This window comes from Thermoanaerobacter uzonensis DSM 18761, from assembly GCF_900129115.1.
GTDB lineage: Bacteria > Bacillota > Thermoanaerobacteria > Thermoanaerobacterales > Thermoanaerobacteraceae > Thermoanaerobacter > Thermoanaerobacter uzonensis.
On record NZ_FQUR01000007.1, the window covers coordinates 1 to 57671 of the forward strand.

The window sequence follows — 57671 nt, forward strand, 5'->3', positions numbered from 1 at the left end:
TGGGGAAGACCGGGAGGAGCAAGACAGATATTTCTGCCGAATCCAGAAGTATTGAAGGAGGGTAAGAACGCATGGTCCTTAAAAGGAACAAATTATACGAAGTAAGAGAACTAATAGAAGCAATAGATGATGTAATACCCGAGCTTGAGAAAGAGATAGAAAACAGGAAAAAAGGCATACCAGGGCATGGGAAAATAAACCAACTTGAGTTTATAAAAAAAGAATTAGAAGAATTAAGGAAAATGGCAATAGAGAACAGATTACCACCTAAGAACAAAAGGGCATTGGAGTATCCATGGTATTTCACAGATGGGTGGGAAGTTGAATCGCAAATAGAAGATAAACTTTTGGATATTGCTACAATGTATGAAAGACAGCTAAAAGACTAAGAATTTGCCAGGGTAATCCTGGTAGATTTATTAGTTATAAATGGGAGGTAAAAATGATAGATTTAAAAACAGGGGAGATAATAGTAAACTCAGATTTAATATTATCACCAAAATTAAGTCTTGAAGAATTTAAAAAAACAAGATATTACACTGGACAGGATGAAAAAATGTATATGGAAATAGATGGACTCCATAAAATAGATAACCATGACTTTTACATTAGTTTGTATTTTAAAGATTCCTTCTTAAAAGAAGTTTCCCTGATGATATATAGTCCACTTATAAAAGAATGGGATGAAGAACCAAAGCGGAAAGAAATACATGATGAATATTTAAGAAGTAAAGGGATAGAATTAAAGAGAACGCGGGATGGTGAATATTATAAAGAAGATGTAGCAGAATTTGACTGGGGAGAAATTGCATCAACCTTTGAGGCTAAAGGTTATACAAGCAGTATACTTATTATTTACAAATAAACGTTGAATTAGACTAATCTGCCAGGATAGTCCTGGTAGATTAGTCTATCAAATGAAAAGGTTATACATTATACAATAAAAATAATAAAATAGAAAATACAGCAAGAAAGAAATAAAAATACCAAGAATTTAATAATATAGATTGCGAAAGCAGCAGATGCAGCAGTAGATATAGCAAAAACAGAGAAAGCGGTGAGAGTTGCAGAAAAAGCAATAAAGAATGTTTCCGAAAGTACGGAGAAAATAGAAACAGCCACTGTAAAAGAAGCCACTTCAAACTCCTCAAAAGTTGCATCAAAATGGCTTGACAAAAATGGCAAGCCTATATAAGACAAAGGGGACGGTTCCTTCTGTCTGATTTTTTTCGGACAAAAGGAACCGTTTCCTCTTTTTGTATTATCTCTGATTAGAAACGTTTTTAAACATCCACTTTTTTTATTCTACTTTTGCAGGAAAACCGAGTTCTGTATCAAATCAAAATTATATTAGGAAAAGTTTAGTATAAAAGGAAGGGGTATATCATGGAAAATTTAAATGTTAACAAGAAAGAGAAGGAAGTATAGAAAGTGAAAATAAGAGAGACATAAAAAGAACGTTAAAAACGATCTATTTTCTCATCGCCGAGGGAGGGTTAGTGTGTCTTTTGGCAGTAGGGTTTAATACATTGAAGATGGAATATAATTTTGTGTATGGAATACTGCTTGCGATTTTATCTTTTCCTGTTTTTGCAGGTGTTGTGTATTATCCTCTTAGGAAATACGCCAGTGAAAATTTGCGGTTTATTAACGCTTCCGTTGACGGATTTATTTCTGATTTAATATTAGTACTATCTTTCCTTTTCTTCGTATTGATATTTAAGATTCCACTATTAAAATTGGGTTAAAAATATATAGGAGGCAGTGTGCATGTCTAAAAAATCTTAGATGACAAAATAATGTAATATGAATGGGCGTAGCCCTTAAAAGACTTTGTGGCGTTTATATATGTGGTGCCATTTTTTATTTAATGCCAGGCTTACGCCCATTTAATTTATATCCTTTTTACAGTAGCTTTATCAAGAAGATTTATCACATCTTTTATTTTACAAAGAGTTGTTCCTTCATTCATAACTGAAGCAGAACTGCTGGCTACCGCCCACTTTAATGCCTCTTCTACCGACTCATCTCTTTTATAAACAAAGCCTGCAAGAAAAGAGTCCCCGGCTCCTACTGCGCTTTTTACTTTTACTTCTATTGTGTCTATTTTGTATGTTTCTTTATCTACATAAGCAATAGCACCATCTTTTCCAAGGGTTACAAGCACATCATTTATGCCGTATTTTTCACTTATTTCTTTTGCCGCAGAAGGTACTTCCTCCTTTTTTAAATCTCTTCCTAATAATCTTGATAGCTCAAACAGATTGGGCTTTATGCCAAAAGGATGTGCTTTTACAGCTTCTTTAAGATTATCCCCATCAGTATCAACATATACCCTAAGGCCTATATCATTACATAGTTTTACAATATCAAAATAAACTGATGATGGTAAACCTTCAGGCAAACTTCCGGAAGCTATAAGAGTATCTCCTCTTCTTGTTATTGCTTTTATCATGTCTATGATAAGGTCGTATTCTAAGCTTGTAAGGGGAGCACCGGGTAGGCTCATTCTATACTGGCCTTTTAAAGTTTGTATTATAATATTCATGCGTGTTTCTTTCTCTATTCTTATTGCTGAATACAGTACTCTTTCTTTCTCCAGAAGGAATTGTATCTGATTTCCATTATTGCCTCCTAAAGGGCATATAGCAATAGAGTTACCGCCAATTTCTTTTATAACTCTTGAGACATTGATTCCTTTTCCTGCTGCATAATCTTCAATTCTATATACTCTTATTGTATCTTCAGGTATAAGCTCATCGATATATAAATATCTGTCTAAACATGGGTTTAGTGTCAGTGTAAAAATCAAAATTATCTCCTCCTTACATATACTCTTTTTTCCATTATAAACTATTAAAAGACGAGTTACAAGGTATTATAGTTTGAGATACTATACGAAAGTATAGTGGATTTTATAGGAAGCGAGTGTTATAATTATAACGAATCTTTGGTTAATATTTTTAGCTCTTATATTTGGCTTGATGTATGAAAAGAAAAAAGCTAAATGAAGAGAAAAACGAAGTATAAGAAGGGAGAAAATTTTATGGGAGCAATAAATTTTTTAGGCAAAAATAACTGGTTATTTGCTGTTTTCACATTTATCATAAACATCATTTTTTATAAGGCATTGCCTGAGAATGTTGCTATTCAGTGGCATTTTGATGGTAGTATTTCAAATACTGTCTCTAAAATGACATTTGTTTTTATACTTCCTTTGATACAAATTTTATTTAGTGGATATGTAAGACTTAGAGAAAAAAGCATAGGGGAGACACTTTATACATATTTATACGCTATTTTTGTTAATCTGCTTATGCTAATTGTAGATGTAATAATTCTTATAATAAATTTAAAAGCCATTTGAAAGGGTAATTGTAATTTTAACTCTTTGAAAACATTTTATAGAAAAATAAGTAAAGGTGGATGATATTAAGATGTCAAAAAGAATAATAAAATATTTTTATAAATGCGGTTGGATGTTTCCAGTTATAACCTTTATTATAAATATTTTTGCATATAAGTATCTACCTGAAAGTATACCACTTCAAAGGGATGCTTTTGGGAATATAAATTATACTGCATCTAAGTTGGAATTTATATTTTTTATACCTATATTGCAGTCGTTTTCTTATATTGCAGTAAAATATCCCCAAGCAAAAGGGAAAAAGAAAATTTTTCATGGGACATATGATATTGCAGCAGGGGCTATACTTTTACTTTTTGACATTTTTCTATTGTATGTTTTTATACGAAAATAGTACCTTTTCTGATTATAAATAGTTAGAACTGTAAGAAGGTAATTTGATAGAAATATGTTAAACTTAAGTTAAATTTTGCTATAGCTTGGAAACAAAAGAAGGATTTTAAGGAATTTTGTAGAATTTATAGTATTGTGTAAAAAATTTCTTGTATAATAACTTTATTATCTCACACAGAGTATAAAATTTAAGGTTGCAGAAAATGAAAACGATGAGATAGGGGGTACTTTAAATGTTTTTTGTAATGGTACTTGTTGATGTAATTATAATATTTTCGTTCTTGTTTATAGCACTGAGAAAAGGTGATATACATATAAAAAACAGGATGTGGGTGTATTTGTTCATTTCTGGTTTTTTATTTCAAATAATATTTTTATTGAGGAAACACTGGGAAGTTTATCTTTTAAGTTTAAACACTTCATTGTGGTATGTACTTACAATTGTGCAGGCAGATAATGCTTTTTGGGAAGAATTAGCCAAATTATTAGCTGTTTTGGTTGTAGTATACTTTCTTGATAAGAATATGATGGTACAATTTAAAGATTTAAAATATTCTACAGCGATTTTTACATATACAGGGCTTGCTTATGGTATAGGCGAAGCGATGTCTTTGATGTTTTTGTTTTATCACCCTCAATATGGTCAAATTTTTGGAATGCAGTTTCCTGTAGGTTTAACTTTAGGATTTGGTTATGTTTTAGAAAGGTTTTTTGCTATTTTAGCACATGGAATTATGGGAGGGATAATAGGAATAGGCTTTAGTAGGTATGTTTTTAATAAGAAATTCATTAGTCTTTTAATATATTTTATTATTGCAATGTTTTATCATATGTTTATTGATGGTTTTGTTATTCTATGCCAATATTATCTACAATTTTATTCGCTTTTTAATTCAATGTCGTTTTTAGTGTTGAGTATTTTATTAGGCTATGTTTTGCTTTATTTTCTTTATAAAAATGCTATTAAAAGGGAAAGGAGAGTCTAAGTATGTTTAAAAGATTTTTAATGACAGTTATAATTTTTACATTGTTTATTCTTGCAGGGTGTTCACAGAATGCAAAGCAAATGGAGATTGACAGGATTCCATGGGGAGATTATCAGAGGCTTACTTATGATATTTTTGAAAATGACAAATTAATTGGCACAGCAGAATTTACAATTGAAAAGTCTCAAAGCACAAATACTTATGAGATGTCGTCTATCACAAAGATTGATTCAACACAACTGAATACTGGTACTACAGTTAAATCTGATACTTTAATGCCCGTAAGTTCTTATTATAGTGTAATGTCACCACAAGGGGATATAAAGATAGAGACTATCTACAAGGATAAGTGGAATATTAAAGCTGAAACTTCCAAAGGGGAGCAGAATCTAACTGTTAAACTTCCTAAATATTATTATGATAATGACTCCCTTCCTATGATTATGAGAGCATATCCCTTTCAAGTAGGAGCAGAGTTTACTATATATGATGCAATAGCTTCAACTGCTCAGGTAGTACCTATTACAAATAAAGTTGTGTCTAAAGAGAAAGTGACAGTTCCGTATGGAGAAGCAGAATGCTTTAAAGTTGAATTAAAGGCAGGAGCAGCTAAGCAGTATATATGGTATTCAGATGATGAAAATAGACTTATGTATCAATATGACAATGGAAAACTTGTGTATAAGCTTAAAAAGGTTGAAAATAACAAATAAAATGTCTTTGAACAGATTCTTTATAATGGTTTTAGAATCGGCATGTTTTTACTTTTTGCAAACTTTATATTTGAAAGGATGAGTTAAAGTGAGGTGAGATCTTGGTAGAAGATACAAAGTCTAATGAAATACTTTTTTCTTATAAAAAGTGCTTGAAAATAGGGCTTACAAAATCGTTAGATGCTCCATTAATATCTTTAGAAGAAGAGGAAATGAAAAGGAAATTACAAGAGAATAAAAAACTCATAAAAGTTTTTAGAAAATGTGTTAATAAGGTACGTACACAATTGAAAAATAGATATATAATGGATTATAAAATAAAAATGAATAAAAAATTAGTTGAGTATTATTCTGCTTGGTTCTTTTGCTGGGTGGATAGTAAGAAAAAAAGGGGGAATGCAAGATGTCTGAACCGCTTTTTACTGGTAAGTATTTTGCAGCTTATGCTGAAGAACTGGCAGAGAAAAAGTCTCTGTTAGGTTTTGTTCATCCTTCTTTTCGATTTCCTCATAAAGGTGAAATAGTAATAAGTAAGGAAGGGCTAATATTGACCAATTTAGAAGAAATAAAGTTTAATGAGCTTTCAAAAATAAGTCTCCATTATGATTCTCTTTATAATCGTTTTTGGGCTGGTGGAATAGTTGGTCAGTATCCACGTCTTGCCTTTTTATGTCGTGGAGAACCCTTAGTGCTTGAATTTACCAAGAATGGTACGAGGAAAAGATTATACCTTTTAATTAACTGGCGTTTCTTTACAGGGTTTACTGATAACCGACTTGTTTATGAGATAATGACTCAATTTTTGAATCCAGAGGTACTATGAAAGAAGTAGAATGCTACTGCAGTAGCAATTCCCCTGGGTGTCCTGACAAAAAGTACGGGAATAGGAGTTTTAACAACATCTTTGATGATGGTTTTGAAATCGGTATGTTTTTACTTTTTGCAAACTTTATGTTTGAGTGGATGGAGTTAAAGTGAAGTGAGATATTGGTAGAAGATACAAAGTCTAATGAAATACTTTTTTCTTATAAAAAGTGTCTGGAAATAGGGCTTACAAAATCGTTAGATGCTCCATTAATATCTTTAGAAGAAGAGGAAATGAAAAGGAAATTACAAGAGAATAAAAAACTCATAAAAGTTTTTAGAAAATGTGTTAATAAGGTACGTGCACAATTGAAAAATAGATATATTTTCTTGCTTGTAGATAGTGAAGGATACCTTTTAGATGTTTTATATAATAGGAAAATATACAAAAAGATATCTTGGTTTTATTCTTGAATCATTTAAAGTTTCAATGGCTTATGGTTGGGTGATAATCTTGTATTTTGGAACATATTTTTTAATTTGGAGATAGAATTATTTAAAAGTGATAATAATTTATTGTGGAGGTACGCGATGAAAATAATTGAAGTAAAAAAACTTAAAAAATCAATAAATGGGAATCCTGTTTTAAAAGATGTAAACCTGACGGTTTTTAAAGGAGAGATTTATGGTTTTTTAGGGAAGAATGGTGCAGGGAAAACAACGACGTTACGTATAATACTCGGTTTACTCAAAAGAGATGGTGGAGAAATAAAAATATTTGAAGAAAATTTGACCAGAGGACATTTCAAAAAAATAGGAGTTATGTTTGAGTATGAGACTTTAAACCCGGAGTGGACAGTATTGGATAACCTGAAACAAACATGTTATATATATGGAATTGAGGAAAGGGAAATATATAAATATCTTGATATAATGGAATTTTCCAGAAGTGATTTATATAAAAAAGTGAAACAACTTTCTAAAGGGATGAAAAGGAAAATTTCTTTAATTAATGCTATCTTGCCGGAGCCAGAATTATTAATTCTTGATGAGCCTACATCCGGTTTAGATCCAGAAATGCAGCTTACCATAAGAGAGATTCTATTAGAGTTTAAATCGCAAGGAAAAACCATACTTTTTAGTTCTCACAATTTAAATGAAGTACAAAAAATAAGCGACAGAATAGGATTAATAAAAGAAGGAGAAACATTGATAGAAATTCAAATTAAAAAAGAGCTGTATTTAGTAGAGGGTAATTATCCTGAACTTTTGGATAATAAAGTAAAAGACAAGAATCTTTATGTAGTTGATGAAAAAGTAATTAAAGAGTTTAATATCCAAAAGTATCAAGCTATCAAAGATATTGAAGAATTATATATAAAGATTATGGGGATGGAGGCGTAAAAATGCTAAAACTTATAAGATTAGAATTTGTTAATTTTTTAAAAGTGTCAATATTCCCTTTTATCCTTTTAAATTTGGTTGTAGCAATTGTTGTAAAAAATATGAAAAATGTTTTTGATTTATTTAGTTCTTCTTCTGATATTTGCACTTTTTATACTTTATTTCTTATGATTATAATTTCGTATGCAGCTGCTTTTATGACGACTATAAATTTTGAAAAAGAAAAATTAAGTAATCTCTATCATAGATATTTTGTTTTGCCTCTACCACCAGGGGTAATTTTTGCAATTAAACTCTTTCCTCCTATTATCTTTAGTATGTGTGTAGTATTAATTTGGGGAATAGTTATGTTTTTAATGTTTCATCCTGTTACATTAATTACTTTTATTATGGCGTTATGTAACGCTTTGATTTTTGTGGTTGGAACTATTTTATTAATCTTCTATTTTGATCTTACTTTAAAGAATGTTTCGGTTGTATATGGAATTAAATTCATTTTAATATTTGTGCTTTCATACCTCCCCAATTTTATAATTTCCCAGAATGTTTCTATAAAAGTTGTAAATTATAGTATTATTATTTTCACCTTTTTACTCTTTATTACAGGTATTATTCTTATTAATAATGTTGATTCTGAAAAAGTAATACTATCATGATTATATGGATAATATTGATGCGAGGCAAAATGAAGATTATTTTACTCTTTTTAGAATAATGCATGCAAAATATATAGTGATGAAAAGGGAAAGATAGTAAGATATGTATATATCAGAAAATTGCGGATGAAGTATTGATGATAATAAAACTGCTGGCTGAGAAAATAGCAACTGAGTATGAAAAGATAGTAAAAGAAAAAGAGATAAATGAGATAAAAATACTGGCATTAGAAGTAAAGGGATACAGAGAGTTAAACATAGCAGAAGCTCTGGGAATAGAGGTTGTGACTGTGAGATATCACAAGATAAAAATAGTAGAAAAACTTGGATTAGAAAATATCAAAGAGGCAGTAATAAAGGCAATTAAGTTAGTGCTGGTAAATTTTGATTAAAATTTGAGACTATACTTTAGTATAGTTTTTTTGCATATTTATGTAAATATTAACTGGAAATGTAATGAAAAATATACTAAAATATAGTAGATATAGTGTAAATTTAGATATTATAATGGTAGTAGAAAAATTTAATATAAAAGAAAGGGGTATTTTTATGGAAGATATAAATGTTAAGAGGAGAGATAATAAAGTGATGGAATATAAAGATAATAGAACCATAAAAGGGACGTTAAGAACGATTTATTTTCTCATCGCCGAAGCAGGACTAGCGTGTTTTTTACTATTAGGGTTTAATACATTGAAGATGGAATATAATTTTGTATATGGTGTACTGCTTGCAATTTTATCTTTTCCTGTTTTTGCAGGTTTTGTCTATTATCCTCTTAGGAAATATGCCAGTGAGAATTTGGGGTTTATTAATGCTTTTGTTGACGGATTTATTTCTGATTTAATATTGATTTTCTCTTTGCTTTTCTTTATATTGATATTTAAAATTCCAATATTAAAATTGAGTTAAAAATATATAGGAGGCAGTATCCATGTCTAAAAAAATTATAAAAATTGTATTAGCAGTAATAATGGTCATAGGAGCTGCTTTTTTTTCTAAGCTATATGCTATTTTACAGTCCATTATATTCATACTCAGAGGTACACAATAAAGACAGAGAAAAGATTGATGAAAATAATATTTTAGATATGGTAAAATATGACACGGTATTAAAGAGAATACTGTCTTTCTTATTGTGAAAAATATTAGTAATTTGATGTAATTTTAACATAAGGTCATAATTATGCATGTTAGGAGGAATTTGTATGAAAAAATTATTTTGGTTGTTAGGCTTTCTTGGTTTTCTTGGTTTTTTAGGATTTTTTAAATCTTATATGTATTTTACATTTTTTGTTTTTTTCTCCAACTTTTTTACTAGTCGATATATTAACATTCCACAAGATAAACAACTTCAAAACAAAATGGCAGAAGCGCATACAGTAAGTTTTGTTGTGACTAGTTTTTTCTTATCATTCATGCTAATAATGCTTATATTCAACGTAAGTTATGAAATTTTTAAAGCTATGTTTTGCATTATTTTTGCTTTAGTTTTTATTATAGATTCGTACTTACTTTATAGATACACAGGAAGTAAACAAAAATAAAACTCAGACTTCTGTTTTATTAGCCTATAACAGAATTTTCAATTGGTACATAATTAACCTATGGGAGATGAAAAGAAATTACTCCACTACCTTTTGCAATATTTTTATGATTTGGATTACGCTTTAACTGTTAGAAATATAAAAAGGTAATAAGGTATAATTATGTTAAGCTTATATTGAATTTTACTGTTAATTGGAAATAGAAGAAGGATTTTGGGGAATTTTGTAGAATTTATAGTATTGTGTTTCATTGGTTATTTTTTATTGTAATTTGAGAGATTATAATTTGCATTTAAAATTTTTTCAAATGAAGGTCAAATATGATAAAAATTGAAGGTGAGGGGTAATTTTGGTAGAAATTGTTGGACTTACTAAAGTGTTTAAAAACATTAAAGCAGTAGACAATTTAAGTTTTAAGGCAAAAGAAGGAGAAATATATGGCCTTTTGGGTGAAAATGGTGCAGGCAAAACCACAACTTTAAGAATGCTTGCTACAATGCTTAAGCCTACGAATGGGACAGCCATTATAAATGGGAAAGACTTAATAAAAGAACCAGAAGAGATAAGAAAAGAAGTTGGGATACTTTTTGGAGGAGAAAGCGGTTTATATGACAGGCTTACTGCAAGGGAAAATATACTTTATTTTGCAGAGCTTCATGATATGGATAAAAAGGAGGCAAATAAAAAAATTGATATATTAGCCCGTAAATTTGATATGACTGAATTTATTGATAGACCAGCAGGCAAGCTTTCAATATAGCAGCACTAATGTTTAAACAGGAATGGGCATTATTTAGGGTGTGAAAATGGTTGGGGAAGATATAGTTTCTCCTAATATTTTAAGTATTCGTTAAGATGATGTTATTATAAATTGTTTGCCACGGATAACATTAATAACTTTTAAAATTTTTATTAAGAAAGGATGGCGAATAGGTTGTTTACAGGAGAAAAGGTAAAACTTAGGGCTTATAGAAAAGAGGATGTGGAACTGGCTTTGAAATTTATAAATGATCCGGAAGTAAAAAGATATTTGACTCCTTGAGTTTTTGATGAAATTAATCTACTGTAAAGTGATTAAGCTATAGAAGTTTTATACCGTAAAGATATAGACGGTCAAAATAAGTCCTTAGAATTTATAAAGTTAAGGGTGGTAAAATGAGTAAAACAGCAAAGATTATTTTATGGGCTTTGTTAATTTGTTTTTCTGCTATTTTAATTAAAAGTTGGTATGATTACAGAGTAAAAACTATTGATGAAGCGCTTGGGTTTAATCTTGATAGTGTTTACAAAGTAGAAATATTAAAGGACGGACAATTTAACGCAACAGAAAATGAAGAAAAAATTAAGGAACTAACTGGATGGCTAAGAGAATATAAATATAGGATGAATAGTCATTTAAAGGGGAGAGTGGATTTTTCATATTATGCAATCAATTTTTATTCCCATGATAAAAGTGGATTTGTAGCCTTTGATGAAAAAGATAAGGAAAATATAATCATAATAAATGGATATACCTATGAAATCATTAATGGGCCGATTGAGTATAATCATTTGGAGTCTATTTGGCAATCTGTTAAATAGAGTTTATAAAAAGCTCAATAAATTGAATATATCCTATTTGTAGGAGGAATTAGATGGTGAAAAAGAAAATGGTCTTTTGGAGCTTATTTATCATTTTGGTTTTTTCTATAATTTTCTTTGTAGAGCATTCATTTTTTTTAAAACAAAGTAGAGAAGAGGTAATGTTAATACCAGACTATTCAGGGAAAGTAAAGCTTAGGGGAGGATATTTAGAGCTTTCTTATGATTTTTCCCAAGTAAAAATATTAAAAAAAGATGATAAAATTGAAATTATTGACAAACTGACAGGAGAATTACTGGATGTATATGGTGAAGAAGTAAAGCCTTTAAGTGAGGGGAAATATCAATATACAATATATCGTGAGAAAAAGGACAATTTTGGTATTCTTAGACTGTATACAGTTTTTGAGGTTTTTGAGAAAGAAGGTAAAAAAGAGATTGTAAAAATATTAGATAAATATTGGGATATAGTGTCAAAAAGCGATTGGTATATAGAGAATCAGTATTCAGTTTCTATAATTACACCAGAAGATTTCTCTGGTAATAGAATAGAAACAATGGGGACAGTCACTATTGCCAGAAATAAAGGTTACAGAATAATGGGTTTAACTTTTTTTAAAAATGATAGGGAAATTATAAGGCAAATATTTGACTTGGGGTATGTGTACAGTTTGGATTAATCAGACATCGGGGACGGTTCCTTTTGTCTCTCAGACCACAACTACAATAGAAGCCATCCATTTTTATACAATACTAATAAAGCTCCTGATTTGAATTATTATGCACAAAGTAAGAATTTTAAAATTTATACTCTAATTGAGGTAATCGGTTTACCTGGTTGCCAAATATAAATCAAATTGATGTGAGAGATAGGGAAAAAATTTTGGAAGCCATTAAAAAGCCTATAAAACTCATAATTAAGTCGAGGGATGGAGAAGAATATCTGCTTTTAGAAAATGCTGAGGTGAAGATATATTAAGACTACAATGATACAATTTTTAATTTTTTATAGTATAATGAAGGTAAAGAGCGGATACTTGTTCGAATTGTTTAGAATCTATAAAGGAATTTTTTGAAGCTAAATTATATTTTATATAGCAGTTCAACTTACTGAACAAGTACTTTTTAAAGAGAGAATGGAAATATGCTTGTTTAATAAATAAATAATATAAGTTCAAATAGAAAAGACGACCCCTTTTGTTTGACAGAAACAAAAAGAATCACAACAATGGCTTATAGATATAGAGGCATGGGGTGAATGAATTGATTAGGTGTTTATCATATTCACAAGGGGAAATTGCCAGTTTTTCCCCTGACACTATTACAGAAAAAATTAACAATAGAAATCTTTTGTGGGTAGATTTAGAAAACCCAACTGATTCTGAAATTAAAATATTAAGCGATGTTTTTAAGTTTCATCCTCTTACTATAGAAGATTGTCTTCATAGGAAGCAGCGATCTAAAATAGAAGATTACAAGGACTACTATTTTATAGTAATGAATGTTTTTAAAGGAAGAAAACTGGAAGAGGAATTTAGAATTTCAGAAATTTTTGTCTTTGTTTCTCAAACTTATATTGTTACAGTTCATTGGGGTAATATGGAAGTTGTGAATACTGTTTATGAGAAAGCAAAGAGCGCCGCGAATATTTTTGAGCGAGGAATCGATTTTTTGCTTTATAATCTTTTAGATGAGATTATAGACGATTATTTTCCTATTGTAGATGAAGTAGGAAATAAAATTGATGAGATTGAAGCAGAAATTTTTGAAGAAGAGGGTAAAGAAATTCAAAGCAAGATATTTTTTCTAAAAAAGAACATGTTGAAATTGCGGAAAATCATAACAGCCCAAAGAGAGGTTTTAAATACGTTTTTAAGACATGACTTTGCCATAATAAAAGAAGAAAATAAATTGTACTTTATGGACGTTTATGACCATATAATGAGATTGTTTGACTTTATTGATACTTACCATGACCTTCTCACTGGTACTTTAGATCTTTATATGTCTTACATATCAAATAGAATGAATGAAGTTATGAAGATTCTTACAATTATAGCTACAATAATTATGCCTCTAACCCTTATTGCTGGTATCTATGGGATGAACTTTAAAAATATGCCCGAACTTAATACAGAATATGGTTATTTTGCTACTCTAGCGGTTATGGGAATTATAGCTTTTGCAGAAATTTTGTATTTTAAAAGAAGGGGATGGTGGTAATAAAAGCCTAAATATTATGGGCTTTTATTTTTTTTATGTTTTAAAATTTCAAATTTTTCTGTAACCAATTTGTAACCAAAAATTAAGAATTTATTAATAAATTTTAACATTTAAAGAGGTATAATGGAAGAAAAGGTAGAGGTAAGGAGGGCAAAGGGGTGAAAGAAAAAGCTCTTCAAAAATTGAAAGAATTCATAAAAGAAGTTTAAAATTATGGAGGAACGTGGAGGACTTTTTAAAATTGTTTTGAAAGCAAAACAGGGAGATAAAGAAGCTATAGAGGAAATAATAAGGTGCTTTGAACCCTTAATAATGAGTAGTGTAAAAGGTGTAGATGAAGAAATAAAAGAAGATTTAAGGCATGATTTAATCGAGATTATAATAAGAGCAGTAAAGAATTTTGAGATAAAGTGAAAAATAAATTTTGAATTATGGAATATTTTTTAGAAATTTTAGCTTTTATATAGATAGAGGGGAAAATAAAAAAGTGGGAGGTGAAAATGTTTATAAAACGTTCCCCGGAAATAAAAGATGAGGAGAGGATATTTATGAAGAGAATTTTGATTATCCTTGTTTTAGTAACTTATATTTTGTCTGCCGTTATAACAATTTCTTATGCAAACACGAGTGTATCATCTAAAGACATCGACCAAGCAGTAATAGAACAATTAATTAAAAAATATTTAGTACTTAAATATGAAAGTTTAAAGGATCAAAATTTTCATGATTTTGCTAAACTATTCAGCTTTAAAGAAACATCTGTGGGTGAATTAACTAATGAATGTTATCAGTATGAAAGAGATAGATTAAATTATTTTATAGAATCTATGAAGATAACGAACGATAAGTTATTGGAATATAACATTTCAATTAAATTCAATAAAATAGATATAGTAAATAGCAACAAAGCCGAAGTGGAAGCTATAGTTCGTGTGGATTGCTTGTACAATTATACAAATGGAGTAACAAATACAATCCAAAATGTATACAAATTTACTTTAATAAAAAATAATAAAACATGGCTGATAGAAAAAGATATTTATGATGATGAATTCAAACAATTATACGGATATAAAACGGACTTTTGGAAGAAAATTAAAAATATGAAAACTGATTTGTTGGAGTTCAATAAAAAACAAAGTGAACTTTCAATAAAATTGAAAGAATCAAATTTACAATTGTTTAAAGAGATAGAAGAGGATTATAAACAAAATATTAGTAAAGATTTTACTATAAGTCCCCATTCGATACCAGGTGATACCTATATTTCTTATAACCGTGGTAAAGCAGCAGAGTATGCAGTTACATATACAGATAATACAGGTACTAACTCGACAGCTAATTACAATAAATTTTTTAAATCATTCGCAGATAATGACTGTCAAAATTTTGTTTCACAATGCATTTGGTATGGATTTGGAGGAGTAAACGAGCCTTTAAGTATAAATTCTCACGATATCCCGATGATGATTGATTGGTGGTGTGATTCTTCTGGAGCTTCTAATTATAGTGGGAAATGGAATTGGACATATGTACCAGATTTCTATGACTATGTGACCCAAAATTATTCCGCTAACGGTTATGGTGTAAGAGGTTTAGTGTATGATATAAAATATATTCAACCTGGAGATGTGGTTTATACACCTTCGCATGTTTTAATTGTCTCAAGTATTAACGATATTAATGGAAATGGTTATACAGATTGGAATGAAATATATGTTAGTGCACATACAAAAAACAGGTTAAACGTTAATATTACACAATTATATGGTTCAGTCCCACCTAGTAATCTGAAATTTATTAAAATAATAAATTTCAAATATAATGCAAATTAATTTCATAATAATTTTTTAGATGGTTAACATTAATGTTTTGAAAGTAAATAATAAAAGGTTACGAAGGTCACTAAAAAATCTTTGACGCATTTAATAGTATTCTTTAAACCTTAATATATACACTCTAACACAGTTAACAGCTTCAACAAGATAGTATTGCAGTCACTGATTACCGCACTTAATCAAAGGAATATCTTGTGAGTATTAAAAAATTACCAAACTGATATTTATTCTAGATGAGAACGGTATACTTGGCAAGAGCAGCTTCATTATTAAACCTTTTGATATCACTGATTTTGACGATAATATCAGCAGCAAGGACATCCCCCATGACCATTATAAAAAAAGTTTAACGATAAAAAATTGATCATATAGGATAAAGTATTAAAGGGAGCAAGTTCAAGAGAAGAATCCAGAAGGGTATACAAATGATGGGCATAGTGTGAAGTAGCTTCCACTTTTAAGTTTGTCAGAGACAAAAGATCAGTTAAATAAAAGCAAAAAATTAATCTTTATTTAAAAATGCAAAGATATTGAATTTTTCTTAAAATAATGTTTTTTAAAATTGATTCGGTTAAATTACAAAGTATTAGAAAAGGAGCGTTGTGAAGTTGAAAAAGAAATTATTATTTGTAGTTTTTCTTATATTTACCATTCTTCAAAGCACATCCTGTAGCAATAAATATGTATGTTCAAGTTACGATAAACAATCCCTCTTCTCACAAGAAGAAATAGTAAAATTGTATTATTACTCAATTGAAAGGAAAAATGTAAATGAATGTAAAAAAATGTGGGAAGGTAATAATTTTTATACGACAGGGACAGATATTGAATTGCGAGATTTGTTTCAGGGAATTGAAAATTTCAAGCTTCAGGTTATTGATATAAAACCTTTAAGTGTAAAATATAGATATATATCACAAGATGAGAAGGAAAAGTTGACAAAAAAATATGATTGTGCTGTGCTAACAGCGAAATATAGGTTTACTTTTAATGGGGATTATTTTTTGTATTTAAATAATGGGGTAAACACTGACGACATTTTTTTAGTAAAAGAAAAAAACAATGATAAAGCCTCATGGCGCATATGGAAAGTATACCATAAAAAAATTGGCGATTCTATAACCCCTGTTATACAATATTATAAAGCTATTGCTGATAGAAAGGTTGATAAGCTTAGCAGATTTTGGGATTCAAATAGTCCACATTATAAAGATTTGCTGAAAGAAGATATTTATATAGTAACTAATTTAAAATCCTTTGAGAGCAATAAAGATGTTTTCTCTATATATGGTAGTGATGATAGATTTATCGAAGTGTATCCTTATTATTATCCTTTCAAATTAGATGTTGATACATCGATATATGAAGGAATGGCTTTTATAGTATATTACAAATTAGCTTTTGATAAAGATGATGCTTATGAGGAACGGGATGGTGAAAATTGTGATTTTGTTTACCTTGTTAAAGAGAAAAATAAACCCGATTGGAAAATATGGAATATAGACCACAGGGGGAAAAATAAGCAGGCAAAGGCACAGTTAGAGGAATTTTATAGATTAATTAACGAAGGTAAAGTTGATGAAATAAAAAAATTAATATATCACAGTGAAAATTATAAAGATATGGTCGAGGAGATAGCAAATATAAAGAGTGTACAAATTAAAACAATTGAAGAATATAACAGGCCTCCTGGCGGAGATTTCTATAAGGAAGGATATACTTTTTACCGCTTTCATGTATCAGGAGAGGTATTTTGGAAAGAACACAAAGAATTTTATCAGAAAGATGGTATATATGATAAATTTGTAGATATGGTAAAAAGTAACAATGATGATAAGTGGTATATTTACTCTATAACCTCTGGTCCATAAAATCAAAATATAGGTTTCTTTAAACTGTATTTGATAAAAATTTTTAACCTAAAGAGACATTTTTTAGTACTTAAAAAGGTATAATGTAGAAAAACGGAGAGTTAATAAATCAGACGTCGGGGACGGTTCCTTTCATCTGAACAATTCAAATTCAGACAAAAGGAACCATCCCCTTTGTTTGTTAACAATTTGTAACCAAAATTTAAGAATTTATTAATAAATTTTAACATTTAAAGAGGTATAATGGAAGAAAGGAGGAGGTAAGGAGGGCAAAAGGATGAAAGAAAATGAGGTGGAATTTATTTTTATTGGGTATTTAGCTAGATATATCAAGTTTGAATCTATAAAGCTTAAAAAGAAATATCAAGAAGTAAAATATAGAGAGCTTTTAATATTAGATGCACCAAGAAATAATGTAAGCAGTGAGAGCAAAGACGAGGTAGTTGATAACATCACATACAGTTATATCTCATTTGAGGATGAGGTAATAGATAAATGTATGCTTTTAAAATATAAAGAATTACTTGAACCAGAAGAATTTGAGGTATTAATGCTAAATGTTGTAGAAGGTATATCTCAAGAAGAAATTGCATCAATGCTCAGTAAAACGCAGTCTTGTATAAGCAAAATAAAGAAAAAAGCTCTTCAAAAATTGAAAGAATTCATAAAGGAAGTTTGAAACTATGGAAGAGCGTGGAAGGCTTTTTGAAATTATTCTGAAAGCAAAACAGGGAGATAAAGAAGCTATAGAGGGAATAATAAGGCGCTTTGAGCCCTTAATAATGGGTAGTATAAAAGATGTAGATGAAGAAATAAAAGAAGAGATAAGGCGGGATTTAATCGAGATTATAATAAGAGCAGTAAGAAATTTTGAGATAAAGTGAAAAATAAATTTTGAATTATGGAATATTTTTTAGGAATTTTGGCTTTTATATAGATAGAGGGAGGAAATAAAAAAGTGGGAGGTGAAAATGTTTATAAATTTATGGTATTACACAATATAAAAGAGAGGAGAAGGAATATGAAAGTATTTGGGAATGCTTAAAGAGGTTAATCTAAATAATTTTAAATATGAATCTAATGATAAAATGAAAAGCGCTCTTTTTGAAGCAAATAAAAATAGCCTAAAAAAAGATCAATTGTCAAGAGCTTCTAAAGAATTGGAGTTTAGATTTAATGATCTAAGTCAGTATATAAATAAAGCTGATGACAATAATTTTTTCCTTACAGTTACTGCTGAGGTAAAAAACAACCAGATTATTCAAGATTCAATAAACATAATGGCAGAGAATATTGATACTATGGTTCCAATACAGGATCTGCTTCCTAAATCGTCAGAAAAAATAGAGGAAGAGGGCATACATGATATGCAACAGATTTTAAATTCACAGGGAGAGGAATATTCACCTGCACTTTATGCTTCATATGACAGGATTGCTGCAAGAGACTATGCCAATAAATGGTCTATAAATGCTACATCATGCTATGATCATGGAACGTCCTGCGGCATACTGCAAGCTAGAAATACATGGAACAATGATGTGTATCCATATTATTCTGAGTTATGTCATAATGATTGTGCTGATTTTGTATCACAGGCTTTACATGCAGGTGGCATTCCGATGGATAGTACTGTGGCGGATAGTACTTGGCATAGAGGTACTGCCGCACAGACGACATTAGCATGGGTAAATACAGATGCACTAAAAAGATATATGGTTGGTAAGGGATACTGGAAAGCATCAAATTATACATCTGCATCGGCTGGAGGAGTTCTTTACACATCTACTTCTCATGTTGTTATGATTGTTAAAAATGATACAATAATAAGACAATTTAGTGGGCATACAAATGATAGGAATCAAGTAAATTACTCAAATATATCAGGCTATTAATATTATGTTCTGTGGAATTAAGGTTAATGAGTGTTAATTTATTATAAAGAAGAAGCAACATAAGTTTCTTCTTTATAATAAATTTTTAAAGAAGGGGGTTTTGGCCTTTATGAAAAAGTTTTTCTTAATGGTCTTTGCACTTATATTTATTGCTACAGGTTGTTATATTATAGACAATACAAAAGTTACAGAAAATAAAAGCCCTAAGAGCGGTGTTGAAAAGATAAAAATACCTTTTTTTGTATATACAAATGAGTCAGACAATAAATATGCAGCAAGATTATGTTATTGGGATTTAAATAATGCTAAAGTAAATTTAACTGAAGAGACGGTCTATGTTTCTGAAGATAGGATTTTTCTCACCCCGGTATTTTGGGATGGAGATAATAGGATAGTATTAAGGAAAACTTCTTATCCAACACATGAATATAAAGATAAAGCAGAGATTGTTAAAAGCAATGATATGAATACGGTATACGGCAAAGACATTATAGCTAAAAGAAATTTGGATAACAATCCTGAACCAATCAAAAAAGTTAAAAGCTATACATTATATTTGCACAATAACAGCGATGTAGCGGAAAATGATGTATCATTTCTATATAAAACAAAAGATGACAAAGGCAATGACATAACAGTAGGTGAATATAACTATCCTTGCTTTATAGATTATGACAGAAAAACAGGCGATATAACATTTATCTTTAGTTATCCCTTTGATACACATACAAATATATATATTGCCAAGTGCAATGTAGATAACATCAACAAGATAAGCTGGGAAGAGGTAAAACTTCCTGAAGGTGGTGTTGTTTATACACCTAGTCCTTATAATACAATGCTTATAGGTTCTAAATACTATATTCAATGTTTCAAAACTTTATGTGAAGTCGATCTTAAGGGAAAAAATGTAACTTTACTTGATAACGTTGTGAAAGAATGTAGAAGTATCGTTAAAGAAGGAAACTTTAATCCAGACTATTCCAAAGATATAAAGCCTGTTGGAAAATATAAAGATGTGTTGATTTTAAGCCTTCCTATAAGTACGGATACAAATGTAGATCCTTTAATATGTGCGCTTAAAAATAATAAGCTATTAGGTGCAATACATCCTAAGAGCAATGGTATGTGGGACGTAATTGGTCCTGATAAAAAAGTTGCATGTTCGATTGATGTAAAAGATAAAAAACTGCACAAAGAATTTAATGCGGATTTGATGTATTTTCCGAATTTAGAAACAATAGAATAATATAATAGCATAATCTATGTACAGTTTATTAAAATTAGAAAACAGTTCACTTAATCCGAAAAAGCATATAAAGTGAACTGTTTTTTACATTTTTAATTGTTAACAATTTGTAACCAAAATTTAAGAATTTCTTAATAAATTTTAACATTTAAAGAGGTATAATGGGAAAAAAGGGAGAGGTAAGGAGGGCAAATTTAGAAAAATGAGAGAAAATAATGGTGGTAAAAATTTTAAACGTGCGTTATTTTGGGGCTTAATAGTTCTTTTTGTTGTATTAGCATTGATAGGATATGATTATTATAACTACAATAGAAGTCATCTATTTTTATACAATACTAATAAAGCTCCTGATTTGAATTATTCTACGCAGAGTAATAATTTTAAAATTTATACTCTAATTGAGGTGGGAAAGAAATACCAATTTTCTGGCAATGAAACTTCTGAATGGGCTAAAAATGCAAAAGAAGCTCAAGAGTCCAATAAATATACTTCTTTACAGTATAAAATAATAATAGAAAATATTAGCAGTAAAGTTATAAAAGACTTTAAAGCACAAGCATTTGTTGACGAAGGATTGGAGCCATATATAATGTCTGGGATATTATATTTTGGTACTCTAAAGAATCAAAAGATAGATTTAAATGTGAAGAATAATGAGAAGATGGATTATATGACAGAAATTGATCGGCTTACCTGGTTGCCAAATATAAATCAAATTGATGTGAAAGATAGGGAAAAAATCTTGGAAGCCATTAGAAAGCCTATAAAACTCATAATTAAGTGGAGGGATGGAGAAGAATATTTGCTTTTAGAAAATGCTGAAGTGAAGATATATTGAGTGTCAATAGCGGATTAAAATTGACCTACTTTTAAAAGTTTTAAATTGACTCACCCTGTGTTTTTTAATTTAAACATTCCCATTTGAACAGCTGTAATAAAAAACATACCTAAAAAGTGCCATTTATATCAACCCCTGTAACCTTAGTATGTTTTGAAGTACATCAGAATAGCTGGACAAAATTAAGAAAAATTGAATATGAGTTAGAGGAACTTTTAAAAAATTACTTAAAAACTCGAACGACCAAAAATTAGGCGAAGTTTTTAGTTGATAAAGAGAATTGTTTTTGCTTGAGTCTTGGATTGATTTAATATATTATGGTAATAGATTGTGTTTTTCTTCTATTATTAGAAAAGTTTAATTAGATATTGGAGGGATCGCATTGAAAAAAGTATTTGTAAACAGAAACGGGCAAATTCGCTCCGGGTGGAAAATTGCTATTTTATTAGCAGGAACTTTTGTCATCACATTATTACTTTCGTTTTTGGCTTTTTTTATAATTGGTTTAATAGGCGGTTATTTAAAATATGCGGTACAAAAATTTTATCTTTTATTGATGGTAGGAGAAGAGAGGTTTTATCTTTTTAATACTATAAGTTTTTTGGCTACATTGATTATGATAATTTTAATGCTAAAATTTATAGACAAGAAGAAATTTAGAGATATAGGTTTTATTTCTATAAAGTATGGTTATAAGAACTTAATATTAGGCTTTTTAATTGGAGCTTTTTCTATCGCAATAATTGTCTTGATACTTTATGTTACAGGTAGTGTAATAATTGAGAAAAACAGCAATATAAGTGCTTACTACCTAGTGGGAGGGATATATGCTTTTATTCTTGTAGGTTTGCAAGAAGAGCTAATGAGCAGAGGATACTTTATAAATGCACTTAATCAAATGGGGAAGCCCTGGCTTTCTGTTTTGGTTTCTTCTATTATTTTTTCGCTTATGCATATTCTAAATCCTAATATAGTTTTTCTTGGGCTTTTAAATATATTTCTTATAGGCGTTTTGTTTTCCTATATGTATTTAAAAACAGGTGATTTATGGATGCCAATCGGATATCACATATCATGGAATTATTTTCAAGGTTACATATTTGGATTTAATGTGAGTGGTAATGCTATAAGAGGGATTTACAATGCTTTTCCAAAAAATAATTTATTCTCTGGTGGGGAATTTGGACTGGAAGGTGGAATAATTGCTACTCTTGTTATTTTAATTACTTTTTTAATACTGTATTATTATTTTGAAAGATACAGAAAAGTTCAAGAAGTAGAATTGGGGTAAAAGAAGTGATTGCTGTGAATATTGACGAGAAAGTTTTGGGCATAGATGGCGCTAGAGAAGGATGGTCAGTGGCTACTTGTAAAGATGGCAAGGCTTTTGCGCAATTTTTTAGAAGAATTGAGGATGTTTGGCGTTTTTATCATGATAAATTGGAACTTGTTCTTATTGATATTCCTATCGGTCTTCCTCATTCCCAAAAAAGGTATAGAAGTTGTGATGAAGAAGCGAGGAAATTTCTGGGTTATCCTCGCTCTTCTAGTGTATTTTCTCCTCCTTGTAGAGAAGTTTTTGAAGTTGAAGATTATAAAAAAGCTTTGACGATAAATAAAAATATTTTAGGTAGAGGGCTTTTGAAATAAGCCTGGAATATTGTGCCTAAAATAAAAGAAGTAGATGAATTTCTGAGCAAGAATCCCGAAGCAGTTAAATTTCTGAGAGAATCCCACCCAGAAGTGGCTTTTAAAGGTTTAAAAGGAGATATTGCAAGATTTAGCAAAAGAGATAAGGAAGGGTATGAAGAAAGAATGAGTTTTTTAAGAAGACTTTTTAAAAATTTTGGCTGTGAAATACTTGAGGATAAAGTTAAAGGTTTAAGAAAAGACGATATAGTAGATGCTTTAATTTTGCTTGCGACAGGAATTTTGGCTATTAAGGGAGAAGGTAATATATGTACTTTCCCTACAAATTTTAGTGAAAAAGACCTTTTAGGGTTGCCGATGGAAATTTTCTTTGTAAAACTAAGAAGGTTAAATGATGTTTTTATAGAATAAATATTTATAAAGAAGTTTAAAGAGGGGGAGGAAAATGGCAGGGAATTTTGATGGGTTTTTTATAACAGGGGAAGATGGGGAAGATATATATATTAATTTGTGGGAACCAGAAATTAGTCCTATAGGTATTATTCAAATTTTTCATGGAATGGCTGAACACGGGGGAAGATACCAAAATTTTGCCCGATATATGAATGAAAAAGGATTTGTAGTATGTGCCGATGACCATAGAGGCCACGGGAAAACGGCAGGAAGCCTTGATAATGTGGGTTACATAGGAAAAGACGGCTTTAATAAGATAGTAGAGGATGAATACCTGATAATGAGGTTTTTAAAAGAAAAATACGGGAGTCTTCCCATCATTATATTTGGCCATAGTTTTGGATCTTTTGTGGCTCAGGAGTTTATGATAAGGTATGGCAAAGAAGTTAATGGCGTCATATTGAGCGGTTCTTCTGCAGTTAAGGAATTGCCTCTTAGATTTGGTTATGCTTTGGCTTTTATTGAAAAAACACTTTTTGGTGAGAAAAAGAGGAGCAAGGTTTTAGATAAATTGACGTTTGGAAGTTACAATAAAAAAATAAAAGGAGATAAATTAAGCAAATTTGAGTGGCTTTCAACAGATAAGGAAGAGGTTAAAAAATATGAAGAAGACCCTTATTGTGGCGAAATTTTTACGGCAGGATTTTTCTACTATTTTTTTAAAGGGCTTTTGAATATATTTAAGCCTCAAAGGTTTATAAAAATACCGAAAGATTTACCTTTGTTTATTATTTCAGGAGAAGAAGACCCTGTCGGTGAATACGGTAAATTGGTAAGGAGGTTGTATGAGCTTTATAAGAGCATGGGATTAAAACAGGTTGATATTAAGCTTTATCCAGGGAAAAGGCATGAACTTCTCAATGAAGTTGGGAAAGAGGAGGTCTATAAAGATATTCTCACATGGATTGAAAAGAAAGTGTTAAATTATTCTTAGTAACACCATGTAAATTGGCATTATGATAATGCTTAATATTGTGGTATATGTAATCATACTTGTAGCAAATTCATAATCTGCTCCATATATTCTTGCTATTATTGAAGAATTTACAAGTACAGGCATTGCTGACATTATGACAAATATACCTTGTAGCAATGCTGCTATAAAAAAAGTATTTCAAATTGGTTCTGGCTTAAAAGTATTCCTGTTATGTAAGGATCTATTGACCTTGATATTTGTGCAGAAGCGGTATTTAACCCTACTGCAAGACTTCTTTTCCTGTCTGAGACTATACTTAGAGTTAAAACTTGCCTTGCGCCAGTAGATCCCCTATTAAAAACTTGATGAAAGAAGTAAAAAGTGGAAGCCATGAAGTAGGTAGGAGCAAGTGGAAGAGCGATCAAAAATAAAAGTAAGAAAAATTTACTACTAACATGCCCTGTCCTAAGCTTCTCAAAAATCTTGTGAGCAATAGCCTTTTTACTTCGCTGTTCATATCAATTTCTCCTCTTAAGATAGACAATATATGTTTAAGTAAGAAAAAGTCTTTATATAGAATATTCTACCATTTGTGTTGAATACAACGGAAATAAAGCTAAAAGTATTCCACATAAATCTGTTTTGTTATATCAATCTATAATGGCATACTTTATTATAAATGTAATGTATTATATAATAAAAAATAAGTAAAAAAATCGTGACAAAAGTATAACGTACATGTGGCAAAGAAGCATAGACACATTAAAGAGGTGATGTATAAATGGCTTTGTTTCATAAAAGTAGGTTTTTTGAAACATGGTATGGGTCTTACGCAATTTTAGGTGCCATAGCTTCTGGACTAATACCTATTTTGCTTCCCCTTTGGACGCAGCAACACAGCAGTGCCGCAAATGTAGGAATTGTTATGTCATTATTTGGATTAGGACAATTAAGCGCTCCTATATGGGGAGAAATAGCTGATATGTTGAAACTAAATAGGATTTTATTTTTAATGGGATTGCTTGTGATAGGATTATCCATTTTAGGTATTACTTTTGTTCCTACACCGGTTATTTTAGGAGTTTTGAGTTTAATGGCAGGTTTAGGTTTTTCTTTGACGAATACGCTTGCTAATTTGTGGATTGTTGAACGTTTTTCATATACTGAAGTAAGCGAGAGAGTAGGTGCACTTCAAAGAACTTATGGAATAGGCCAAGTATTTGGTTTGGCAATAGCAAGCCTTCTTAGTGCTACTCACATAAAAATAGCTCTTGTAGTTACCGCTTTAATGGCATTTTCATCGGTATTATTTTATAAGATTATGCCCATAACAGCAGGAGGAGAGGTAATAAAGCCTTGCCGTCCCGCATTGGAGAAATTACATCCCAAAATCCAACCGTTTTTGGTATCGATAATCCAGGCATACCACTTACTGCATTTTAAAAATTTATTAGGACATTTGTCAAAAACCACCATGTCCATTATAATATTTAACATTTTGTGGTTTATTGTTGTTTCTGCTTCCTCTTTCTTTTTTTCCTTCTACCCAATTATAATGAAATACGTGTACAAAATAAATCCATCTGTTTCTTCCATAATTTTCTCTATGGCAGTTGGTCTCAGCATCTTTTTATATTCTTGGGCTGGCGACATCGCGGAGAAAAAGGGCAACAGAAAAATATTATTGTTAGGAATTTCTTTAAGAGCGATATCTGTTTTGGGTTTGACTGTTTTGGGTTATTTAGCGGTTACTGCAAAGACAGTTTTTGTAATATTATTCTTTACACTAATGATATTTTCATGGCCAATAATTTCTGTCACGGGGACAGCCTTAGCATCACAATCAAACCTTCCCAAGGGAGCTGCAATGGGGCTTTTTAGTGCGAATAATGCTTTAGCCTTGTCTGTTGGTTCGCTTATTGGAGGTATTATAGCCCATGTGGCAAGTTATAACTTTTTGCTTGCTTCCTCTGCAATTTTAATGTTTATAGGTTTGATTTTGGGTGCACTTTTGATAAAGGAAGAGTAAATATAAAGCGGAGGTAAATATGAGATGCGAATATGGGATATTTCACCTGGCTATCTCAATCGTGAGAGTCTCCTTGGGGAGCACCGCGAATTACATGGGATTGTATCTATTTACATAAATAACAAAAGGGGTTATGCATCTCATCCACAGACAAAGAGGTGGAAGGAATGTTTGCCTGCTTTATATATGCGCCACATTTTGCTTGTTGAAGAAATGAGGTTGAGAGGCTATAAACATGAATCACCCCTTCCTGTGTCTTTATTTAAAGAAGAAAATTTTACTATAGATTGGCCACCTTATTTAGATTCACCTGCTCGTCAGTTTGATATTTTAAAAGAAAAATATAAGCATAAAAAAGAAAAAGGACGCATTCCACTGCCAAAACATGCGCAGATGTTGTGGGCACAGCATAAATATTCTGTTTTAGCAAGAGATCCTAATCTTTATAGTATGCTTGGTAAACGGGCTGTTCAAGCTTTTGATGAAAATAGTTTTATCGAATTTGCAGAAATACTTACTAATTTATTAAGAACACCACCCACTATTGGAGGTGTACGGAACGCTCTAGAGCATATATGGGGCTATGTAAGTGAAATAGCTACAAGGGAAGAGAAAGAAAAAGCTTTTACAGGGGAAGAAATGCTCCTTGAAGTTATAGTAGATATACTTAAGCGATCACATAATGAATATCTTTTTCAGCAGACAGCATTAGTTGACATTGCAGCTTGGATGAGAATAAAGAAAGAGATATTTATGAACAAAAATAACCATGAAAAGGCATAGAAACTGTAGGATGAAAAAGGGATGCTTTGATTGGAAATTTTTTTTAAAACTAAGAAGGTTAAATGATGTTTTTTTATAGAATAAATATTTATAAAGAAGTTTAAAGAGGGGGAGCAAAATGGTAGAGAATTTTGATGGGTTTTTTATAACAGGGGAAGATGGGGAAGATATATATATTAATTTGTAGGAACCAGAAATTAGTTCCTATAGGTATTATTCAAGTTTTTCATGGAATGGCTGAACACGGGGGAAGATACCAAAATTTTGCACGATATATGAATGAAAAAGGATTTTACATGGATTGAAAAGAAAGTGTTAAATTATTCTTAGTAACACCATGTAAATTGGCATTATGATAATGCTTAATATTGTGGTATATGTAATCATACTTGTAGCAAATTCATAATCTGCTCCATATATTCTTGCTATTATTGAAGAATTTACAAGTACAGGCATTGCTGACATTATGACAAATACATCCCTCATAAGCTTTGGTACAGGGATGAATATGTTTAGAAAAAGCACAAGGGCAGGAGTTATTAGAAATCTCCCAATAAAAACCAGGACAGCATCTTTGTCAAGTTTAAATTTATCAAAGCCCATTTCATGAATGACTATGCCAATGTAGAATATTGATAAAGGAGTAGTGAGATTTCCAATCATTTTAAAGCTTTCAAAGAGGAATTTTGGAAGGGTAAGGTTTATAAGTACAAAAATTACTCCTATCATAAAACCTAAAAGAGGAGGATTGAAGATTCTCTTTACAATATCCCAATTTACTATATTTTTTTCTTTTTCATTTACATCCCGTATTACGCCATAGACGCCAAGAGTCCAAAGTATAGTTGTATTTGCCATGTAATATAAAAGGGCATAGGGCGTTGATATTTCTCCAAAAAGAGCTTGAGCCATAGGAAGACCAACAAAAATAGTGTTTGAAAGAGAAAATATAAGTATAAAAACGCCTTTTCTTCCTTTTTTTACTTTGAAAATGCTAGTAAATATGTAAGCGATCATATAGGACAAAAGAATAGATAAAAATGGAATCAAAAGTCCTCTTACTGAGTGCTCTAGTTGCTCTTTAGAAAAAGTTGTAGAAATGTTTACAATCATATTGAGAGGTAAAGATACATTAATTACAAGCTTTGCAAAAAGGTCTGCTGTTGAGCTGTCAAACCAGCCTACCTTAGATAAATAATATCCCAGTGCCAGTATAAATACAATTATTAAAACACCTTGAACTGATGAAAAAAAGACTTCCATTAAAAAGCCACCTCTTGTAAGAAAAAAAGATAAAGTTTACTTATTTAGAATAGCACAAAGGAGTGCAATTTTCAAATCAAACAAAGTCAGACAAAGGGGACGGTTCCTTCTGTCTGATTTTTTCGGACAAAGGGGACTGTCCCCTTTTGTCTGTTTTTATTAATAAAAATTTAATAGTTTGTAACCAATTTGTAATATCAGATATAGGAAATAATGATATAATGGGAATATGAGTAGAAACATTGAATGCTTGGATGAAAGATTAATAAGTTTTTAAAGTAATATTGGGGGGATAAGATGAGAGGAAGATATTTTTTAAATTTTGTAGTTGGAATAATAATTGGTGTATTGATAATCCAGGGATACATAAAATATAAAGCAAATGAAACAATGGCGAACAATGCTCAGAACATTGATTTGGCAAATCCAATTTCTCAAAAAGAAATTTTGAAACAATTAAAGGAAAGTTCATCTTTTGATATGTCACAAATACCCGTTTATGGTACTGATATTTATGGAGGAATATGGAGAGATTATGGAACTAATTCTACTTCATTTGATGATTGGAAATTACCTAAAGTGTGGCAAAAATATATTTATTCAGTTAACAACAACGCTTCCAATGATAAGATTTTATACATAACGCTTCAAGGAGTTGTTTTCTTATACTTTCCACCTGACGGTAGATATTGGCCGCCTGTGCCTATGTTTGGTGATATACCACCTGGTTCAGTAATAGTTGCACAGCATGTTCCTATAAAACCTGCTGTTGAATCAGGTATAATACCTGTATATCATGGGCAAGCATTTATAAAGGGTTATCCTTTGCCTGAAGAATGGAAAAGAGCATTAAAGTAAATTTTTATTTTAAAAAAGTTACTTTGTTAGAGATGTAGGTCTCATACTAATATTTATGAGAAACCAATTAGTTATATATTAGCAGCTAAAAACGTTTAATAAAATGAGAATAGCAAAAGCTACTGAATGGTTAAAGATTTTTTTGTGAGCGAAACAAAATAGTTTGTTTATATGTCTATATTTTTTAGAGATAAAAGTTTTTAAGGGGGTTTTGGCAGTGAGGAAAAAGTGGTTGGGAGTTGTAGCTAGTATTATTGTAATCTCATCGCTATTTTTTTAGGTAATTCTCCGTTGTCAATTAATAAAAAAGACATAAATAATAAAGGATATATTAAGGGAATAAATATTGCTTATGATAATAATTTCGAGTACTCTCCACGTTTAGAAGATTTGAGAGAATTTCGTCAACTTCCAATTAAGGACATTTTAAGCAAAGGAAATACAATAACATTTGTCCTTAAAACGGAAAATAAAGATTGGATAAGACCTATCTATTCTAAAAAGTGGGAAGACCCCTTATTTAAAGAAAGATTTTCTGATCCATCTATACTAGTAGAAGCAGCAATGCACAGATTGTTTGAACTCCCTGCAGGAGCTTCTTTAAGTTTTCCTCTCTATGCAAGTTTAGGGCTTGATGACTTTATAACCGAGACCGAGTTGCCTGAAAATTATATAGGTTTTTTAATCATAAACTCCAAGATTAAAAACATAAAAGCCTTAGATAAACAAGTAGCTATTATCGCTGAACCTGATAGAAGTGGATATCAGATAATTTGGATTAAGCGTTCTGAATTACCTGTGGATAATTTGTTGATCAGCCTGGTTACACCTGATGGTTATGAAATTGATTATCTTCCAATTTTAACAAAATAGAGAGACAATATTATTATTGTCTCTCCTAAAAACTAAGACTTTTTTTTGAGTATCATTCTAAAAAGCGGAAATCTACTTTATCACCACTATCACAAAAACCTGTACCTGTACCAAGAGCTTCACGGGCTCCTCCATACGATAGATCAATGGTACGACAATATCGTTGATATACACTATCGGATGGGCCCCAATCATTTTGACGACAGACTACAACTCGCCCATTAGAAGGATGGTAAACTCTGATCCAAACACTTCCTTTTTGGTAAAATAAATTTTTAAACTCGTTTTGTGTCCATCGTACTCGTGTGGCAACGGTTAAATCACATGTATGGAATATTTCACCAGTAATAGTCTGTTTGTTTAATGACTCACCTGCACCGTAATATGAATCTGCTTGGTTTCGGTATACAAAATCTGTTTCAATAATACCTCTCCCCGAAGGTACATAGAGAGAAGTTGGATTATAATTATAGTTATCGGCAACTTCTCTTCGAATATTATTCGCCCATAATAATGCAGTATACCATGGTTCAATTGAATCATTTGGTCCTACATCCATTATTAGTTCTTTAGTGGTATTATACCAACTAATATCAGGAATACTGCTTCTTTTTACATTTGGTACAATTATAACTGAATATGTGGGATAAGAAATTATTCCTGGTGTACAAAATTCAAACCAATATTTACTAGGATTACTAAACATAGAATTGAGTCGGTCAGTCACAATTTGCGCTCTCTGACAACCAGTATATGGGCCGCTACTAAAAAGCCTTGCAATCCATTGTGGACTGATGCTTTTACCTTTGATGTAAATATCACCATATGAACCATCAGCAGCACACGTATATGAAGCTTGATTTGCCATAAAAATTCTCCTTTTTAAATAATTTTTTTGTTTAGTCTTCATAGTTTTCAGTTCTTTAAGGTCATCTTTAGAAACGTTAAATATAAAGAACTATTGCTATTAAGCTGCTTTTGCTATTTTTTCGAGGGGCTAATCGGCTGATTTACCCTTCTACCTATTAAAGAGAGTTTTACATGCTAATTTACAACCCATCTAAAAAATCTTCTCCTAAAAATTTTTTCATTTTTTTCAATGCTCTTTTCTTTGTCTTATTTACTGCCTGCTGTGAAATATGGAGCTTTAAGGCTATTTTCTAAGCAAATTATTAAGATAAATTAATAAAAATTTAATAATTTGTAATCAATTTGTAATATCAGATGGACGAAATAATGGTATAATGAGGATAGAAATATTTTGAAAAGAAAATGTTTAAGGAGCTGAGTGCTGTTGAAAAAAAGTTTGATGTTGTTTATTAGTGTTATTTTAATGGTGTCATTTTTTACTATAATTGCTTTTGCAAATAGCACAATCAAATTAATCGTAAATGGTAGTGAGATTAAGCCGGATGTGCCACCGCAAATTATCAATGGAAGAACAATGGTACCTATTAAGTGGGTAGCTGAAGCTCTAGGGGCAGAAGTAGAATGGGATAAACAGAAGAAAATTGTTAAGGTCTCTTTTAACAAAAAAGTAGAAACAGATTTGATTAGTAATTATTTGAGGACAGCTGAAACTTCAAAACATTTTGTAGAAAATTTTACCCATGCTCTGCAAGAACGAAATGGAGCTGTGGCTCGTTTGTTTTTAAGTCCTGAAATTAGGGGGCAAATAAAACCCGAAATAATAGGTCCTTCTACACCGGTAACAAAAATAGAAATTAAAGAGGTTTCTTATGGTAATTATTATTGGGTATATAATGTTAAGGCATATTATGGTCCTTATGATAATAATTCAGCAACATTAGCTTTTGAAATAGACTTAACAGTAGAACCAGAAAGATATCCTGACGGTTCGGTGATTTCGAGTAGGTATTTTATTACCAAATTGGATTGGATTAAAGGTAAGACTGAATTTATACCTAATTAAAGAGATTAAGCAAATTCTTGCTTAATCTCTTATAGTTTAGACATTATGAAAAGCGCCACAAAACATATGCTCCTCCCCAAGGAGTGCTACCGTTGCAACCATATGGAATGCCGAGTTGAGTAGCTAAACCATCTGAAATATCAATGTCCGCACGATAAATTCCATAATTTCCGGTATTCCAATAAGGATCATTAGTTCGCCACGGTCCAACATCAAGTATTTGTGATTTTTTAAAAGTGCCTGTAGAAGAAGTGGGAATATATATACTTTTGTTACATAGTCCAGTTGAAGGTAAAGCAACAAATATACTATTTGGTGGCAAACCATTTGGTACACATGCTGTTTGTGCTCCATAAGAAAGTGTCCCATCACAGTTTGTATGAAATTCTATAGAACCATAAACATAGAAGTAAACTGCTATACGAATGGAAAGACTTTGAAGGCCGTCAATGTCACGTGCTATTATGTATCTGAAGGGATTGGTTCCATAAATGATTGTAAGAGGATTACACCATACTGTAGCTTGTCCATTCAAAGCTTGTGCTGACCCGATTTGATAGGGGTAATTTCCTTTTCCATCATCTGCATAAATGTTAACAATTTTATTATAGCTAGTATCAACGTTACCGTAAGCATCATATGCTGTTATAATTACTCGAAAAGACTTTTTTACTGTAACATTCCATTCTCTTTGAGGATCTGCATTATGATTTGGACCAGTGGATATTTTTAGTAAAGTTGCCATTCTTTATTTCCTCCCTAATTAAATTATTCTTCGAAGAACTAATCGGCTGATTTACCCTTCTACCTATTAAAGAGAGTTTTATATGCTAATTTACAACCCATCTAAAAAATCTTCTCCTAAAAATTTTTTCATTTTTTTCAATGCTCTTTTCTTTGTCTTATTTACTGCCTGCTGTGAAATATGGAGCTTTAAGGCTATTTTCTAAGCAAATTATTAAGATAAATTAATAAAAAATTAATAATTTGTAATCAATTTGTAATATCAGATGGACGAAATAATGGTATAATGAGGATAGAAATATTTTGAAAAGAAATATTATACAAGTGTAACTGGATGAATAAAAGATAGATTTAATTAGCAATTACTTAAAGAAAATTACAAGGGAGTGAATCAAGGTGAAAAAATTTTTTATGCCTATTTTTTTAATAGTAGCATTATTCCTAAATGGCTGTAATGTTAATAGTATAAAAACAAACAAAGAAAGTTTAGAAAGTATTGTACCTCCTGTGTCCCAAATGAAAGAAAACCCCAATGAAAGGAATATTAGTAAAATAAATGTAGACCAACTTGCTAAAAACAAGGAAGAAACCGCGACTATCGAAGGTGTGGATTATAAAGTTTCATATACACTTTTTGATTGTTCTAAATTATCACCTGGTTTTATAACTTATATTCCGGAAAATATGGAAACAAGTATTAATAATTTTGGAGATGGTTCTACAACTGTACGTATAGAAACTTCAAAAATAATAAACGGACAATTTCTTCATGACTATGACTATATTGAAATATCTTTTTTGCCGAGAAATGTAGATAAATCATATGCAATTGAAAAAGTAAAAGGTCTTGCAAACAAATATAAGCTTAAAGAAGAGCAAAAGATTTTTAATTGGGCGATATTTCAGAGGAATGGAGTTTATGGAGTTATAGCTTTAGGAGAGCATGACGGGAGATATTTCTATATTATTATTCATCCTACTCTTGAATCGTCAGACATGTTTAATCCAATAGCTAAAAATGTAATTAAGGAATTTATATGGGTAGATACAGGTACGAGATTATAAAAAATTACTCCCTCACATTTTAATTGTGAGGGAATTTTAGTTTAGGTGTCAGGTAGCAATGCAGACCAAGTTTGAGAACCAACAATTCCATCAGGTGTTAAGTTATGGTCTTTTTGAAACTTTATAACTGCGCTTTTCGTAATATCTCCAAAAATCCCATCTATATCAGTAAGTGTGAGATAACCATTGTAATATAGTGCATCCTGGCAAGTTGCTACATAAACATTTTGACTACCGTATTGAACTATTGGATAATATGGGGAACCTGGATCTCTTGCATCACCATGAATATGACTGCTATAATCTGGTTCAACGAAAGTCCAATAGGATAGAGCAATTTTATACATTTGCTCTAATGTTATATTTCCGTAATAAGGGACCATATCAAACGCTTTTCCTGCTATATGTTGAGAATATTTTGCTACTTGTCCAGGATATTTACTTGCTAAATCTTTATTGTGTTTAACAGAGCAATATGCGCGGGTGATACGTATAGGAGTTCCTATTGCTTTTCTATAGTTATTCCATTGATTTAGTGTTTTTGTATCTGTAAAAATATAAGTAGTATATAATTTATCAAAATCAGAGCTATAATCTGCCAATTCGTATACTGATAAATTTTCTGCTTTTGGCATTGGTTCTAATCCTTTTAGAGTATATCTTTCCCATTGAGCAGTATTTGTATTAAAAATGTTTACTGAGTAAATTGTATTTTTAAGATCGGTACTCATAAGATTCCATCCCCTTCTTATTATTTATTTTTTTAAAAGGGTTGATCGACCGATTTACCCTTCTACCTATTAAAGAGAGTTTTATATGCTAATTTACAACCCATCTAAGAAATCTTCTCCTAAAAATTTTCTCATTTTTTTCAATGCTCTTTTCTTTGTCTTATTTACTGCCTGCTGTGAAATATGAAGCTTTAAAGCTATTTCATTTTCTTTTTTTCCATATAAAATTGTTTCAATTATTATTTCTTTTTGCAAGGGAGTCAGTTTTTGTAGTGCATCTTCTATTGCAAGCTTGATTTCTATATTTTGAGCATTTTCACTATCACTGCTAATAATTTCTTCATCTTCAATGAGAATCTCTTTTTCCTTAATTTTCTTATATTTTTTAGAAAGCCTTATGTATTCATTTTTCATGCCTTTTGCGATGTATGAGATTAATTTTTCATCATTTATATTAAGCATAAGAATCACCCTTTAAGCTTAGTAATTGTTTTCAAAAGCCAAAGTAATAGATCCTCTTCGGCACCATCATATTCGAGCTTTTTCTTGTATTTATTGATTAGAGGTTCAAACTTATCTATAATTTCCAATAACTTTTTTCATCTTTTTCTTTTGGTTTTGTATTGGGAAGAGATTTGTTTTTCAATTTAATTACCTTCATATAAAAAATTACCTTCTATATATTAAGGAGCTATATTTATTACAAAAAACAACCCATGACAAGGGATTTCTTACAAATAAAGAGAAAATATCTAAAGTAGCTGAATAGTTGGTACTAACTAATATAGCAATATTTTCTAAAGAATTTATTAAGATAAATTAATAAAAATTTAATAATTTGTAACCAATTTGTAATATCAGAAGAACGAAAGAATGGTATAATGGGAATAGAAATATTTTGAAAAGAAAATGTTTAAGGAGTTGAGTTATCTTGAAAAAGTTTTTCGTCTTTTTGGTTGTGTTTGTTCTTTTTTTAGCTGGCTGCAATAATAATCTTAGTGATTATGAAAAAAACAATATTTCGGGTTCAGAAACTGTTTCAAAAATTAAAAGTGAGGAAGAGGGAGCAGCTTCTCATATTAATCCTAGTGTCCCTCAATTCATTTCTTATAACGGCAACAGTACAACTGCCTGGGTAAATCAGTTTATTTTTACTGACAATGGAGAAATAAAAGAACAATCTCCTTATGGGGATAGGACATATGTAAAACTTAATTATTTGAAAGACGGTGCGATAAAAACAGTAGATTTGACAGAACATGCTTTGCACTATAATTTATTTAACGGTGTGGAGTATATTACAGCTTCTTCAAAAGGCAAATACATCGTTGTGCAGTTTTCCTCAGATTTACCTATAAGTATTATTGTAGATACAAATACAAACAATAGTAGAATACTTTGGTATAATGAGGCAAAGCATGAGAGTATGATGGGTATTTCTTTTAAACCCAATAATGAAGATGAATTCGCTTTTTTGCCTTCTGCAGATATAAAAGGACCAGATGGGGCTCATACATTAAAATTCTATAATTTAAACAATAACTTAACAAAAACAATTGGAGAAATAAAAGAAGAGAAAATTTCTATGAGTAAAGCTTTAATAAAATGGGATGGGGATAAAATATTTGTCGTGATACCAGATGGGAAACATGTTTTTAGTTTTACAGTTAAATAAAAGTAAAGAAAGTTTAAAGGAAAATAGCTAAATTATATTATAATTAATTGAAATAGATAAAATTAGATACTATGACAAAAATCGTGTATGATATAGGTGTTGACTCAACATCATACAAAGAGGGTGTATTAATGAGAAATTTACTAAGATACAAGAAACTTCTAATATTTACTTTAATTTTTTTAATCGGTATGTTTGCTTTCTTTTCTTATGTGTATGTTATATATAATTCTCATAAGGAAGATTTAAAAGCTTCCTACGATCTTACAGTCAATTTTATTAATGATCTATTTCGAAATGATTATAATACTACATATGAATATCTGTCACAAAAATCTAAACAGCAACTTTCTAAACAACAATGGAAAAATGAAGTTTTTGAAATAAACAACATGTTTAAGTTATTAGAAATATTAGAACCAAAGAGTTATAATGATATACAATATAAAATAAATTTAACTCAAAAACCCAAAAATTTCTATATAGCAAATGCTATAGTATTAAGCAAAAATAATAACAATCAAAAAGTAACTCGTTTAATTAAAATAACATTAGTTCCTGAACAAAATCATATAGTTATTGATAATTTGCTTATAGAGACAGAAAGCAATCAATTAAAATGCTATATTCCTTGATATCACAATTAATGCTTTTGCGATAAATTATTCTCAATTTCTTTTAATATGTTTAATATTTCTGTTTTTATTTCCAAATCCTTCGAAACATAGTCCAAAATTTGTTTTTGTGTTTCTAAAGTATTTTTTAATCGCAGTTCATTTTGTTTTTGTGTTTCAACTATGGATTCATTAATTTTTTCATTATTTTTTCTATTTTGTTCCATGCGGGTTAAACTGATTATAAGTGCAGCTATTACAATTATTAACATTAAGAGAAGTATTAAAATTTCAAACATGTTAGATCATCCTTTCATGAAATTATTATAATAAGTATACCATATTATGTAATAAAAACATAGAGCTTTGATTTAAAGTCTATGCAGACTAATAAAAAAGATTAGAAACCTATTTAAAAGAGAGAGGAGAAGCAGAATGACATGGCAGAGAGATAAGATACAAGAAAATAAAAAAGTGGTTTACGGTAGTAAGATTAAGAGGAAGGAAAAACGTTCATGAAAGTAATGTTTGTTTTTGCTGACATGAGTTTAAATAAAATGGAAACATAGTTATGGAGCAAATGTATAAGTTCTTTAGATACTTTAAACTTTTGTCCATTATTTGGAGTTTTAAAGGAAATTATATCCAGATATATAAGCACCTGTTTTCAGAAGTAAGAAAACAGGTGCTTAATTTTTTGCTTTATTAATATCTGTGTTTTTATTTTTTTATGCTCCTATGGCATTTAATAATGCTGTAATTGCAGGTACGGCTACAGGAGAAGTCTCCAGAGCTACCAACATTGTTACTATCAATGCTGTAACTAAAGCTATAACTAACGCAATTTCAAAAGCTGATTTTAAACTATCAAAATTAACTGTTATACCATAGCCATAGATGATTTTTTTATATGGAAAATAACCTGCATAATTTCCATATCTTATTAGATCTCCGAAACTCCAAAAATTTATATCTACTAAGTTTATGTTTAGACCTTTCTTGTCGGCACTTAATGATATATTAGGCTTAACATCAAAAGAAAAAGTATGGTAATAGTAATTGTTAACTACATATGATAAACCTCTTGCTATAGCAGCAACCGCATCTGAGTCCAAACCAAAATCTTTTGACGAACCCTCTTTGATTAACTCGCCATAATGATAAAGACTTATGTCATTTTCATTCCAAATTCTTAATTGATATGGATCAAACCAAATACCATCAATATATCCTGTTTCTTCTATAGCTGTATCAAGGTTTGCATTGATCACATATGTTCTAGTAGTTACATCTTTTGTGGTGGGCAATCCATTTTTCACCTCACTTTTATTATTTTTTCGAAGGACTAATCGGCCGATTTACCCTTCTACCTATTAAAGAGAGTTTTATGTCCTAATTTACAACCCATCTAAAAAATCTTCTCCTAAAAGCTCTCTCATTTTTTTCAATGCTCTTTTCTTTGTCTTATTTACTGTCTAAGAGCTTTAGAGCTATTTCCTAAGCAAATTATTAAGATAGATTAATAAAAATTTAATAATTTGTAACTAATTTGTAATATCAGATGGACGTAATAATGATATAATGGTTGGTAGAAGAATTTGTGGGAGGTTTTTGGGAGAAATGAAGAAAGCTTTTGTAATCTTGTTAATTTTAACTTTATTTTTTAGCGGATGTCAGAATAGTGTTGGAAGTGTTAAAAACAATGATAATTTAGCCAAGTCCTATAACCAAAATGTAAGTAAAAATGTTACCACCAGTAATTCCCAAAATGAAAAGTGGAAATGGAGTTTCAAAGATAATAAGATTTCATCTTTGAAAGACTTGCAATTATATAAAAGTAATGATGGGGGTAAAACATGGACACAGGTTTATATTCCTATTTATAAAATTCCTGAGAGTGCTTATAGGGATGCTGAGAATATAGTACCTTATTTTATGGACAATAATGGGTGGATAGGATGGATTATTCCATCTACATTATATATGCTTAAAACGACAGATGGAGGTTTAAAATGGGATATATTAAAATCTGATATTGGCAAATGGGGAGAAAATATATCGGCTCTTCAATTTGTTACTTCTGAAAATGGCTGGATTTTGACAACGATGAATGGTGCAGGAATGCAGATAAACTATTTATTGAAAACTAGTGATGGAGGAAAAACGTGGGAAAATGTAAATATAACAGGAAAAAAGAATTATGATGGAATTTATAGTGCGGCAAATCGTTCAAATATGAAATTTTATGATAAAAATAATGGATGGATTAGTATTTCAAATAACGATGGCCCTGACCCCTTGCTCTTTAGAACAACAGATGGAGGGAAAAGCTGGTTACAGATAAAATTATCTATACCCGAGAGTTATAAAAATTGTTACCTGTCTTCTGCAAATGTACCTGTATTTACTGATAGTAAACAAGGGAAATTAATTTTAGAAATTTACAAACAAAATAAAGAAAATAAATATGAAGAATATATTTTAGTTTACCAGACAAAAGATGGAGGCAAAACGTGGAAGATATTAAGTGAAAAATAAGCGTTTTTTCTTTTTATAGATAAAATCTACTAAAGTGAAATAGTAACCATTTTTCAAATAAAAGGAATCGTCTTTGTCATTTGTTTATAATGGGATAAAATTTTAGAACAAGTAAATCAGAGAGGTTTTCTAAAAAATCCTTAGTATGTTAAAACTGCTATTTTGTTATTTTGCCTATATAATATTATTTAAAAATTTTTTGGAGGTTGATATTATATGAAATATATTAAAGTAGTGTTTTTTTTTGATTCTTTTTTTCGTATTTATTTTCATAGCATATGCTATTTATTTCAAACCAATAACAGTAAACGAATTATTAATTTCTAAAAATTTATCAACGCAACAATTTACTTTTCTTAATGTTTTTAATGATGACTCAAATATAGAGATCAAAGACGAGAATAAAATCAACAATTTGTTATCTTATATAAAGCAGCTTACAATTGAACCTTCTTTCAAAAAAAATATTCCACATATAAAAAATACATATTTAATGATTTTTGATAATCCAAATGATAGTATTTCTATAAGGATAGAAGTATTAAGTGAGAATTATATTGAAATTTGTTCAGATGTATCAAATAAAATTAGATGCAAAAAATATAGAGTTTTAAACAAACCAATTGATATTGAATACATTAGCGATTTATTAAAATAAAAACGGAAAAACTATGGCGGATGAAAACTCATAAACTTTTTCCACCATAGTTTTTTTATTATTTAAGGAGACATTATCCAACCATTACTTGTGTGGACCGCTGTTATATAATCTGAACTTGTATACTCTACGAATCTTATATTATAATCACCATAAAACTCTAAAAATGACATTTTTACCTTTATTAAATCATATTGAGGATGAGATTCCATCCAATTTACTAAATCTTGTAACTTCCAATGTCCTTCTTTTACAATATCTTCTGTAGTTTGGAGTCCAGAACCTAATTCACTAATTAATCCAGATATTGCTGAGACAACAGCCACTACAGTTGGTGCTCCAAAAGCAAAACTCAATATAGTGGATACTGCTCCTAAACTAGCTGTTAAGTTAGAAAAATTTTGTTCTTTAAATCCATCATTCCACATAGCATACTGTGCCTTCTGCATATCCCTAAGATTTTGTAAGCTAACAGTCAAAGTATCTACATATTCTTTTTTCCAATACATCAAATCACCTTCATATAAAAAATTACCTTCTATATATTAAGGAGCTATATTTATTACAAAAAACAACCCATGACAAGGAATTTCTTACAAGTAAAGAGAAAATATCTAAAGTAGCTGAATAGTTGGTACTAACTATTATAGTAATATTTTCTAAAGAATTTATTAAGATAAATTAATAAAAATTTAATAATTTGTAACCAATTTGTAATATCAGAAGAACGAAAGAATGGTATAATGGGAATAGAAATATTTTGAAAAGAAAATGTTAAAAGGAGTTGAGCTTTGTTGAAGAAAAGTTTGATGTTGTTTATTAGTGTTATTTTAATGGTGTCATTTTTTACTATAATTGCTTTTGCAAATAGCACAATCAAATTAATCGTAAATGGTAGTGAGATTAAACCGGATGTGCCACCGCAAATTATCAATGGAAGAACAATGGTGCCTATTAAGTGGGTAGCTGATGCCTTAGGGGCTAAAGTAGAATGGGATGGTAATAATAGAATTGTCAAGTTAACTTCGATCCTAGAAAAACCTCTTCTTTTTACCAGAATTGCTTTCTCAAAGGACTGGCAAAAGGCAACAAAGTCACCGTACCAGGAACTTCCGGAATTGCGTGATCTATATAACCAAAATTTCTATGTTATAACTGGCAACAGCGAAGGGAGTAAGGTCTTTGATACTCTAGGTGTAGATAAACTGGAACGTGTATCGTCAAATATTACTGTTCCTGAAGGTAGCATAGGTATTTTTACTGTGTATAGCTCTATCATTGGAATTACAGTAAAAGGACAAAACATAATAATCTATGTACAACCTCAAGATGCCGGCTATGATTTCGTTGCAATTGACCCAGTAGTTGCTGACCTTCCATATAAAGAAAGCGGATATAGTGAGAAAATCTTTACCTTCATTTTTACGGATACTAAAGGTAAAGAACTAACAAGGATTGTAAAAATGTGCCCTTAGGTTTTGCCAAAATGCACAGGGAGGTTTATATGTCTCCCTGGGCATTAGACTATTTAGTTGTTAACTAAGGTGCTGAAATGTTAACTGTCCCACTGCCCGGGAACCCCAAAGCTTTTGCAATACCACCATAGCTCAAATCAATTATGTTAGCAGGAGCTGTATCATTTACTCGGGCTATAATGCTTTTTCCACTGTATGTTACTTTAACCCAACAGTTACGTGGTAAATCAGAAAGTCCGGATGCAATGGTAAGGTCGCAAGTATGAAATATTTCCCCATTACTTGTATAAGGATTTAAGAGCTGTTCTCCCATACCATAATAAGTAGCAGTTACATTTTTACTTCCAACGTAACTTTGTGTAGGTACAATAAGTTGCCTGGAAGAGTTAACACGTTCATTTAGACAGTTTAAGTCACTACTTTGAAGTGCACCTCTAATATTTCTTGTCCAATTCAAAGCCAATGCGGCGGGATTCATGCCATATGTGGTTGCATCTGCAGTCGTAACAGTGCAAATGAGGTTTAAATTTGTATCATAAAGGTCTTCGTATATTGTATATGGATAATTTTTAAAAGTAACTTGGCCATCTCCTCTTCGCACATGTGCAGATGCAATCACATAGTTACTACTTATCCATGTTGGAGTGATAAAATCCAGATCTCTCTTGGTATCTGCGAAAATTGTATTGAGACGGTCAGCAGTTACCTCTGCTCTCTGTCCAGGATTATAGCCTCCAACAGACACCTTGAATCTAATTACTCCGTAATTGTTTACAGAGACAATGCCATCTCCATTTGTATCTACATACCACGTTGCTTGATTTGCCATTAAAACCTCTCCTCCTCAAACAATTTTTTATTTAGTCTTATAGCTTCGTGGCACAGATTAGCTATAAACCCAACCATAATTTTTACTTCTTTAAGGTCATTTTGAAAAGCGTTGAATATAAAAAATTATTACTATCAACCTGCTTTTATTATTTTCCGTAGGACTAATCGGTCGATTTACCCTTCTACCTATTAAAGAGAGTTTTATGTCCTAATTTACAACCCATCTAAAAAATTTTTCTTCTAAAAATTCTCTCTTTTTTTCAATGCTCCTTTCTTTGTTTTATTTACTGCCTAGGAGCTTTAGAGCTATTTTCTAAGCAAACTATTAAGGAGAATTAATAAAAAATTAATAATTTGTAACCAATTTGTAATATCAGATGGACGAAATAGTGTTATAATGGGGATATGAGTAGAAACATTGTATCTTAGGTGAAAGACTAAAAATTTTTTAAAGCGGTAATTAGGGGGATAAGATGAGAGGAAGATATTTTTTAATTTTTATACTTGGAATAATAATTGGTGTATTGATATCCCAGGGATTTATAAAATATACGGATAAGGAGAAAATGGCGAAAAATATTCAAAATATTGATTTGGTAAACCCAATTTCTCAAAAAGAAATTTTGAAACAATTAAAGGAAAGTCCATCTTTTGATATGTCTCAAATACCCGTGTATGGATCTGATTATTTTATTTAAAGAAAAGCCTTTGTTAGGAAAACAAAAATGTCTCAAAGGCTTGTACTATGAAAAATGCATTTACTAACTTTTAGTCTATTGGTTTTGAAAATGATGTTTGAATTGACTAGAGAGGTGAAAAAGTTGAAAGTTATAAAATTTATTAATAGGCTTGTAATTTTTTTGCTTAGTATTTCTATTATTTTGTTTCTGATAAAAAATTTTTTTATTGAAAAATATTCGTATTATTATTGGTGGGCAAGTAAAATATTATTGATATCTATCATATTATCAATTGTATTAATATTTTTAAGTAAATTTTATTATTTTTACCATAAAGATAAGGAGTGAATCAATTGCTGAGGTTTAATAAAACAACTGCTCCATTAGGAGCAGAAGTAATATTTCATGTATAATTATTTTATAATTGCCATCCTCCAGAAATAGAATGTATAGCAGTCGGTTCAAATTCATATGGTATTGCATATTGTTTTCCATTTAATGTTACATATTTAACACTCATTTTAAGTTTTATCAAATCATATTTTCCTGTTAATAATAGCTCTTTATAGTTTTCTAATTCTTCTATTGCTTTAGTTGCAATATTTTCAATATTATCTAAATCTAATGCATACACACTATTTGCTAAAGTTGCTATTCCTAATACTGTTGCTACAAATACATCTATACCTGGTATTAGTGTAAAAATTACAAACATTATACTTACGAGAGTAGCTTCAGATTCAATTTTATCATAAATGTTTCTAGCTTTTTTTAAATCTGCAATTAAAGAATTAACATCATTGAGATTTAAAATTTTTTCAAATGTATCCATAAAATCCACCTCATCTTAAATATTATTTTTTTTGAAGGACTAATCGGCCGATTTATCCTTCTACCTATTAAAGAGAGTTTTATATGCTAATTTACAACCCATCTAAGAAATCTTCTCCTAAAAATTCTCTCTTTTTTTAAAGGCTCTTTTCTTTGTCTTATTTACTGCCTGTTGTGAAATATGAAGCTTTAAAGCTATTTTCTATGCAAATAAATTAATAAAAATTTAATAATTTGTAACCAATTTGTAATATCAGATATAGGAAATAATGATATAATGGTTGGTAGAAGAATTTATGGGAGGTTTTGGTGAGAAATGAAGAAAGCTTTTGTAATCTTGTTAATTTTAACTTTGCTATTTGGCGGATGCCAGACTAAAAGAGAGGTTAATGAGAGTAATACATATCACAAACTACTTCCTAATTTTCAATATTTCCAAATGATGGATAAAAATAATGGATGGGCTATTGCGGAAGATATGGGAGAAAATAAAGCATTTATTACGATTGACGGAGGTAGTACATGGATTACTCAGTCAGTTTCTTATATAGGTGATATTCGTAGTTGGTTTTTTATGGATTCTAATCATGCTTGGATACTTTATTCTAACGAAATCCTTTATCCTAATGGGATGCTTTACCGGACAGAAAATAGAGGTAAAAACTGGTATGATGATAAAGTGCCTTTTGATATGGGTAAATTATTTTTTCTGAATTCTAATGGTACATATCAAGGCTGGTTCCTTAAGGAGGATGGTAACGCATCTGGAAATGTACCTGTAGATGTGTATAGATTAATAAACAATAAATGGGCACTAATTCACAAGGGGGAGTTGCCTAATAATACTTTGGCATCTTCCAATCCGCTTCCCTATGAGGGAGATAAAAAGAGTTTTATTTTTTTGCCGGATGCAAAGACTGGTTTTGTTGCGATAGAAAGGCAGGATCCAGGAAAGTCTAGTTTATATATGACAAGTGATGGAGGTTATACATGGTATAAGAAAAATATTCCTTTGCTTTCAAAATTGAGTGATAAACATATCTCCGTATATTCTCTTAAATTTGTTGATGGTGAAATAATTTGGCCAATATCTGGATTTGATCATGTGAAAAATAATTTTTCGATATTGTTTTTAGTGAGCAAAGATAATGGAAACAGTTGGGAAGAAAAGGCTTCCTTAATATATAGTAGTTCCCCTAGAGAAATTTATGTATTGGATAAAGAAAACTGGTATGTTTTATTTGAAAATCAATTACTTAAAACAAATAATGGAGGTCATACATGGAAAAAGATTAATGTTCCTCAAGGTACGTTTCAAATTCAATTTATAGATAATAAAACAGGATGGGCTTTAGCTTTAACATCAAAATGGACAAATATATTTTTCACTAAAGATGGTGGTTATAAGTGGGAAAAGAAGTTTTAATAATTTTAACGGATGCATTGGATAGTTCTTGGCTGCCAATTTTAACTTTATTTTTTGCTGAATGCCGGAGTAAAGTCACACAACAATATGTTTAAGTGTTCCAGAGTAGATCGATTTTGTAAAGGCAGGAGAGGAGAATGAAAAAATTTTTTCTAATACTATTACTCTTTTTGGTATTTTTGTTGGTATATGCTTTTTACCCTCGAAATGGAACTTTTAATAATCTAATTCTTTCGCATTATTCGGGGATATCTTTCAATAAAGTTATGATAATAAAATACCAAGATGCTGATTTTAAAGCAAAAAGGATAAAAAATCCTGATAAGATGAAAGAAATACTCCTCTATTTTAAAAATTTTGATTTAAAGGAAAGTAATAAAAGTAATTATCCAAACTACAATTACTGGGCAAATGGATATGCAATCCATTTTGAAGGTGAAAAAGACTACAAAATTTATGACTTAGTTATAGGTATTTCAAAGGATTATCCTTATGTTTTAGAAATATTTCCTGATATAACAGATAAACGATTGATTTTATATGTTAGCCATAATATGTATGAGATATTAAATGGGAAGGTAAATATCGAATATTTAGAGGAATTGTGGAAATTGGGAGAATAATAAAGCCTTAAAAGGTTAAATTATCAAAAAGCGGTTTACTTTACGGGAAAGTTTCCAAAGCAAACCGCTAATATTTTTTATGTGTTTAAAAATCAGACAAAAGGAACCGTCTCCTTTGTCTGATTTCCTATGTCTAGCTTTTTAGGTAGCCTACAATTATCTGGTTTAAGCGAGGGTATTCACCTATATCTTCTTCAGTTTGTACTAAAACTTCGTTATTCATTACTGCGATTACTTTTGCCCCCTTTATGTTCTCATTAAGACTAACTATTCTGTGTTTTTGTTTCGCTTCATCAATGGAATCTGTATATAGTATTTTTCCATCTTTTATTATGGCAAAGCTTGTGGCATATTCTTCTAATTCAAATATTTCATGAGAAGAAAGAAGTATAGTTCCTTTTTTATCATTGACGTATTGCTTTGTTATTTCTATAAGTTCAAACCTTACTGCCGGGTCAAGATGCTGTGTAGGTTCATCCAGTATTATTAATTTTGCATTTGTTGAAAAAGCTAATATCGCTAATATAAAGGTTTTTTGACCTCTTGAGAATTTTTGCATTTCTTCATTTAGATTAAAGCCATATTTAGAAAGGAAATTTTTAAAAAAGGTATCATTCCATAGAGGATATAGAGTTTTATACATTTTATAATAATCTCCTAATGTTAAATTATTAAAGACTTTTCTATGCTCTGTAACGAAAGCTATGTCTTTTTTTATAGAAGGGTGAAAAGGCTTTTCAAATATTAGTATTTCACCTGAATCCTTTTTTACTGCGTTCATTATGCATTTCAGTGTTGTAGTTTTCCCTGCACCATTTGGACCCACAAGTGCCATTATTTCGCCTTCCTGTACTTTAAAGCTGACACTTGAGAGTATTTGTTTTCCATCTATTTGTTTGCTTAAATTTTTTATTTCCAGTGCGTACATTAATTTTCACCGCCTTTTATAACATATGACCAATAGCCTAAATACAGGAGTATTAGTGAAAATATAAGAGCTAAAATCATATTTCCCTGACGTGTAAAACTAATTAGAGAGTATGGGTTAAAGCTAGCACTTTGTATGTTTGAACTCCCAATTGATCCAAATAGAACATCTAAAAATGTTATTAAAAAACTCCAAACCAAGGCATCTAATTCAAAACCTGAGAAAATCATTTGCAGGCCAAATATTGCGAATAAAAGTATTAATGACTCTGCGATAATTTTTAATTTGATTATGAAAGAACCTCCAATGAATAGAGCAGTTATTGAAGATGTGATTATAACTAAAAAAGTAAAGAAAATAATATTGTAAATAAATAGTTCCTTTCTTGAAAATGGCATAATATATAAAAGTTCTGCTTTTTGGTGTCTTATGTCATATACTATGAGACTGGAGGATAAAAAGAGCAATACAAGGGCTTTTAGCATTATCCCCGGTAAAATGAGTAAAAATGTCAAAAGTGCGATGCGCAATGTTTTTTCTTTTAATTCTTTCTGTATATATACATCCATTTTGGATATAAATTCATTCATTTTTCCATACCTCCTCAAAAATTAACATAGCAGTGTAGTAGTCTATTTGACTATTTTTGAGTTTTAATACACATTCTTTTATTATATCTATTACTTCTTTGTTTATATCAATATCTTTTTTTACAAAATATCCGATACCCTGTTCTGCTTCGAGGTAACCCTCATTTTTTAATTTTTCTAAAGCTTTTATAACAGTGTTTATATTTACGTCAAATATCACCTGTAAATCTCTTATAGATGGGAGTTGACTGCCTTTTTGAAGGTTACCTAATAAAATTTCTGATTTTATCATGTTTACTATTTGTAAATATGCAGGTATACCGCTGTGTTTATCAACTTTTCTTAGCATTTTTATCATCACTCTCTGATTAAATTTATAATGCCTGAATTTTTTATGTCGATAGGAGCGTTGTTTTTGTTTATAATTTTTAAAGAACCTCCTGTTGTATCTATATAAAATTTACCAGTTTCATCGAGAGCATTTAAGATTTCAAGTGTTCCGTTTAAAGAAGTGGCATTTATATTAAAATTATTAAATTTTGATTTTATATCAATATTTACACCAGTAGCGTCTAATATAATTTTATCAAAATCTAATTCTCCTTTTATGTTACTCCCTGTAGTATTGAGATTTAAATTTTTGCCTTTTAATTTGCCATTTAAGTCAAAACCTGTGCTATTTATGTTAATATTGTTTTCTATTTGTATGTTAGCATTTATTTTAGTTTTAGTAGAATTTATATTGAGGTTTTTTAATGACCCATTGCCTATTATTGTTAAAGAATTGCAGTCAATATTAAGCTTTTTTAATGTTTGAGTGCCAATTTGTATTACATAAGTATTATTGCCGGAAAAAGTGGCTTGTAAATGCATTATGTCTTTTTCTGTTTTTTGAATCAGATGTGATGGATATGCTAAGGTATTGTCATTTTCCACAAGTTCTAATTCTACATCTTGGGATGGTATTTTAATGTTTATAGTGCTTATACTTTCTATATTTACAGTACTGTCAGGTAATATCTTATCTTTTGAAATATTGTTATCAAAAAAACTTTCTTGCGGGACTTTTATGTGAAGTGCAGGCATGTTAATTTCTATATCATTATTTTTTGTGGATGTTTTTTCTTCAAATAAATAATTTTGTGGGACTTTTATGTGAATACCAGGCAAGTTTATTTCTATGCCATCAGTACCATCAGTACTTTTGGTATTACTATTTATAATGCTTAAGTTAGTCATGAAGAGGAATGGAGCTAGTAACAGGGCAGATATACTTAAAATTACAAATAATATTACGATTATTGCAATAATCGAAGATGCTTTCTTTATTTTAAATGGGAAAATACTTATTAGTAATATGAAAGACACAATAAAAAGCAATACTTTTAAAGAAACAAATGGAGAGATCCAGGCTAATAAGATGCTAACTACTGATGTGGTTACTCTTATAGTGGTACTTTCTTTAAAAGTTTTTACCATGGGCAAGTTTGAAGTTTTGCTTGAGAATAGGAAAATAAAACCGGTTACTAAAGCTATAAAAGTCACTAAAAATACAATAGTTTCGATTATATTTTGATTCATAAAATGACCTCCCAAACTTTTATACTGTTATATTATAATATAACAGTATAAAAGTATTTTGTCAAGGGGTATAGTTGATTTTTTAAAATATCTTCACAAGACGAAAAATTACAGAAGGATTTTAGAGATTTATGTAGAAATAATAAACTCAGGGAAGGCAAAAGCGGAATTTTACCACCTTGTTTAATAAAATTAGATGGGAAGGGGTAGAAAATGGATTATAAGGAGCTATTAAAGAAGCTTAGCGAAAGTCATGGAGTTTCCGGACATGAGAGAGGAATTTATGACCTTTTAAGAAAAGAATTTGAGGAGATTTCTGATGAGGTTTTAGAGGACAATTTTGGCAATCTTATTTTTAAAAAGAAAGGCACAAAAGGCAAGTACAAGGTGATGTTAGCCGCTCATTTAGATGAAATAGGCCTTATGGTAAAAGATATTGATGAGAAGGGATTTATAAAATTTACAACAGTAGGAGGAGTAGATCAGAGGACTCTTCCTTCCCAAGAAGTTATAGTTCATGGTAAAAAGGAATTATTGGGGGTTATAGGAAGTAAACCGCCACATCTTTTGTCTTCGGAGGATATGGAAAAAGCTATAAAGATTGAAGATATGTATGTGGATGTGGGGCTTCCTAAAAAAGAAGTAGAGGAATTAGTCAAAATTGGTGACATTATAACGATAAAAAGAGACTTCAGAGAGCTTTTAAATGATTATGTTTCTGGAAAGGCCTTAGACGATAGAGCCGGGATTGTTGTGATGGCAGTATGTCTTGATGAACTGAAAAAATTATATCATTATCATGATATATATGCAGTAGCTACTCTTCAGGAAGAGGTGGGGGTAAGAGGAGCTACGACTTCCGCTTATAACGTAGAGCCAGACATTGCAATTGCTATTGACGTTACCCATGGAAAAGCAAGAGGGGTTAGTCTGGAGATAGAGTTAGGTAAAGGACCTGCAATTGGAAAAGGTCCTAATATGCACCCAGCAGTATACAAGGGTTTAGTTGAAACAGCTAAAAATTATAATATAAATTATCAGGTGGAACCATTACCAGGTCCATCAGGAACAGACGCTTGGGCGATACAGGTTTCAAGAGAGGGCGTGCCAACAGGATTAGTATCAATACCTCTAAGATATATGCATACTTCAGTAGAAACTGGAAATATGAAAGATATAATAAGTAGCGGTAAACTTTTAGCTTATTATATAGCTAATCTTCCAGAAGAATTGGAGGGACACTTATGTTATTAAAGGAATTGACAGAGATAATGGGGGCTTCAGGAGATGAGAAGGAGATAAGGAATAAGATAAAAAGTATTGTTGAACCATATGTGGACAATGTTTATGTAGATAAAATAGGGAATTTGATAGCCTGCAAAAAAGGAAAAAAAGACAAACCTAAAATAATGTTAGCCGCCCATATGGATGAAGTAGGACTTATGGTAAAATCAGTCAATGAAGACGGGACGTTGAGTTTTTTTCCTGTGGGTGGTGTAGATAATAGAATACTTGTTGCCAAAACAGTAAAAGTAGGTGAAAAGGGAATAAATGGAGTAATAGGAGCAAAGCCAATACACCTTCAAAAGAGGGACGAACAGCAAAAGCCTCTTGACTTCGATTCTCTTTATATAGACATTGGTGCGACTTCAAAAGAAGAAGCTTTAAAACATGTTTCCACTGGTGATTATGTTTATTTTGACTCAAATTTTGAGATATTAGGAAATGGCTATGTGAAAGCGAAGGCTTTGGATGACAGAATAGGCTGTAATGTGCTGATAGAAATTCTGAAAAACGAGTATGAATATACTGTTTGTGCAGCTTTTACAGTGCAGGAAGAAGTAGGTTTAAGGGGAGCAGGTGTTGCAGCATATAATGTGGAACCCGACTTTGCCATAATTGTGGAAGGGACAGTTGCAGCGGATGTTACTGATTCAGCACCCCATTTAGTTTCTACGGAATTGGGCAAGGGACCTGCAATTTCTTTGATGGACAGGACAACTCTTTATGATAAAAAACTTATTGATAAAATTGCGAAAATAGCCGATGAGAATAAGGTACCTTATCAATTTAGGAGAATAGCCAGCGGCGGCAATGATGCAGGGAAAATCCATCTTACAAAAGGTGGCATAAAAACAATTGCTGTATCTGTCCCTTGCAGGTATATTCACTCTTTTAATTCTGTAGCCTTTTTAGAGGATTTTCATAACACAGTTAAATTGGTTGATTTGATAATTAAAAATATTGAGAAGGAGGCTTTAATATGAGTTTAAATATAGAGTTGATAAAAAAACTTACACAGACTTATGGACCTTCTGGAAGTGAGGAAAAGGTTTTAGAAATCATAAAAGAAGAAGTAAAGGATTTTTGTGATGAGATTACATATGATGCATTGGGGAATATGATATGCAGAAAAGCAGGAAAAGGTAAAAAAATAATGGTGGCTGCTCATACAGATGAAATAGGACTTATGATTACACATATAGAGGATGAAGGTTTCTTGAGATTTACAACTATTGGAGGGGTTTTTGTAGAACAGATAGTAGGGAGAAGAGTGGTTTTTAAAAATGGAGTTCAAGGAGTCATAGGAGTAGAACATTTGGAGGATAAAAAAGATTTTAGAATTGAAAAATTGTATATAGATATTGGAGTAAAGAATAAGGAAGAAGCTCAAAAATATGTCAATATTGGAGATAGTGCATCTTTTGCAGGCGAATTTATTGAAGCAGGTGATAGACTTATATCAAAGGCTTTTGATGATAGAATAGGCTGCTATGTAGCTATTGAGGCACTGAAAAATCTTAAAACAGAAAACAAGGTGTACTTTGTTTTTACAGTGCAAGAAGAAGTTGGCTTAAGAGGAGCTACTACAGCTGCTTATAACATACATCCAGATTTTGCTATAGCGGTTGATGTGACGTTAACAGGTGATACTCCTAAAGCTAAAAAGATGTCAGTATCTCTTGGTAAAGGTGCAGCTATAAAGGTAATGGACAGGTCAATAATAGTGAGCCCCTATGTGAGAGAAATGATGATTGAAACAGCTAAGGAGTATAATATTCCTTATCAGTTAGAAATATTGGAGTTTGGTGGGACTGATGCAGGGGCTATACATTTAACAAAAGGTGGTATACCATCAGGTGTCATATCAATTCCTACAAGATATACTCACAGCATATCAGAAATGGTGGATAAAAATGATGTGGAGGCAAGTATTAACCTCCTGATTAAAATACTAGAAAAATGAAGCAAAAGACCCTGCTTCTTACGCGGGGTCTTTTTATTTATGGACTTACGCATTTTCACTAGAGGTGCTATTTTTTGAATTTACAAGCCAGTTGACTATGAAAAATACAGCCACTATGAGGAGAACAAGCCCTGCTATTGCCCAAATAAGATTTTTAATATTGAATTTGAACATTTCAATCCCTCCTCGGGAAGAAAAAGTTTATTTTTCTTATCTTCATTGTACAAGATATTTGTGGTCATATCAACACTTTTTAAAATTAGCTAAAAGAACCGTCCCCTTCGTCTGATTTTAGGCGGTTATTCCAAATACTTTTTGCACTAGAGTTCCAAAAAGATATGATAAGACTGCTGCTCCAAGCCCTGTTACTACCATTTCTAAAACCTTTCCTTTTATAGACAGACTTTCTGACGCGACAGATACTACAATTCCTACTATAGAGAGGGCTATAGCTGCAAATACTACGGAAAATGCAAGAGCTACTAAAGAGGATGAGGTGATTATAAAGTAAGGCAAAACGGGGAATACGAGTCCTACAAGGTATGCAATACCTGTATACAAAGCAGATTTTATCTCATTTTCTGAAACATCCTCAGTTAAGAGGTTTGTCATGGCATCTTCATTGTTACTAAGTTTGTCTACAATTTCTGCTCCAACATCTTCTGGTATACCAGATTCTGATAGTTTATTTAAAAATTCCTCTTTTGCCCTGTCTTTTGAGACCTTAAATAAAAGTTCCATTTTCTTTTTTATACCTTCATTTACCTGTCTTTGAGATCTAACGGAGGTGTACGCTCCAATTGCCATAGAAAGAGCTCCTGCAACACCAACTACAAGACCTGCAGTACCAACGGTTATAGGACTTTTAGGATAAACAGCTGAAAGTCCTGTTACAGTTCCTAAGATTTCTACAAGGCCATCGTTCATTCCAAGTATAAAGTCTCTTATGTTTTCTATGCTGAATTTATCTTTTTGTCTGCTAAACATTTTTTCATGTTCCAGTTCATCTTCTATGATTTTTGAGAGAATTAATTTTTCTTTTTCTGTAAGAGAAGCTTCGTTAAAATAGCGATAATAGGATTCGGTACTTGTTGTTTCATTCATTTCAAGTATTGTGACGAATAATTTGCTTCCTAATAAAGTTCTCAACATTTTATAAGTAAAAAGCCTAAATTTACGAGATTTTTCTTCTGGAATTTCTATATTTCTGTCTTTTAAAAATTGATGCCAAAATTTTGCGTGAGCTTTTTCTATTTTTGCAAGTGCTTCAAAATTACTTTTAGTTTCTGGATTTTTCTCCACTTTTGCAAGGTATGTATAAAGGTCGGCAGCTTCAACTTCTTCTTTGTAAAAACTGATAGCTTGATCTATAGGATTCATTTGTCATACCGTCCTTTCTGAGTGAATTTTTAAATGAGCAAGAATAACGAAAAATAAAAGGATATACTAGTGCATATAATTCTACATATGATATATTTACAAAGTGATAAACATCCGTATATATTATACCACATTAGAATTAAAGCTAATGGTCACTTGCCTTTTGAAGAGATAAAAATGGAGGGAATGATCCCTCCATTTTTTATTCATCTTTTGCTAATTTTTCGTAGATTTTGTACCTTTCTTGAGCTAGTTTTTCAGCTTCTTCGAAGAGCTTTTGTGCTCTTTCTGGGAAGGTCTTTTCTAATGCTGAGAATCTAACTTCTCCTTTTAAGAAGTCTTGTACTGATAGTTTTGGTGGCTTAGAATCGAGGATGAATGGATTCTTTCCTTCTTTCTTGAGAAGCGGATTGTATCTATAGAGAACCCAATATCCTGCTTCTACAGCTTTCTTTTCTTCTAATTGGCTGCAGCTCATACCTTGTTTTATGCCGTGAGCAATACATGGAGCATACGCAATGATGAGAGATGGTCCTGGATAGCTTTCAGCTTCTACTAATGCCTTCACTAGTTGAGTTTGGCTTGCTCCCATTGCAACTTGTGCTACATATACATACCCGTATGTCATTGCCATTCTTCCTAAGTCTTTCTTGCCAATCGGTTTACCTGCTGCTGCAAATTGTGCTACTGCACCTACTGGTGTTGCCTTTGAAGATTGTCCACCTGTATTTGAATAAACTTCTGTATCGAATACCAAGACGTTTATATCTTCTCCCGAAGCAAGTACATGATCTAATCCGCCATAACCTATATCGTATGCCCAACCGTCGCCACCAAATATCCATTGAGACTTCTTAATGAGGTAATCTTTTCTTTCAAGTACTTCATTAATAAGCTCTTTTACTTTTGCGTCTTCTGCTTTATAGTTTTGAAGGATTGGTAACAATTTTATGGTAGCTTCTTTTGATTTTTTTCCGTCCATCATGTTGTCAAGCCAGAATTGCAATGCTTCTTTTAGCTCTGCTGTGATGTTAAGCTCCAACAGTTCTTTTACTATATCAGCTAATTTTGCTCTTTGTTGTTTTACAGCTAATGCCATGCCAAGACCAAATTCTGCGTTGTCTTCAAAAAGGGAATTTGCCCAAGCTGGTCCTTTTCCTTCATGGTTTGTACAATATGGTGTAGATGGTGCACTTGCTCCCCAAATTGAAGAACAACCTGTAGCATTCGCTATCATCATTCTATCGCCAAAAAGCTGTGTGACAAGTTTAGCGTAAGGTGTTTCACCGCATCCTGCGCAAGCACCTGAGAATTCAAGCAGAGGCTTTTCGAACTGGCTTCCTTTTACTGTTTCTTTGTTCATTGGGTTTTCTTTTGGTGATAAAGTCATTGCGTATTCCCAGTTCTTTGCTTCTTCCATTTGTGTTTCTAAAGGCTTCATTACAAGTGCTTTTTCTTTTGCAGGACACTCATTTACGCAAACGCCGCAACCTGTACAGTCAAGGACACTGACTTGAATTCTGTAGTATAGTCCTTCAAAGCCTTTTCCAATAGCCTTTTTAACTTTAAATCCTTCTGGTGCGTTTTTAACTTCCTCTTCTGTGAGCAAGAAGGGCCTTATTGCAGCATGTGGACATACAAAAGCGCATTGGTTACATTGTATACAGTTATCTATTTGCCACTCAGGTACGTCAACAGCAATTCCGCGTTTTTCATAAGCTGCAGTACCTGGTGGGAAGGTACCATCTTCTCTCCCAAGGAAGGCACTTACAGGAAGCTTGTCTCCTTCCAATCTATTCATTACATCGGCAACATTTTTAACAAAATCAGGTGCTTGTCTTTCTTCTTTTGGCTCATCTTCAGCGTCTGCCCAAGAAGCAGGTACTTCTACTTTGACTAAAGAATTTATACCTCTATCTACAGCCTCGTAGTTCATCTGTACTATCTTTTCGCCTTTATGTCCGTATTCTTTCACGATAGCTTCTTTTAAGTGTTTTACTGCCTCTTCAATTGGTATTATGTTTGTAAGCTTGAAGAAAGCGGATTGCATTATCATGTTAATTCTTCCGCCTAACCCTATTTCTTTTGCGATGTCTACAGCGTTGATGATGTAGAAGTTAATGTTATGTTTAGCTAAATATTTTTTAATTGAAGCAGGCAATTTCTTGTCTAATTCTTCAACTTTCCAATTGCAGTTTAGAAGGAAAGTACCGCCATCTTTTAATCCTGCCAATATGTCATAATTGTAAACGTAAGATTGCTTATGACAAGCGATAAAGTCTGCTTTGTTTATCAAATATGTTGACCTTATTGGTTTTTTGCCGAATCTTAAATGAGATACTGTTACACCGCCTGATTTCTTTGAGTCATAAGAGAAATATGCTTGCACGTATAAATCTGTGTTGTCACCTATGATCTTTATAGCGCTCTTATTTGCACCAACTGTACCATCAGAACCAAATCCCCAGAATTTGCAGCTAGTTGTCCCTTCTGGTGTTGTATCGACTTCTTCTCCTACAGGAAGTGATGTAAAGGTCACGTCATCAATTATTCCTATTGTGAAGTGGTCTTTTGGTTCATCAGCTTTGAGGTTGTCAAATACAGCAATGATTTGTGCAGGTGTAGTATCTTTTGAACCAAGACCATAACGACCACCAACAATTACTGGATGCAATTCGCTGTCAAAGAAAGCTGTTTTTACATCTTCATACAAAGGTTCACCAATTGAACCTGGTTCTTTTGTTCTATCGAGTACAGCTATCTTCTTAACAGTCTTTGGTATTACATCTAAGAAATGTTTTATAGAGAAAGGCCTATAAAGATGTACTTTTACGACACCTACTTTTTCTCCTTTTTTCAACAAGTAATCTACTGTTTCTTCAATGGTTTCTGTCACAGAACCCATTGCAATTATTATTCTTTCTGCATCTGGTGCGCCATAATAGTTGAACAGCTTATATTCTCTTCCTGTTAATTTCTTCATTTCATTCATGTAATATTCTACGATTTCAGGTATAGCATTGTAGAATCTATTGGCAGCTTCTCTTCCTTGGAAGAATATATCTGGGTTTTGAGCTGTACCTCTTGTTACAGGATGTTCTGGATTTAGTGCACTTTGTCTGAATGCTTTTAAAGCATCATAGTCTACAAGTTTTTTGAGGTCTTCATAATCTAAAACTTCGATTTTTTGCACTTCGTGAGATGTTCTAAATCCGTCAAAGAAATGCAAGAAGGGTACTCTTCCTTTAATTGCAGAAAGGTGTGCAACGCTTGCTAAATCCATTACTTCCTGCACACTGCCAGAAGCAAGCATAGCAAAACCTGTCTGACGGCATGCCATAACGTCAGAATGGTCACCAAAAATCGAAAGAGCATGTGTTGCAACGGCACGTGCACTTACATGGAATACTCCAGGTAAAAGCTCCCCTGCAATTTTGTACATGTTAGGAATCATTAAAAGAAGTCCTTGGGATGCAGTGAATGTCGTTGTTAGAGCTCCTGCTGCCAGTGATCCGTGAACAGCCCCTGCAGCACCTGCTTCTGACTGCATTTCAATAACTTTTACCGGCTGACCAAATATGTTCTTCCTTCCATGTGCACTCCACTCATCTACAACTTCTGCCATTGGAGACGATGGAGTTATGGGGTAAATCGCAGCTACTTCCGTAAAAGCATAAGCCACATGGGCAGCAGCTGTGTTACCATCCATGGTCTTCATTACTTTAGCCATTTCTTTACTCCTCTCCTTATTTAATAATTAAATAAAAGAATCGAAAAATCACCAATCAAAGAAGGATGTACCTGATATAGCACAGTATACAATATTTCATTTTATTATATAACAGGTATTTATAGAGTGTATAACAGGCCTCATTCATTTAGAATTTTGCTTTTATTAAAGCTATATAACAGGTACATAATTAATTATACC

At 31.2% G+C, this 57671-nt stretch carries 67 protein-coding genes and 2 pseudogenes; 49 read left to right on the plus strand and 20 right to left on the minus strand.

The window, feature by feature from the left end:
* Positions 1-71 precede the first annotated feature (71 nt).
* The 4 genes from BUB32_RS01675 (at position 72) to BUB32_RS01685 (ending at position 1748) form a co-directional block, all read left to right on the plus strand.
* Entirely contained in the window at positions 72-389 is a 318-nt protein-coding gene (locus BUB32_RS01675) for a hypothetical protein (RefSeq protein ID WP_072966904.1), read from the plus strand.
* 53 nt (positions 390-442) lie between these two features.
* On the plus strand, positions 443-865 hold the full coding sequence (locus BUB32_RS01680; protein ID WP_072966906.1) for a hypothetical protein: 423 nt from the start codon (positions 443-445) through the stop codon (positions 863-865).
* Positions 866-1057: 192 nt separating this feature from the next.
* Positions 1058-1195: a hypothetical protein gene (locus BUB32_RS12800; protein ID WP_159428527.1), complete on the plus strand. Its 138-nt coding sequence runs from the start codon at positions 1058-1060 to the stop codon at positions 1193-1195.
* Positions 1196-1508: 313 nt separating this feature from the next.
* A complete protein-coding gene (locus BUB32_RS01685) occupies positions 1509-1748 on the plus strand; it encodes a hypothetical protein (RefSeq protein WP_234949205.1) in 240 nt (79 codons plus the stop codon).
* Positions 1749-1894: 146 nt separating this feature from the next.
* Here BUB32_RS01685 and BUB32_RS01690 read toward each other — a convergent pair whose 3' ends face one another.
* Positions 1895-2812 carry a 1-phosphofructokinase family hexose kinase gene (locus tag BUB32_RS01690; protein ID WP_072966908.1) on the minus strand — a complete coding sequence of 306 codons (918 nt, stop codon included), beginning with the start codon at positions 2810-2812 and terminating at the stop codon, positions 1895-1897.
* A gap of 234 nt (positions 2813-3046) precedes the next feature.
* Between BUB32_RS01690 and BUB32_RS01695 the strand changes: the two genes are divergently transcribed.
* The 19 genes from BUB32_RS01695 (at position 3047) to BUB32_RS01780 (ending at position 15509) form a co-directional block, all read left to right on the plus strand.
* Positions 3047-3367 carry a DUF1648 domain-containing protein gene (locus BUB32_RS01695; protein WP_072966909.1) on the plus strand — a complete coding sequence of 107 codons (321 nt, stop codon included), beginning with the start codon at positions 3047-3049 and terminating at the stop codon, positions 3365-3367.
* A gap of 70 nt (positions 3368-3437) precedes the next feature.
* Positions 3438-3761: a DUF1648 domain-containing protein gene (locus tag BUB32_RS01700; RefSeq protein WP_072966911.1), complete on the plus strand. Its 324-nt coding sequence runs from the start codon at positions 3438-3440 to the stop codon at positions 3759-3761.
* A 232-nt stretch (positions 3762-3993) separates the two neighbouring features.
* Positions 3994-4746 (plus strand): hypothetical protein, encoded by a 753-nt coding sequence (locus tag BUB32_RS01705; RefSeq protein ID WP_072966913.1) that lies wholly within the window; start codon positions 3994-3996, stop codon positions 4744-4746.
* A 2-nt stretch (positions 4747-4748) separates the two neighbouring features.
* Complete coding sequence (locus BUB32_RS01710; RefSeq protein WP_072966915.1) at positions 4749-5459, plus strand: DUF3108 domain-containing protein; 711 nt, start codon at positions 4749-4751, stop codon at positions 5457-5459.
* A 403-nt stretch (positions 5460-5862) separates the two neighbouring features.
* Positions 5863-6282, plus strand: coding sequence for a hypothetical protein (locus BUB32_RS01715; protein WP_072966917.1), 420 nt, complete (start codon positions 5863-5865; stop codon positions 6280-6282).
* Complete coding sequence (locus BUB32_RS12915) at positions 6279-6437, plus strand: hypothetical protein (protein WP_200773837.1); 159 nt, start codon at positions 6279-6281, stop codon at positions 6435-6437. The genes BUB32_RS01715 and BUB32_RS12915 overlap by 4 nt, the downstream gene beginning before the upstream one ends.
* A 9-nt stretch (positions 6438-6446) precedes the next feature.
* Complete coding sequence (locus BUB32_RS01720) at positions 6447-6737, plus strand: hypothetical protein (protein WP_234949206.1); 291 nt, start codon at positions 6447-6449, stop codon at positions 6735-6737.
* A gap of 117 nt (positions 6738-6854) precedes the next feature.
* Positions 6855-7667, plus strand: a complete 813-nt coding sequence (locus BUB32_RS01725; protein ID WP_072966919.1) for an ABC transporter ATP-binding protein — start codon at positions 6855-6857, stop codon at positions 7665-7667.
* Between the two features lie 2 nt (positions 7668-7669).
* Entirely contained in the window at positions 7670-8323 is a 654-nt protein-coding gene (locus BUB32_RS01730) for a hypothetical protein (RefSeq protein ID WP_072966921.1), read from the plus strand.
* Between the two features lie 137 nt (positions 8324-8460).
* Positions 8461-8715, plus strand: coding sequence for a LuxR C-terminal-related transcriptional regulator (locus BUB32_RS01735; protein WP_072966923.1), 255 nt, complete (start codon positions 8461-8463; stop codon positions 8713-8715).
* Positions 8716-8779: 64 nt separating this feature from the next.
* The gene (locus BUB32_RS01740; protein WP_234949207.1) at positions 8780-9235 is read left to right on the plus strand and encodes a hypothetical protein; all 456 of its coding nucleotides are present in this window, start codon (positions 8780-8782) and stop codon (positions 9233-9235) included.
* A gap of 296 nt (positions 9236-9531) precedes the next feature.
* Positions 9532-9870 (plus strand): DUF3796 domain-containing protein, encoded by a 339-nt coding sequence (locus tag BUB32_RS01745; protein WP_072966925.1) that lies wholly within the window; start codon positions 9532-9534, stop codon positions 9868-9870.
* 349 nt (positions 9871-10219) lie between these two features.
* Entirely contained in the window at positions 10220-10630 is a 411-nt protein-coding gene (locus tag BUB32_RS01750) for an ATP-binding cassette domain-containing protein (RefSeq protein ID WP_327192053.1), read from the plus strand.
* A 395-nt stretch (positions 10631-11025) separates the two neighbouring features.
* Entirely contained in the window at positions 11026-11451 is a 426-nt protein-coding gene (locus tag BUB32_RS01760; RefSeq protein WP_072966927.1) for a hypothetical protein, read from the plus strand.
* Between the two features lie 53 nt (positions 11452-11504).
* Positions 11505-12131 carry a hypothetical protein gene (locus BUB32_RS01765; RefSeq protein WP_234949209.1) on the plus strand — a complete coding sequence of 209 codons (627 nt, stop codon included), beginning with the start codon at positions 11505-11507 and terminating at the stop codon, positions 12129-12131.
* A gap of 158 nt (positions 12132-12289) precedes the next feature.
* Positions 12290-12430 carry a hypothetical protein gene (locus tag BUB32_RS13055; protein WP_234949210.1) on the plus strand — a complete coding sequence of 47 codons (141 nt, stop codon included), beginning with the start codon at positions 12290-12292 and terminating at the stop codon, positions 12428-12430.
* A 275-nt stretch (positions 12431-12705) separates the two neighbouring features.
* Positions 12706-13674: a magnesium/cobalt transporter CorA gene (corA, locus tag BUB32_RS01770; protein WP_234949211.1), complete on the plus strand. Its 969-nt coding sequence runs from the start codon at positions 12706-12708 to the stop codon at positions 13672-13674.
* A 213-nt stretch (positions 13675-13887) separates the two neighbouring features.
* Complete coding sequence (locus tag BUB32_RS01775) at positions 13888-14088, plus strand: helix-turn-helix domain-containing protein (protein ID WP_072966929.1); 201 nt, start codon at positions 13888-13890, stop codon at positions 14086-14088.
* An 86-nt stretch (positions 14089-14174) separates the two neighbouring features.
* A complete protein-coding gene (locus tag BUB32_RS01780) occupies positions 14175-15509 on the plus strand; it encodes an amidase domain-containing protein (protein WP_072966931.1) in 1335 nt (444 codons plus the stop codon).
* Between the two features lie 232 nt (positions 15510-15741).
* On the opposite strand, the gene BUB32_RS13330 is transcribed toward BUB32_RS01780, so the two are convergent.
* Entirely contained in the window at positions 15742-15846 is a 105-nt protein-coding gene (locus BUB32_RS13330) for a transposase (RefSeq protein ID WP_407702961.1), read from the minus strand.
* Between the two features lie 274 nt (positions 15847-16120).
* Between BUB32_RS13330 and BUB32_RS01785 the strand changes: the two genes are divergently transcribed.
* From BUB32_RS01785 to BUB32_RS01830, 9 genes and pseudogenes are all read left to right on the plus strand, one after another.
* Positions 16121-17383: a hypothetical protein gene (locus BUB32_RS01785; protein WP_072966933.1), complete on the plus strand. Its 1263-nt coding sequence runs from the start codon at positions 16121-16123 to the stop codon at positions 17381-17383.
* 277 nt (positions 17384-17660) lie between these two features.
* Positions 17661-18062: an RNA polymerase sigma factor gene (locus tag BUB32_RS01790; protein WP_072966934.1), complete on the plus strand. Its 402-nt coding sequence runs from the start codon at positions 17661-17663 to the stop codon at positions 18060-18062.
* 4 nt (positions 18063-18066) lie between these two features.
* Entirely contained in the window at positions 18067-18267 is a 201-nt protein-coding gene (locus tag BUB32_RS01795) for a helix-turn-helix domain-containing protein (RefSeq protein WP_072966936.1), read from the plus strand.
* A 153-nt stretch (positions 18268-18420) separates the two neighbouring features.
* Positions 18421-19278: an amidase domain-containing protein gene (locus tag BUB32_RS01800; RefSeq protein ID WP_072966938.1), complete on the plus strand. Its 858-nt coding sequence runs from the start codon at positions 18421-18423 to the stop codon at positions 19276-19278.
* A gap of 109 nt (positions 19279-19387) precedes the next feature.
* The gene (locus tag BUB32_RS01805; RefSeq protein ID WP_072966940.1) at positions 19388-20527 is read left to right on the plus strand and encodes a hypothetical protein; all 1140 of its coding nucleotides are present in this window, start codon (positions 19388-19390) and stop codon (positions 20525-20527) included.
* A 202-nt stretch (positions 20528-20729) separates the two neighbouring features.
* Entirely contained in the window at positions 20730-21365 is a 636-nt protein-coding gene (locus tag BUB32_RS01810; protein WP_072966942.1) for a hypothetical protein, read from the plus strand.
* 382 nt (positions 21366-21747) lie between these two features.
* Positions 21748-22656: a CPBP family intramembrane glutamic endopeptidase gene (locus tag BUB32_RS01815; RefSeq protein WP_072966944.1), complete on the plus strand. Its 909-nt coding sequence runs from the start codon at positions 21748-21750 to the stop codon at positions 22654-22656.
* 14 nt (positions 22657-22670) lie between these two features.
* A pseudogene (locus BUB32_RS12540) lies at positions 22671-23426 on the plus strand (DUF429 domain-containing protein).
* Positions 23427-23460: 34 nt separating this feature from the next.
* Positions 23461-24402, plus strand: a complete 942-nt coding sequence (locus tag BUB32_RS01830; protein WP_072966948.1) for an alpha/beta hydrolase — start codon at positions 23461-23463, stop codon at positions 24400-24402.
* Here BUB32_RS01830 and BUB32_RS12645 read toward each other — a convergent pair.
* Positions 24388-24552 (minus strand): annotated as a pseudogene (locus tag BUB32_RS12645) (AEC family transporter); the annotation flags it as partial. The gene BUB32_RS01830 and the pseudogene BUB32_RS12645 sit on opposite strands and share 15 nt — an antisense overlap.
* Before the next feature lie 613 nt (positions 24553-25165).
* Between BUB32_RS12645 and BUB32_RS01835 the strand changes: the two are divergent.
* The 3 genes from BUB32_RS01835 to BUB32_RS12650 all read left to right on the plus strand — a co-directional run bounded on the left by BUB32_RS01835 (position 25166) and on the right by BUB32_RS12650 (position 27501).
* A complete protein-coding gene (locus BUB32_RS01835; protein WP_072966950.1) occupies positions 25166-26413 on the plus strand; it encodes an MFS transporter in 1248 nt (415 codons plus the stop codon).
* A gap of 24 nt (positions 26414-26437) precedes the next feature.
* Positions 26438-27196: a DUF1722 domain-containing protein gene (locus BUB32_RS01840; RefSeq protein ID WP_072966952.1), complete on the plus strand. Its 759-nt coding sequence runs from the start codon at positions 26438-26440 to the stop codon at positions 27194-27196.
* A gap of 158 nt (positions 27197-27354) precedes the next feature.
* Positions 27355-27501, plus strand: a complete 147-nt coding sequence (locus tag BUB32_RS12650; protein WP_234949213.1) for a serine aminopeptidase domain-containing protein — start codon at positions 27355-27357, stop codon at positions 27499-27501.
* A 10-nt stretch (positions 27502-27511) separates the two neighbouring features.
* On the opposite strand, the gene BUB32_RS01850 is transcribed toward BUB32_RS12650, so the two are convergent.
* Positions 27512-28459 (minus strand): AEC family transporter, encoded by a 948-nt coding sequence (locus tag BUB32_RS01850; protein ID WP_072966954.1) that lies wholly within the window; start codon positions 28457-28459, stop codon positions 27512-27514.
* Positions 28460-28756: 297 nt separating this feature from the next.
* Here BUB32_RS01850 and BUB32_RS01855 point away from each other — a divergent pair, with 297 nt between their 5' ends.
* Both BUB32_RS01855 and BUB32_RS01860 read left to right on the plus strand, forming a co-directional pair.
* Positions 28757-29317 carry a hypothetical protein gene (locus tag BUB32_RS01855; protein WP_072966956.1) on the plus strand — a complete coding sequence of 187 codons (561 nt, stop codon included), beginning with the start codon at positions 28757-28759 and terminating at the stop codon, positions 29315-29317.
* Between the two features lie 291 nt (positions 29318-29608).
* Positions 29609-30190: a hypothetical protein gene (locus tag BUB32_RS01860; protein ID WP_072966958.1), complete on the plus strand. Its 582-nt coding sequence runs from the start codon at positions 29609-29611 to the stop codon at positions 30188-30190.
* A gap of 52 nt (positions 30191-30242) precedes the next feature.
* On the opposite strand, the gene BUB32_RS01865 is transcribed toward BUB32_RS01860, so the two are convergent.
* Positions 30243-31058: a septal ring lytic transglycosylase RlpA family protein gene (locus BUB32_RS01865; protein ID WP_072966960.1), complete on the minus strand. Its 816-nt coding sequence runs from the start codon at positions 31056-31058 to the stop codon at positions 30243-30245.
* Between the two features lie 441 nt (positions 31059-31499).
* Between BUB32_RS01865 and BUB32_RS01870 the strand changes: the two genes are divergently transcribed.
* A complete protein-coding gene (locus BUB32_RS01870) occupies positions 31500-32123 on the plus strand; it encodes a copper amine oxidase N-terminal domain-containing protein (protein WP_072967416.1) in 624 nt (207 codons plus the stop codon).
* Positions 32124-32166: 43 nt separating this feature from the next.
* On the opposite strand, the gene BUB32_RS01875 is transcribed toward BUB32_RS01870, so the two are convergent.
* Positions 32167-32868, minus strand: coding sequence for a hypothetical protein (locus BUB32_RS01875; RefSeq protein WP_072966962.1), 702 nt, complete (start codon positions 32866-32868; stop codon positions 32167-32169).
* Between the two features lie 395 nt (positions 32869-33263).
* Here BUB32_RS01875 and BUB32_RS01880 point away from each other — a divergent pair, with 395 nt between their 5' ends.
* Positions 33264-33932: a hypothetical protein gene (locus tag BUB32_RS01880; RefSeq protein ID WP_072966965.1), complete on the plus strand. Its 669-nt coding sequence runs from the start codon at positions 33264-33266 to the stop codon at positions 33930-33932.
* 41 nt (positions 33933-33973) lie between these two features.
* Here the strand turns inward: BUB32_RS01880 and BUB32_RS01885 are convergent, their stop codons facing one another.
* A complete protein-coding gene (locus BUB32_RS01885; protein WP_072966967.1) occupies positions 33974-34663 on the minus strand; it encodes a peptidoglycan-binding protein in 690 nt (229 codons plus the stop codon).
* 93 nt (positions 34664-34756) lie between these two features.
* Complete coding sequence (locus BUB32_RS01890) at positions 34757-35125, minus strand: sigma-70 family RNA polymerase sigma factor (RefSeq protein ID WP_072966969.1); 369 nt, start codon at positions 35123-35125, stop codon at positions 34757-34759.
* Positions 35126-35594: 469 nt separating this feature from the next.
* On the opposite strand from BUB32_RS01890, the gene BUB32_RS01900 reads away from it, so the two are divergent.
* Positions 35595-36338 carry a hypothetical protein gene (locus tag BUB32_RS01900; protein WP_072966972.1) on the plus strand — a complete coding sequence of 248 codons (744 nt, stop codon included), beginning with the start codon at positions 35595-35597 and terminating at the stop codon, positions 36336-36338.
* Positions 36339-36469: 131 nt separating this feature from the next.
* Positions 36470-36973, plus strand: a complete 504-nt coding sequence (locus BUB32_RS01905) for a hypothetical protein (RefSeq protein WP_072966975.1) — start codon at positions 36470-36472, stop codon at positions 36971-36973.
* Positions 36974-36981: 8 nt separating this feature from the next.
* On the opposite strand, the gene BUB32_RS01910 is transcribed toward BUB32_RS01905, so the two are convergent.
* Both BUB32_RS01910 and BUB32_RS01915 read right to left on the minus strand, forming a co-directional pair.
* The gene (locus BUB32_RS01910) at positions 36982-37251 is read right to left on the minus strand and encodes a hypothetical protein (RefSeq protein WP_072966978.1); all 270 of its coding nucleotides are present in this window, start codon (positions 37249-37251) and stop codon (positions 36982-36984) included.
* Between the two features lie 429 nt (positions 37252-37680).
* Positions 37681-38259, minus strand: a complete 579-nt coding sequence (locus BUB32_RS01915) for a hypothetical protein (RefSeq protein WP_072966980.1) — start codon at positions 38257-38259, stop codon at positions 37681-37683.
* A 313-nt stretch (positions 38260-38572) separates the two neighbouring features.
* On the opposite strand from BUB32_RS01915, the gene BUB32_RS01920 reads away from it, so the two are divergent.
* Positions 38573-39490 (plus strand): YCF48-related protein, encoded by a 918-nt coding sequence (locus BUB32_RS01920; protein ID WP_200773839.1) that lies wholly within the window; start codon positions 38573-38575, stop codon positions 39488-39490.
* Positions 39491-40210: 720 nt separating this feature from the next.
* On the opposite strand, the gene BUB32_RS01930 is transcribed toward BUB32_RS01920, so the two are convergent.
* Positions 40211-40657: a hypothetical protein gene (locus tag BUB32_RS01930; RefSeq protein ID WP_072966986.1), complete on the minus strand. Its 447-nt coding sequence runs from the start codon at positions 40655-40657 to the stop codon at positions 40211-40213.
* Between the two features lie 285 nt (positions 40658-40942).
* On the opposite strand from BUB32_RS01930, the gene BUB32_RS13065 reads away from it, so the two are divergent.
* Positions 40943-41623, plus strand: coding sequence for a copper amine oxidase N-terminal domain-containing protein (locus BUB32_RS13065; protein ID WP_234949215.1), 681 nt, complete (start codon positions 40943-40945; stop codon positions 41621-41623).
* Positions 41624-41687: 64 nt separating this feature from the next.
* On the opposite strand, the gene BUB32_RS01940 is transcribed toward BUB32_RS13065, so the two are convergent.
* Complete coding sequence (locus tag BUB32_RS01940; RefSeq protein ID WP_072966988.1) at positions 41688-42452, minus strand: septal ring lytic transglycosylase RlpA family protein; 765 nt, start codon at positions 42450-42452, stop codon at positions 41688-41690.
* A gap of 475 nt (positions 42453-42927) precedes the next feature.
* Between BUB32_RS01940 and BUB32_RS01945 the strand changes: the two genes are divergently transcribed.
* Positions 42928-43152, plus strand: a complete 225-nt coding sequence (locus BUB32_RS01945) for a hypothetical protein (protein WP_234949216.1) — start codon at positions 42928-42930, stop codon at positions 43150-43152.
* A 400-nt stretch (positions 43153-43552) separates the two neighbouring features.
* Here the strand turns inward: BUB32_RS01945 and BUB32_RS01955 are convergent, their stop codons facing one another.
* Positions 43553-43966, minus strand: a complete 414-nt coding sequence (locus BUB32_RS01955) for a hypothetical protein (RefSeq protein WP_072966992.1) — start codon at positions 43964-43966, stop codon at positions 43553-43555.
* A gap of 315 nt (positions 43967-44281) precedes the next feature.
* Here BUB32_RS01955 and BUB32_RS01960 point away from each other — a divergent pair, with 315 nt between their 5' ends.
* Entirely contained in the window at positions 44282-45391 is a 1110-nt protein-coding gene (locus tag BUB32_RS01960; RefSeq protein ID WP_072966994.1) for a sialidase family protein, read from the plus strand.
* A 137-nt stretch (positions 45392-45528) separates the two neighbouring features.
* On the plus strand, positions 45529-46014 hold the full coding sequence (locus tag BUB32_RS01965) for a hypothetical protein (RefSeq protein ID WP_072966996.1): 486 nt from the start codon (positions 45529-45531) through the stop codon (positions 46012-46014).
* Positions 46015-46147: 133 nt separating this feature from the next.
* On the opposite strand, the gene BUB32_RS01970 is transcribed toward BUB32_RS01965, so the two are convergent.
* Genes BUB32_RS01970 through BUB32_RS01985 form a run of 4 tightly spaced genes read right to left on the minus strand, consistent with a single transcriptional unit; the run spans position 46148 to position 49113 of the window.
* Positions 46148-46942, minus strand: a complete 795-nt coding sequence (locus BUB32_RS01970) for an ABC transporter ATP-binding protein (protein WP_072966998.1) — start codon at positions 46940-46942, stop codon at positions 46148-46150.
* On the minus strand, positions 46942-47532 hold the full coding sequence (locus tag BUB32_RS01975) for a hypothetical protein (RefSeq protein WP_072967000.1): 591 nt from the start codon (positions 47530-47532) through the stop codon (positions 46942-46944). The genes BUB32_RS01970 and BUB32_RS01975 overlap by 1 nt, the downstream gene beginning before the upstream one ends.
* A complete protein-coding gene (locus BUB32_RS01980; protein ID WP_072967418.1) occupies positions 47525-47881 on the minus strand; it encodes a GntR family transcriptional regulator in 357 nt (118 codons plus the stop codon). Before BUB32_RS01980 ends, BUB32_RS01975 begins: the two co-directional genes overlap by 8 nt.
* Before the next feature lie 8 nt (positions 47882-47889).
* A complete protein-coding gene (locus BUB32_RS01985) occupies positions 47890-49113 on the minus strand; it encodes a hypothetical protein (protein ID WP_072967002.1) in 1224 nt (407 codons plus the stop codon).
* Between the two features lie 213 nt (positions 49114-49326).
* Between BUB32_RS01985 and BUB32_RS01990 the strand changes: the two genes are divergently transcribed.
* From BUB32_RS01990 to BUB32_RS02000, 3 genes are read left to right on the plus strand one after another with little or no spacing between them, the layout of a single operon-like run.
* Positions 49327-50367 carry a M42 family metallopeptidase gene (locus tag BUB32_RS01990; protein WP_072967003.1) on the plus strand — a complete coding sequence of 347 codons (1041 nt, stop codon included), beginning with the start codon at positions 49327-49329 and terminating at the stop codon, positions 50365-50367.
* The gene (locus BUB32_RS01995) at positions 50358-51380 is read left to right on the plus strand and encodes a M42 family metallopeptidase (RefSeq protein WP_072967005.1); all 1023 of its coding nucleotides are present in this window, start codon (positions 50358-50360) and stop codon (positions 51378-51380) included. Before BUB32_RS01990 ends, BUB32_RS01995 begins: the two co-directional genes overlap by 10 nt.
* Complete coding sequence (locus BUB32_RS02000) at positions 51377-52360, plus strand: M42 family metallopeptidase (protein WP_072967007.1); 984 nt, start codon at positions 51377-51379, stop codon at positions 52358-52360. Before BUB32_RS01995 ends, BUB32_RS02000 begins: the two co-directional genes overlap by 4 nt.
* Before the next feature lie 45 nt (positions 52361-52405).
* Here the strand turns inward: BUB32_RS02000 and BUB32_RS13215 are convergent, their stop codons facing one another.
* From BUB32_RS13215 to nifJ, 3 genes are all read right to left on the minus strand, one after another.
* Positions 52406-52534 (minus strand): hypothetical protein, encoded by a 129-nt coding sequence (locus BUB32_RS13215; protein ID WP_268807533.1) that lies wholly within the window; start codon positions 52532-52534, stop codon positions 52406-52408.
* Positions 52535-52651: 117 nt separating this feature from the next.
* Positions 52652-53740: a VIT1/CCC1 transporter family protein gene (locus BUB32_RS02005; RefSeq protein WP_072967010.1), complete on the minus strand. Its 1089-nt coding sequence runs from the start codon at positions 53738-53740 to the stop codon at positions 52652-52654.
* A gap of 202 nt (positions 53741-53942) precedes the next feature.
* The gene (gene nifJ, locus BUB32_RS02010; protein WP_072967012.1) at positions 53943-57470 is read right to left on the minus strand and encodes a pyruvate:ferredoxin (flavodoxin) oxidoreductase; all 3528 of its coding nucleotides are present in this window, start codon (positions 57468-57470) and stop codon (positions 53943-53945) included.
* Positions 57471-57671: the final 201 nt, after the last annotated feature.

Excerpts from the sequence above, each read along its gene's own strand:
- BUB32_RS01680 (WP_072966906.1), top strand. The coding sequence starts at position 443 with ATGATAGATTTAAAAACAGGGGAGATAATAGTAAACTCAGATTTAATA.
- BUB32_RS01945 (WP_234949216.1), top strand. The coding sequence starts at position 42,928 with ATGAGAGGAAGATATTTTTTAATTTTTATACTTGGAATAATAATTGGT.
- BUB32_RS01955 (WP_072966992.1), bottom strand. The coding sequence starts at position 43,966 with ATGGATACATTTGAAAAAATTTTAAATCTCAATGATGTTAATTCTTTA.
- nifJ (WP_072967012.1), bottom strand. The coding sequence starts at position 57,470 with ATGGCTAAAGTAATGAAGACCATGGATGGTAACACAGCTGCTGCCCAT.
- BUB32_RS01790 (WP_072966934.1), top strand. The coding sequence starts at position 17,661 with ATGAAAGAAAATGAGGTGGAATTTATTTTTATTGGGTATTTAGCTAGA.
- BUB32_RS01735 (WP_072966923.1), top strand. The coding sequence starts at position 8,461 with ATGATAATAAAACTGCTGGCTGAGAAAATAGCAACTGAGTATGAAAAG.
- BUB32_RS01855 (WP_072966956.1), top strand. The coding sequence starts at position 28,757 with ATGAGAGGAAGATATTTTTTAAATTTTGTAGTTGGAATAATAATTGGT.
- BUB32_RS01960 (WP_072966994.1), top strand. The coding sequence starts at position 44,282 with ATGAAGAAAGCTTTTGTAATCTTGTTAATTTTAACTTTGCTATTTGGC.
- BUB32_RS01990 (WP_072967003.1), top strand. The coding sequence starts at position 49,327 with ATGGATTATAAGGAGCTATTAAAGAAGCTTAGCGAAAGTCATGGAGTT.
- BUB32_RS01970 (WP_072966998.1), bottom strand. The coding sequence starts at position 46,942 with ATGTACGCACTGGAAATAAAAAATTTAAGCAAACAAATAGATGGAAAA.
- BUB32_RS13215 (WP_268807533.1), bottom strand. The coding sequence starts at position 52,534 with ATGTTCAAATTCAATATTAAAAATCTTATTTGGGCAATAGCAGGGCTT.
- BUB32_RS01840 (WP_072966952.1), top strand. The coding sequence starts at position 26,438 with ATGCGAATATGGGATATTTCACCTGGCTATCTCAATCGTGAGAGTCTC.
- BUB32_RS01975 (WP_072967000.1), bottom strand. The coding sequence starts at position 47,532 with ATGAATGAATTTATATCCAAAATGGATGTATATATACAGAAAGAATTA.
- BUB32_RS01710 (WP_072966915.1), top strand. The coding sequence starts at position 4,749 with ATGTTTAAAAGATTTTTAATGACAGTTATAATTTTTACATTGTTTATT.
- BUB32_RS01810 (WP_072966942.1), top strand. The coding sequence starts at position 20,730 with ATGAGAGAAAATAATGGTGGTAAAAATTTTAAACGTGCGTTATTTTGG.
- BUB32_RS01920 (WP_200773839.1), top strand. The coding sequence starts at position 38,573 with ATGAAGAAAGCTTTTGTAATCTTGTTAATTTTAACTTTATTTTTTAGC.
- BUB32_RS01940 (WP_072966988.1), bottom strand. The coding sequence starts at position 42,452 with ATGGCAAATCAAGCAACGTGGTATGTAGATACAAATGGAGATGGCATT.
- BUB32_RS01965 (WP_072966996.1), top strand. The coding sequence starts at position 45,529 with ATGAAAAAATTTTTTCTAATACTATTACTCTTTTTGGTATTTTTGTTG.
- BUB32_RS01890 (WP_072966969.1), bottom strand. The coding sequence starts at position 35,125 with ATGCTTAATATAAATGATGAAAAATTAATCTCATACATCGCAAAAGGC.
- BUB32_RS01875 (WP_072966962.1), bottom strand. The coding sequence starts at position 32,868 with ATGGCAACTTTACTAAAAATATCCACTGGTCCAAATCATAATGCAGAT.
- BUB32_RS01835 (WP_072966950.1), top strand. The coding sequence starts at position 25,166 with ATGGCTTTGTTTCATAAAAGTAGGTTTTTTGAAACATGGTATGGGTCT.
- BUB32_RS01870 (WP_072967416.1), top strand. The coding sequence starts at position 31,500 with ATGTTGTTTATTAGTGTTATTTTAATGGTGTCATTTTTTACTATAATT.
- BUB32_RS12915 (WP_200773837.1), top strand. The coding sequence starts at position 6,279 with ATGAAAGAAGTAGAATGCTACTGCAGTAGCAATTCCCCTGGGTGTCCT.
- BUB32_RS02005 (WP_072967010.1), bottom strand. The coding sequence starts at position 53,740 with ATGAATCCTATAGATCAAGCTATCAGTTTTTACAAAGAAGAAGTTGAA.
- BUB32_RS02000 (WP_072967007.1), top strand. The coding sequence starts at position 51,377 with ATGAGTTTAAATATAGAGTTGATAAAAAAACTTACACAGACTTATGGA.
- BUB32_RS12650 (WP_234949213.1), top strand. The coding sequence starts at position 27,355 with ATGGGGAAGATATATATATTAATTTGTAGGAACCAGAAATTAGTTCCT.
- BUB32_RS01675 (WP_072966904.1), top strand. The coding sequence starts at position 72 with ATGGTCCTTAAAAGGAACAAATTATACGAAGTAAGAGAACTAATAGAA.
- BUB32_RS01730 (WP_072966921.1), top strand. The coding sequence starts at position 7,670 with ATGCTAAAACTTATAAGATTAGAATTTGTTAATTTTTTAAAAGTGTCA.
- BUB32_RS01885 (WP_072966967.1), bottom strand. The coding sequence starts at position 34,663 with ATGAGTACCGATCTTAAAAATACAATTTACTCAGTAAACATTTTTAAT.
- BUB32_RS01700 (WP_072966911.1), top strand. The coding sequence starts at position 3,438 with ATGTCAAAAAGAATAATAAAATATTTTTATAAATGCGGTTGGATGTTT.
- BUB32_RS01780 (WP_072966931.1), top strand. The coding sequence starts at position 14,175 with ATGTTTATAAAACGTTCCCCGGAAATAAAAGATGAGGAGAGGATATTT.
- BUB32_RS01905 (WP_072966975.1), top strand. The coding sequence starts at position 36,470 with ATGAGAAATTTACTAAGATACAAGAAACTTCTAATATTTACTTTAATT.
- BUB32_RS01740 (WP_234949207.1), top strand. The coding sequence starts at position 8,780 with ATGAAAAATATACTAAAATATAGTAGATATAGTGTAAATTTAGATATT.
- BUB32_RS01830 (WP_072966948.1), top strand. The coding sequence starts at position 23,461 with ATGGCAGGGAATTTTGATGGGTTTTTTATAACAGGGGAAGATGGGGAA.
- BUB32_RS01795 (WP_072966936.1), top strand. The coding sequence starts at position 18,067 with ATGGAAGAGCGTGGAAGGCTTTTTGAAATTATTCTGAAAGCAAAACAG.
- BUB32_RS01850 (WP_072966954.1), bottom strand. The coding sequence starts at position 28,459 with ATGGAAGTCTTTTTTTCATCAGTTCAAGGTGTTTTAATAATTGTATTT.
- BUB32_RS01745 (WP_072966925.1), top strand. The coding sequence starts at position 9,532 with ATGAAAAAATTATTTTGGTTGTTAGGCTTTCTTGGTTTTCTTGGTTTT.
- BUB32_RS01805 (WP_072966940.1), top strand. The coding sequence starts at position 19,388 with ATGAAAAAGTTTTTCTTAATGGTCTTTGCACTTATATTTATTGCTACA.
- BUB32_RS01775 (WP_072966929.1), top strand. The coding sequence starts at position 13,888 with ATGGAGGAACGTGGAGGACTTTTTAAAATTGTTTTGAAAGCAAAACAG.
- BUB32_RS01865 (WP_072966960.1), bottom strand. The coding sequence starts at position 31,058 with ATGGCAAATCAAGCTTCATATACGTGTGCTGCTGATGGTTCATATGGT.
- BUB32_RS13330 (WP_407702961.1), bottom strand. The coding sequence starts at position 15,846 with ATGGTCATGGGGGATGTCCTTGCTGCTGATATTATCGTCAAAATCAGT.
- BUB32_RS01910 (WP_072966978.1), bottom strand. The coding sequence starts at position 37,251 with ATGTTTGAAATTTTAATACTTCTCTTAATGTTAATAATTGTAATAGCT.
- BUB32_RS01760 (WP_072966927.1), top strand. The coding sequence starts at position 11,026 with ATGAGTAAAACAGCAAAGATTATTTTATGGGCTTTGTTAATTTGTTTT.
- BUB32_RS01705 (WP_072966913.1), top strand. The coding sequence starts at position 3,994 with ATGTTTTTTGTAATGGTACTTGTTGATGTAATTATAATATTTTCGTTC.
- BUB32_RS01995 (WP_072967005.1), top strand. The coding sequence starts at position 50,358 with ATGTTATTAAAGGAATTGACAGAGATAATGGGGGCTTCAGGAGATGAG.
- BUB32_RS01980 (WP_072967418.1), bottom strand. The coding sequence starts at position 47,881 with ATGCTAAGAAAAGTTGATAAACACAGCGGTATACCTGCATATTTACAA.
- BUB32_RS01725 (WP_072966919.1), top strand. The coding sequence starts at position 6,855 with ATGAAAATAATTGAAGTAAAAAAACTTAAAAAATCAATAAATGGGAAT.
- BUB32_RS01765 (WP_234949209.1), top strand. The coding sequence starts at position 11,505 with ATGGTGAAAAAGAAAATGGTCTTTTGGAGCTTATTTATCATTTTGGTT.
- BUB32_RS01985 (WP_072967002.1), bottom strand. The coding sequence starts at position 49,113 with ATGAATCAAAATATAATCGAAACTATTGTATTTTTAGTGACTTTTATA.
- BUB32_RS01695 (WP_072966909.1), top strand. The coding sequence starts at position 3,047 with ATGGGAGCAATAAATTTTTTAGGCAAAAATAACTGGTTATTTGCTGTT.
- BUB32_RS01800 (WP_072966938.1), top strand. The coding sequence starts at position 18,421 with ATGCTTAAAGAGGTTAATCTAAATAATTTTAAATATGAATCTAATGAT.
- BUB32_RS01715 (WP_072966917.1), top strand. The coding sequence starts at position 5,863 with ATGTCTGAACCGCTTTTTACTGGTAAGTATTTTGCAGCTTATGCTGAA.
- BUB32_RS01930 (WP_072966986.1), bottom strand. The coding sequence starts at position 40,657 with ATGTATTGGAAAAAAGAATATGTAGATACTTTGACTGTTAGCTTACAA.